This window comes from Colwellia sp. 12G3, from assembly GCF_002836775.1.
In the GTDB taxonomy this organism is placed as follows: domain Bacteria; phylum Pseudomonadota; class Gammaproteobacteria; order Enterobacterales; family Alteromonadaceae; genus Colwellia.
Genome location: NZ_PJAQ01000028.1, coordinates 173,015 through 230,685 on the forward strand (window position 1 = coordinate 173,015; position 57,671 = coordinate 230,685).

At 38.6% G+C, this 57,671-nt stretch carries 38 protein-coding genes (2 of these 38 running past the window's edge); 8 read left to right on the forward strand and 30 right to left on the reverse strand.

Annotated elements, in window-relative coordinates:
- The 3 genes from CXF71_RS08605 to CXF71_RS08615 form a co-directional block, all read left to right on the forward strand.
- Positions 1 to 616 carry the final stretch of a glycoside hydrolase family 2 TIM barrel-domain containing protein gene (locus CXF71_RS08605; protein WP_101232549.1) on the forward strand. 2,684 nt of this gene lie to the left of the window's left edge, so only the last 616 of its 3,300 coding nucleotides appear in the window; the start codon falls outside the window, past its left edge; the stop codon is at positions 614 to 616.
- Between the two features lie 109 nt (positions 617 to 725).
- Positions 726 to 1,595, forward strand: a complete 870-nt coding sequence (locus CXF71_RS08610) for an alpha/beta hydrolase (protein ID WP_101232550.1) — start codon at positions 726 to 728, stop codon at positions 1,593 to 1,595.
- A complete protein-coding gene (locus tag CXF71_RS08615) occupies positions 1,592 to 2,302 on the forward strand; it encodes an SDR family NAD(P)-dependent oxidoreductase (protein WP_101232551.1) in 711 nt (236 codons plus the stop codon). The genes CXF71_RS08610 and CXF71_RS08615 overlap by 4 nt, the downstream gene beginning before the upstream one ends.
- 37 nt (positions 2,303 to 2,339) lie before the next feature.
- On the opposite strand, the gene CXF71_RS08620 is transcribed toward CXF71_RS08615, so the two are convergent.
- The 13 genes from CXF71_RS08620 to CXF71_RS21430 all read right to left on the reverse strand — a co-directional run bounded on the left by CXF71_RS08620 (position 2,340) and on the right by CXF71_RS21430 (position 17,441).
- Positions 2,340 to 3,215, reverse strand: coding sequence for a LacI family DNA-binding transcriptional regulator (locus CXF71_RS08620; RefSeq protein WP_232771422.1), 876 nt, complete (start codon positions 3,213 to 3,215; stop codon positions 2,340 to 2,342).
- A complete protein-coding gene (locus CXF71_RS21820) occupies positions 3,216 to 3,341 on the reverse strand; it encodes a LacI family DNA-binding transcriptional regulator (RefSeq protein ID WP_269800806.1) in 126 nt (41 codons plus the stop codon).
- A gap of 114 nt (positions 3,342 to 3,455) precedes the next feature.
- Positions 3,456 to 5,909 carry a glycoside hydrolase family 2 TIM barrel-domain containing protein gene (locus CXF71_RS08625; RefSeq protein ID WP_101232552.1) on the reverse strand — a complete coding sequence of 818 codons (2,454 nt, stop codon included), beginning with the start codon at positions 5,907 to 5,909 and terminating at the stop codon, positions 3,456 to 3,458.
- Positions 5,910 to 5,974: 65 nt separating this feature from the next.
- Entirely contained in the window at positions 5,975 to 6,310 is a 336-nt protein-coding gene (locus tag CXF71_RS08630; protein ID WP_101232553.1) for a tryptophan 7-halogenase, read from the reverse strand.
- Between the two features lie 12 nt (positions 6,311 to 6,322).
- Complete coding sequence (locus CXF71_RS08635; RefSeq protein WP_101232554.1) at positions 6,323 to 6,556, reverse strand: hypothetical protein; 234 nt, start codon at positions 6,554 to 6,556, stop codon at positions 6,323 to 6,325.
- Positions 6,557 to 6,917: 361 nt separating this feature from the next.
- Complete coding sequence (locus CXF71_RS08640) at positions 6,918 to 8,693, reverse strand: right-handed parallel beta-helix repeat-containing protein (RefSeq protein WP_101232555.1); 1,776 nt, start codon at positions 8,691 to 8,693, stop codon at positions 6,918 to 6,920.
- Positions 8,694 to 8,719: 26 nt separating this feature from the next.
- Entirely contained in the window at positions 8,720 to 9,931 is a 1,212-nt protein-coding gene (locus CXF71_RS08645) for a glycoside hydrolase family 43 protein (RefSeq protein ID WP_198559855.1), read from the reverse strand.
- A 12-nt stretch (positions 9,932 to 9,943) separates the two neighbouring features.
- Positions 9,944 to 10,945, reverse strand: coding sequence for a family 43 glycosylhydrolase (locus CXF71_RS08650; protein WP_101232604.1), 1,002 nt, complete (start codon positions 10,943 to 10,945; stop codon positions 9,944 to 9,946).
- Between the two features lie 11 nt (positions 10,946 to 10,956).
- Entirely contained in the window at positions 10,957 to 12,486 is a 1,530-nt protein-coding gene (locus tag CXF71_RS08655; protein ID WP_101232556.1) for a sulfatase, read from the reverse strand.
- Between the two features lie 29 nt (positions 12,487 to 12,515).
- Positions 12,516 to 13,952: a sulfatase gene (locus CXF71_RS08660; RefSeq protein ID WP_232771423.1), complete on the reverse strand. Its 1,437-nt coding sequence runs from the start codon at positions 13,950 to 13,952 to the stop codon at positions 12,516 to 12,518.
- Positions 13,939 to 15,522, reverse strand: a complete 1,584-nt coding sequence (locus CXF71_RS08665; protein ID WP_101232557.1) for a sulfatase family protein — start codon at positions 15,520 to 15,522, stop codon at positions 13,939 to 13,941. Before CXF71_RS08665 ends, CXF71_RS08660 begins: the two co-directional genes overlap by 14 nt.
- Positions 15,522 to 16,997 carry a sulfatase-like hydrolase/transferase gene (locus CXF71_RS08670; RefSeq protein WP_101232558.1) on the reverse strand — a complete coding sequence of 492 codons (1,476 nt, stop codon included), beginning with the start codon at positions 16,995 to 16,997 and terminating at the stop codon, positions 15,522 to 15,524. The genes CXF71_RS08665 and CXF71_RS08670 overlap by 1 nt, the downstream gene beginning before the upstream one ends.
- 270 nt (positions 16,998 to 17,267) lie before the next feature.
- Positions 17,268 to 17,441 carry a GlyGly-CTERM sorting domain-containing protein gene (locus CXF71_RS21430; RefSeq protein WP_157826721.1) on the reverse strand — a complete coding sequence of 58 codons (174 nt, stop codon included), beginning with the start codon at positions 17,439 to 17,441 and terminating at the stop codon, positions 17,268 to 17,270.
- Positions 17,442 to 17,813: 372 nt separating this feature from the next.
- On the opposite strand from CXF71_RS21430, the gene CXF71_RS08675 reads away from it, so the two are divergent.
- Both CXF71_RS08675 and CXF71_RS08680 read left to right on the forward strand, forming a co-directional pair.
- Positions 17,814 to 19,349: a hypothetical protein gene (locus CXF71_RS08675; protein ID WP_101232559.1), complete on the forward strand. Its 1,536-nt coding sequence runs from the start codon at positions 17,814 to 17,816 to the stop codon at positions 19,347 to 19,349.
- A 59-nt stretch (positions 19,350 to 19,408) separates the two neighbouring features.
- The gene (locus CXF71_RS08680) at positions 19,409 to 20,341 is read left to right on the forward strand and encodes an alpha/beta hydrolase (protein WP_101232560.1); all 933 of its coding nucleotides are present in this window, start codon (positions 19,409 to 19,411) and stop codon (positions 20,339 to 20,341) included.
- A 14-nt stretch (positions 20,342 to 20,355) separates the two neighbouring features.
- Here the strand turns inward: CXF71_RS08680 and CXF71_RS08685 are convergent, their stop codons facing one another.
- From CXF71_RS08685 to CXF71_RS08700, 4 genes are all read right to left on the reverse strand, one after another.
- Positions 20,356 to 21,849: a sulfatase gene (locus tag CXF71_RS08685; protein ID WP_101232561.1), complete on the reverse strand. Its 1,494-nt coding sequence runs from the start codon at positions 21,847 to 21,849 to the stop codon at positions 20,356 to 20,358.
- A 57-nt stretch (positions 21,850 to 21,906) separates the two neighbouring features.
- A complete protein-coding gene (locus CXF71_RS08690) occupies positions 21,907 to 23,412 on the reverse strand; it encodes an SEL1-like repeat protein (RefSeq protein WP_101232562.1) in 1,506 nt (501 codons plus the stop codon).
- 121 nt (positions 23,413 to 23,533) lie between these two features.
- Positions 23,534 to 25,294, reverse strand: coding sequence for a hypothetical protein (locus tag CXF71_RS08695; protein WP_101232563.1), 1,761 nt, complete (start codon positions 25,292 to 25,294; stop codon positions 23,534 to 23,536).
- A gap of 384 nt (positions 25,295 to 25,678) precedes the next feature.
- Positions 25,679 to 28,909, reverse strand: coding sequence for a glycoside hydrolase family 2 TIM barrel-domain containing protein (locus tag CXF71_RS08700; RefSeq protein ID WP_101232564.1), 3,231 nt, complete (start codon positions 28,907 to 28,909; stop codon positions 25,679 to 25,681).
- A gap of 366 nt (positions 28,910 to 29,275) precedes the next feature.
- Here CXF71_RS08700 and CXF71_RS08705 point away from each other — a divergent pair, with 366 nt between their 5' ends.
- Together CXF71_RS08705 and CXF71_RS08710 are read left to right on the forward strand one after the other, a co-directional pair.
- Positions 29,276 to 31,531, forward strand: a complete 2,256-nt coding sequence (locus CXF71_RS08705) for a carbohydrate binding domain-containing protein (protein ID WP_198559856.1) — start codon at positions 29,276 to 29,278, stop codon at positions 31,529 to 31,531.
- Between the two features lie 166 nt (positions 31,532 to 31,697).
- Complete coding sequence (locus tag CXF71_RS08710) at positions 31,698 to 33,152, forward strand: sulfatase-like hydrolase/transferase (protein ID WP_101232566.1); 1,455 nt, start codon at positions 31,698 to 31,700, stop codon at positions 33,150 to 33,152.
- A 255-nt stretch (positions 33,153 to 33,407) separates the two neighbouring features.
- On the opposite strand, the gene CXF71_RS08715 is transcribed toward CXF71_RS08710, so the two are convergent.
- The 13 genes from CXF71_RS08715 to CXF71_RS08775 all read right to left on the reverse strand — a co-directional run bounded on the left by CXF71_RS08715 (position 33,408) and on the right by CXF71_RS08775 (position 55,782).
- Positions 33,408 to 34,940, reverse strand: a complete 1,533-nt coding sequence (locus tag CXF71_RS08715) for a sulfatase (RefSeq protein WP_101232567.1) — start codon at positions 34,938 to 34,940, stop codon at positions 33,408 to 33,410.
- A gap of 48 nt (positions 34,941 to 34,988) precedes the next feature.
- A complete protein-coding gene (locus CXF71_RS08720; protein ID WP_101232568.1) occupies positions 34,989 to 35,792 on the reverse strand; it encodes a beta-galactosidase in 804 nt (267 codons plus the stop codon).
- The gene (locus CXF71_RS08725) at positions 35,789 to 37,102 is read right to left on the reverse strand and encodes a hypothetical protein (protein WP_101232569.1); all 1,314 of its coding nucleotides are present in this window, start codon (positions 37,100 to 37,102) and stop codon (positions 35,789 to 35,791) included. Before CXF71_RS08725 ends, CXF71_RS08720 begins: the two co-directional genes overlap by 4 nt.
- A gap of 75 nt (positions 37,103 to 37,177) precedes the next feature.
- Positions 37,178 to 39,694, reverse strand: a complete 2,517-nt coding sequence (locus CXF71_RS08730) for a glycoside hydrolase family 2 TIM barrel-domain containing protein (protein ID WP_101232570.1) — start codon at positions 39,692 to 39,694, stop codon at positions 37,178 to 37,180.
- Positions 39,695 to 39,701: 7 nt separating this feature from the next.
- Positions 39,702 to 41,249, reverse strand: a complete 1,548-nt coding sequence (locus tag CXF71_RS08735; protein WP_101232571.1) for an arylsulfatase — start codon at positions 41,247 to 41,249, stop codon at positions 39,702 to 39,704.
- A 148-nt stretch (positions 41,250 to 41,397) separates the two neighbouring features.
- Positions 41,398 to 42,738, reverse strand: a complete 1,341-nt coding sequence (locus tag CXF71_RS08740) for an MFS transporter (RefSeq protein ID WP_101232572.1) — start codon at positions 42,736 to 42,738, stop codon at positions 41,398 to 41,400.
- Positions 42,739 to 42,751: 13 nt separating this feature from the next.
- Entirely contained in the window at positions 42,752 to 43,762 is a 1,011-nt protein-coding gene (locus CXF71_RS08745; protein ID WP_101232573.1) for a LacI family DNA-binding transcriptional regulator, read from the reverse strand.
- Positions 43,763 to 43,914: 152 nt separating this feature from the next.
- Positions 43,915 to 45,492: a GH39 family glycosyl hydrolase gene (locus CXF71_RS08750; RefSeq protein WP_157826722.1), complete on the reverse strand. Its 1,578-nt coding sequence runs from the start codon at positions 45,490 to 45,492 to the stop codon at positions 43,915 to 43,917.
- Between the two features lie 108 nt (positions 45,493 to 45,600).
- A complete protein-coding gene (locus CXF71_RS08755) occupies positions 45,601 to 46,437 on the reverse strand; it encodes a redoxin domain-containing protein (protein ID WP_101232575.1) in 837 nt (278 codons plus the stop codon).
- A 71-nt stretch (positions 46,438 to 46,508) separates the two neighbouring features.
- Positions 46,509 to 48,089, reverse strand: a complete 1,581-nt coding sequence (locus tag CXF71_RS08760) for an arylsulfatase (protein WP_101232576.1) — start codon at positions 48,087 to 48,089, stop codon at positions 46,509 to 46,511.
- 16 nt (positions 48,090 to 48,105) lie between these two features.
- On the reverse strand, positions 48,106 to 50,583 hold the full coding sequence (locus tag CXF71_RS08765) for a sugar-binding domain-containing protein (protein WP_101232577.1): 2,478 nt from the start codon (positions 50,581 to 50,583) through the stop codon (positions 48,106 to 48,108).
- 268 nt (positions 50,584 to 50,851) lie between these two features.
- Positions 50,852 to 53,845, reverse strand: coding sequence for a TonB-dependent receptor (locus CXF71_RS08770; RefSeq protein ID WP_101232578.1), 2,994 nt, complete (start codon positions 53,843 to 53,845; stop codon positions 50,852 to 50,854).
- A gap of 380 nt (positions 53,846 to 54,225) precedes the next feature.
- On the reverse strand, positions 54,226 to 55,782 hold the full coding sequence (locus CXF71_RS08775; protein ID WP_232771424.1) for a sulfatase family protein: 1,557 nt from the start codon (positions 55,780 to 55,782) through the stop codon (positions 54,226 to 54,228).
- 548 nt (positions 55,783 to 56,330) lie between these two features.
- On the opposite strand from CXF71_RS08775, the gene CXF71_RS08780 reads away from it, so the two are divergent.
- A protein-coding gene (locus CXF71_RS08780) for a sulfatase family protein (protein WP_101232579.1) crosses the window boundary here: on the forward strand, positions 56,331 to 57,671 show its 5' portion. It continues 588 nt past the right edge of the window; only the first 1,341 of its 1,929 coding nucleotides appear in the window; it begins with the start codon at positions 56,331 to 56,333; its stop codon lies beyond the right edge, outside the window.

A 57,671-nucleotide genomic window follows, 5' to 3' on the forward strand; every position in this document is an offset into this window, starting at 1 on the left:
TGTAGCATTCAACTTTGCCGGTAATGCCAATGAAAAAGTAAAAGTTGAAGGCGTTAAAGGTAAACAAAGTAAATTTAGCGCGATCCCTCGCATTGGAACTAACTTCCAAATACCAGTAGATTTTGATCAAGTCACTTATTATGGTCGTGGTCCTCATGAAAATTACTGGGATCGTAAAACCTCAGCCTTTATCGGACTTTATCAAGGTGAAGTAAAAGATATCGCCTTTGACTATATTCGCCCGCAAGAAAATGGTAACCGCTCTGATTTACGTTGGGCAACGCTAACCAATAAAGCAGGGGTAGGCTTTAAAATATCGGGGGCTTCAAGCTTCGACTTTAGTGCTCATCATCAGCCAATGAGTGACTTTGACCCTGGCATGGAAAAAGCACAACGTCACTATACTGACATTGTTAAACAAGACTTAGTGAGTGTAAACGTCGACTTTAAACAAACCGGTATTGGTGGTGATAACAGCTGGGGCGCACATGCATGGGATAAGTATCAGCTGAAAGCGCAAGATTATAATTACTCTTTCACCTTAACACCTATTGACTCTGCACCGTCGTACGACACTAAGCAGACAATTAAAATAGGAACACATAACGAGTTGTAAGCAGTAATAAACGATAAAGCCCAAACAATGTTATATTGTTTGGGCTTTTTATTACTTGAATTAATAAAAACCATAAGAACGATAGATATATTTTAAAGGGATTTTTTTGATGAGAAAACTAACACTATGCTTGATATTAGCTCTCAGTTTCGCTGTTGATGCAAATGAAAGTTCATCTGAAAAGAAGAGTCAAATAACAGAAAACATTCCTTACTATAGTCAGGCAATTATTGATAAGAACGCCTACATTAAAAAACGCTCAGTGTTAGATGTTTATTGCCCTAAGAGTAAAAGCCTTTCACCTGCCCCTTTACCTACACTTTTACCTACGCTGTTACCTACGATAATTTGGTTTCATGGTGGTGGCTTAAGTGGTGGACAAAAACACATCCCTAGCGCACTTAAAAACAAAGGCGTATGTGTTGTAGCACCTAACTACCGCTTACACCCGAAAGTTAAATCACCTGTCTATATAGAAGATGCAGCAGCAGCCGTTGCTTGGGTATTCAAGAATATAGGCAACTATGGTGGTGACTCATCAAAAATATTTGTTTCTGGGCACTCAGCTGGTGGTTACCTTGCGAGCATGATTGGCCTCGATAAAAAATGGTTATCTGCCCACAATGTAGATGCGGATAATATTGCAGGATTAATTCCTTTTAGCGGACACACCATTACCCACTTTACCGTTCGAAAAGAAAGAGGCATAAGTGGCAAGCGTCCAATTATCGATGAACTGGCTCCGCTTTATCATGTCAGAGCTGATGCCCCGCCACTGCTACTGATAACGGGTGACCGAGAGCTGGAAATGCTAGGTCGATACGAAGAAAATGCCTATATGATGCGGATGATGAAAGTTGTAGGTCATAAGCAAACTAGGATTTTGGAATTAGACGGTTATGGTCACAATATCGTCGGCCCCGCTTTACCTTTATTACTTAAAGAAGTTAACAGACTGACGAAGGAAAACAAACAGTGAGTGCAAAGCATATATTGATCAATGGCGCTTCCTCGGGCATAGGGGCTGTCTTAGCCAAGCTATTGGCAGCACAAGGTCACAAGTTAAGTTTATGTGGGCGCAGTGCAACTAAATTATCCTCAGTGATTAACTCATTACCAACGAGTTCACTACCCTCTGGCTCGTTAGTTCATAGCGAAAGCTTTTGCGTGAGCGACCATAGTCGTATTGCACAATTTTGTCAGCAAGCCAGCGAAAAGCTCAATGTTGATGTGATAATTAACTGTGTGGGCATCAATCAAAGTAGAGAGTCAGCCGTTGGCGTGGCTAAAGATACGCTAGATTGGCATATGCAAATTAACTGTTATGCACCGATTGAATTTATAAACCAACTAGCCCCCTCTATGCAATCACATAAAGCGGGAGTAATACTCAACGTATTATCAACGGTATGTTTGTTTTCAAACCCAGGAATAGCTGTTTATAGCGCAACTAAAGCGGCATTAGATAGTTTTACCAAGGTAATGCGTAAAGAGTTACGCAGCGACAATATTAAAGTATTGTCAATATACCCAGGTGGCGTTGATACTGACTTTAGAGAAGCACAACGGCCTAACTATTTATCCGCAGAAGATGTTGCTGACGCTATTGCTACTATGTTATCGACTAGTGACAAAGCCCATATACACGAACTAGTGATCAGGCCTGCTATTGAAGATAATTACTGACTTTTCAAAGACAATAACTATTACAACACAAACTAAATTACAGTTTTTTTACTGAATCTCGTTCAACAAGATCAGCAATAAACAAATGAGTCTGTTTACTGGGTGTAACATCAGGTTCGCTCAGTTTAATGGCCAAATTAGTAGCATAAAGTGCCATCTCTTCTATTGGATAATGCATAGTGGTTAAACGCGGTCGGCAAGCAATACCGATGGATAAGTCATCAAAGCCAACCACAGAAACATCATCTGGTACGCGTAAACCCGCATCAAAAAGCGCATGTATTGCACCTATTGCCATTAAGTCGTTGTATGCTAACAAGGCATCAAATTTACAACCTTTAGCGATTAATGCTTTAACCGCTTGTTCACCACCTTCTATATTAGCAGTGCCTTCTTCAATGTTTTTTACTGGTAATTTAATGTGATTTTTTGCTAAAGTATTTTTAATACTTTCAACTCGGCAACCGGGATCTCTATTTTGATAAACACTAGTCACAACTGCAAAATCTTTGTGACCTTTACTTAGCAAATGATTGGTCGCGACTTGTGACCCTGAAGTATTGTCTAGCCATACACAACGGTTCGCTATTTCTGGAATAAATCGATTTATTAACACTAATCCAGGTATTTCGCCGGCTAGTTTAATTAAGGTTTTTTCATCAGAATATTCACTATGTAAAATAATTGCTTTGCAATTATTTGCCCGTAAGGATTCAATGGCGTTAAGTTCTGATGCTGTTTCATATAATGAATTTGCCATCAATAATTTAAAGCCATTTTCTCTGGCGCCTTTTTCAACACCACTGGCTAAAGAACCGAAAAATAACATAGATACTGTTGGCGTAACCACACCAATAGTATTGGAAGTTCGACTCGCTAAAGCACTGGCATTATTGTTTGGCCGATAATCCAACTATTCAATAATTTTTTTTACGCGAGCTCGACAGACGTCCCCCACTTTACCTTTGTTATGGATAACTCTTGAAACAGTTGCAATAGAAACCCCTGCAACTTTTGCGACATCATTGATTGTAGCCATATTAAAATATCTGTTCTTATTTCTTATATTTAAGATCTTAAATTAACTTTAACATGGTTACATAACCAATGCGCTTTAGTCAGTTACTTTTATCTTCTTCTATTCGCTATAAATTCAAGGTATTACTTTCAAGATATTACTTTCAAGGCTAAGCTCAGGTGCTTTTGCTTTAATGGCTGCACCCGTTAACGATTGACCTACACGAATAAGTACAGCGGCTTTGCCTTGTTCAGTTAATGAAGAACTAGACTGTAAAATCTCAATGTCGCCCTGCACTTCGAAGTTAATATTTTTTCCATTCACTGGCACGCTGTTACCTTGTGCATCAAATAACTGTGCATAAACAAACACAACATCGTTAACGCCTGCCGTTGGGGCTTTGCCACTTTCATCAATAGTCAGTTTAATTGCGGTAGGCTTTTGCGGTGTCGTGACGTGATGCTCTGCAACTTGCTTGCCATCGATAAATGCTTTGGCAACTAACTGACCCGGCTTAAATGTTTTAACATCAAACTCAAAGGGTGGATGAGCTAAATGCGTTGAGTATTTGTTTTGGCTTGGCGTATTTTTGGATATAAGCTTGCCATTCAACCAAAGCTCAACTTGATCAGCATTACTAAAAACACGTACTTTAGTTGATGACTTTTCTTTTAATTGAGAGCCGCTAAATTGAGCGTCATTCCATTCACTGGCAATAAACACCATAGGCCCTGAATCAAATAATGCTGATTGTTCACTGGCATCACGCTGACTTTGGAAAAAATAATAGCTGTACTTAGGTAAACGATAAATATTCATAATGCCTGACGCTTCAAGATCAGACGAATAGCCGCGGTTGTAGTCAAACATTACCCAGTAACTATCAGCAAATGCCGGTGTGGTTAAATTATCATTATGTGCTTCTTGTAAATTCCGCGCTTGTTGCAATAAACGTGCTTCACCTGAGTTTAATAACTGTCGACTAGTACGTTCTTCTTCTTTCAAATCAGCCCAGGCATCTTGATTTAATCCCGCATTTTGCGCGTAGTATTCCCAGTCACCATATTCTGAAACATTGTAAGGCTTAGTAGGTGTTTCATAGTGCTTTTGTCTGTGTTGACGAGCTTGTAGGTATATATCAAACGCTGGTAACCAACCCGCTGATAACCGCGTTGGATCTTCTTGATCAACAACACTTTTTAATTGCTCGACAAAACTATCTGGCATTGGAGATTCGTTTAATGAACATTCCCAAGCAAGTACACTGGCGTGATTACGGTCACGACGAATAAGGTCGCGGCAAGTTTGCAGTATTTGTGCTTTAAATTCAGGCGTATCTGAATAATATTGCCAGCCTAATATCGCATCTAAAAGCACTAAACCGAGTTCATCTGATGCATTCATAAAGGCTTTTGAGTGAGGATAATGAGATAATCTAACATAATCAAAACCCGCTGATTTTATCTTTACCGCATCACGATAATCGGCTTGATGCGATGTGGCATAACCAACATGTGGATATTCTTGATGGCGATTAACACCACGTAAAAAAGTCACTTCGCCATTGATCAATAATTGATGTTTTGCATTAAATTCAAAGTGTCGTAAACCAATACGAGTTTGCTGTTGTTCAATCAATTGCTGGTCTAGATAAATTTCACTAACAAGTTGATACAAGTTAGGGGTTTTCGGGCTCCATAACTGCGCATCTTTAACGGTTAATTGTTGGCTAAATTGTTTAGCCGTATTGGCTAATAATGTACTGACTTCATATTCAGTTTGTGAAATTAATTGGCCATTAAATAATAACTTCTGCTTGAGAACAAAACCCTTGGTTTCATCATATTGATTGGCAATATGGGTTTTAATATCAACAATAGAGCTTTCTTTACTTATTCTTGGAAAAGTAACAAACACACCACCACTGGCAACTTTATCCGCGAGTATTTCATCGGTGATGTGTAATGGATTTTTTATGATTAAATTAACACCACGGTAAAGTCCGCCATAGGTATTGAAATCTAAGGTTTCTAACGGTTTTGGACCTATAGTAGGGTTATCAATATTTTTCAATTTAACCTTTAAAATGTTATCACTGTTAAAGCTTACTAATTCAGTTAGATCAATAGTAAAAGGCAAATAACCACCTAAATGTTCTGCGATCTTTTTATCATTTAACCACACCTCGGCATGACTCATTGCCCCTTCAAAACGGATGAAAATTTTATTGTTTTTCCATTTTGAATCAATCTTTAACTGCTTTTGATACCAAGAAGTTCCTTGCCATTGATCATTAACGATTAGCGGTTCTATTTTTGGCGTGTGCGGTAAATTAACTAATTGCCACTTTTCTTGACTTAGTTCATTGCTAGCGTTTGAATTTGAGTTTGAAGTTGAAGTTGAAGTTGAAGTTAAACTTTGGGCTAACTCTAAACGTTTAAACAGCCAGCCTTGGTTAATATTAACGATGGACGAAACGGCTAAAGTATCTACTGACGATTCTTCCGTCTGACTACAACTAACCAGAGTAAAGCTAAAGAATAGTGATAAAAAGACAACAGTGACTTGAGATGAAAAGAGTTTAAACACATTAATTCCTAAATTTATTTTTATTTTTTTTGAACTGCTGAAAACTTGGTTAAACAACACAGCGGTTATTTAGTCTTTAGACGCTCAAGATACTCATCATGAGTTAATAATTGCTTAACTGAGTGAGCTAACGACTCACTTACATTTTTAAAATATTGTTTGTTCTCGTCTGCATTAGTGGCATCTACTACTGGGCCGTAACCAAGTGGGAACATTCCCACTCCAGATAATGCAGCATGCCAACTATTAGATCCAAATAATTCGTTATCATTACGAACCAAGCGGCCTTGGCTTCTGTATAATGCCAATTTAGTTTGTAATGATGGCCGTATATTTCTGCTTTGCCAGTCTTGCCAAAAGGGTGAATCAGTGCGTTGGCTAGTGCAATAGTGGGTAACGATAAAATCGCGTAATCATTGGTATTCCCAATCCATTAAACGGTTATATTCCTGCTCTGTTTCTTGCGCCAAACTTTGATTAGGTAACATGTTGGCAAAATTAAGTGCCGCACGCATGATCAATTTGTTACTAACATCACTTGCCACAACAGTGGAAGTATCTACCGTAATATTCACTTGTGCCTGAGCACTGAGCGCTATATTTCCAGACCACAGTAAGATTAATAATTTAACTATTTTTTGCTTCATTATATTGCCTTTTAATTTTTATTATATTTTTTGACAGCACAAATCCTTATGTCTCCACCACACTTTAAAACGCTTAATACCATACCAATGAATAATCATTACAATCATTGGCACAAAGACCATTACAATAATCACACAATCAAAGAGTAAGCGCTTACCTTTCAAGGTCAAATCACATTGTTTAAAATGTAAACAAATCGAACAATATTTTTATAATCAATTTATTGGTGAGTTAATTGATAGAAATCTGAAAAACTTAACGATAATGAACATATGAGAACAGATTTTGATGGTGAATAACCTGAAAGATAAATACATCAGTTTTCAAATGAAACGTATTTATACAAAGACTCAACGCCTATTATTTATCACCAACTTTAGAAATAATAGGCGCTATAGCACCGATATGAACTTGGCCGTTGAGGTTATTACCTAATATATCGTGAGTTACCGTTAATCCACCACTACGACTATTACCCTGTAAACCGTTGCTATTGGGTAATGGCAGTATAGCGATACCTTTGTTGGCAATTAAAGAATGATTAGTTGGTTGATAATCAACAATAGTATCACCACCATTATTAACAAATAGCGGTTCGCCTATAACAGCACTCATGTTTTCCATCACCCCAACCACGGGCCAATCTTGGGCTGAAAGAAAGAGGTTATTAGTCATATTCACGTTTTTTGTGGAATTTTTACCCTTCACTAACTGATATCTTTTTTCGGGTAAGTAATAACTGCCCTGCTTGAAATAGAAGATATTATTGGCAATAACCGCCCCATCGGTATTTTGATGTGTAGCCACTTGCGCAACGTGCTCAACATAAATGGTATTGTTATAAATGTAGTTATTTACCGGCGCAATATTCGCGTTAACTTTCCTGCCCTTCATACCAACAAAACCACTAAACCATAGCGTTTTTCCATCATGAGTTGCTTTACCATAAGGCCGGTTTTTATCACCTTTTACTCGGTAACCGTCATTAACACTCACATTGTAGCGATAACTGTTATTTCGGTTGTTACCCAAAATTTCAATAAAAGCGCCTTCGTTATTCATGCTTAAATTGTATTGAATAACGATGTTTGAGCAATGAAAGTCGATATGAAAGCCTGCTGAATCGGCTGGGCCAACGGCGTTTTTAAATTCATTATATTCAACCAATACATCGTTGGTATTCCATGTCCACATACCACTGCCGCGTCCCCATTTACGGCCGTCAACTTTACCGCTATCAAAATCACGACTGCTGCCAGTGCGATCTGTTCTATTATGTGCAACTAGGCTGCCATCAACGGCACCAAACATAATGCCTGGTCCGCCAATATCGTGAAGGTAATTATTTTCTAGCGTAATATTTTTGAACAGTTTTTTTAATATGGGATAAGGTGTTTTTTGAATTTTAGGATTGTTCGCCATGGTTTTGATGCCTGTATGAGCAACATCATATATCTCACTATTCTTAATCGTTATGTCTGTTAATAAGGTATTGGCGCCACTGCTACGATTAAACAGATAAATACCATACCCATAAGCTTGTGTGCCATTTTGGGTATTAACATCACCCGCTCGGTCGATATCTCCAAAGCTATAATGGAAAACATCATGAATTTTTAAGTTATCTAAGGTGATGTGGCCAAATGTTTTGTTATATTTTTTATCGATATAGATTAAAACGCCCAGTCTCATGGCTTGAGGGGTTTTTCTATCAGCAATTTTACGCGCTTTACCACCATTGGCTTCAATATCAATATTGCTGACATTAATATGGCTACTATTTTTTATTTCAATGCCAGAGAGCTCTCCTGCGGCGTTGATATAAGCACGCTGCTTACTCTCACCAAATGTCGATATATTAATGGGCTTTGTCGCACTGCCAGACTCATCAATAATGCGTAAACTGCCGTTAAACTTATCTCCGGCTTTAAAAAAAACATTATCGCCGGGGTTTAATTTAAGTGAATTAATTTTATTCAGTGAGGCAAAGGGTTTAGTCTCACTACCTTTATTTTTATCATTACCATATTGACTTGAGACATAATAATTTTGTCCCTGAGCACTCGTCGCGATACATCCAATAAAGACTATACTACTAAATTTATTTACTATATTTTTATATGTTAAGTTCATCATTTAATTAAACTATCCAAAGCGATAAATTACTCAAAAATACTAAGATCCCAATTATCTTGCCAAGTAATTCGCATTACTCCATCAACAAACTCAACAGGTAACCATATATAACGACCATCTATTGCATTATCTGGACGCCACAGATCAAACATGGCAATAAAATGACCGGGCTTATTCTGCAGCGCTAATAAATGGGTACTTTGTCCGCCAAAGGTTTTATTGGCACCAAAGCCATTTTCAGGGTTGATGCCAAGGGTTGGATTGTTTAGCTTATTCCAAGGGCCCAAAATATGTTTTGCAATATATTGTTTGGCCGCGTTAGGTTTCCAACCACTAAGCCCTGAAGTCAGTAAATGATATTGTCCCGCTCGATAAGCAATGGCAGGAGCTTCATCTTGCCCGCCTGAATACATTCTTATAAAACGACCTGAATGAGATAAGTAATCGTCGTTAAGTAAAGAGATATGTAATGTTTGATTTTCTTCAGAAGAATACAGTTGATAAGCTTTTCCGTCCTTATCTTTAAACAAAGTCATATCACGAGCCATTTGCCCGCCTGTAAAGTCACGCGATAAAAACGTTAAAGATTTGTAGCCTTTAATGTTATTTTTTAACTTTTCCGGTACCTCTTTTTCCTGTTGCATTAATTCAAATGCTTGCTTTTCTTGTGCTGTAATATTAATCGGTAAGTGCTTAGCATTAGGGCGTACACTTTTAATAAAACGATATGGGCCCGTTGGTTTATCAGCAACAGCAACACCTGTACGAGCGGCTTTATACCCTTGTCCTTTCAGTTCAAGATGAAACCACATGACAAACTTCCCTGTAGTCTCATTGAAAAGTACTTTAGGTCGTTCAATTATCGCCCCCTTAGTTATCTCACTTTTAGCATCATCAGATACCTTAAGCGCAATACCTGCATCCTTCCAGTTTGTCAAATTTTCTGAGATATAAACATGAACACCTACGTGCGCTTTATTACCCGTTTTTCCTGCAACCTTGTGTTCACCAAACCAATAGTACTTTCCCTCATGGTTTAATACACCGCCACCATGGGCGTTAATGTGTACGCCATTATCATCTTTCCAAAGCTTTGCTGGTTGAAAGTCATCTACCTCTTCTAACGCCTGAGCCTTATTAACAGACAAGGTTATCAGCATGACAAAACTGACGATTGAAAATAATCGGTACAGGGATATTTTTTTAAACATTTTATTTATATTAGTGAAAAAACTCATATTCTTTCATCCTTAAAGCTTAGGCTGCTGATAAATTAGTGGAATTATCTTCCCTCTCTTATCAAACTGAATTTCGTCAAAGTGTACTGAACGTTGTTTGCTATTTTTAGATAATAATTTACTGTGATAAAAGACATACCACTTGTTGTTAAATTCAGTAATAGAGCCATGACTAGTGCCTGCGCCAACAGGTGTCATTACTTCACCAACATAGTCGAAAGGTCCAAGTGGATTAGTTGCCATGGCATAAACTAAGGTGGTATTTTTTTCCCAACCGTTGGAATACATATAGTAGTAATAGTCCCCACGTTTAAATATCCAGGGACCTTCACCATACCAACCACCACCCGTTTTTTCGGTGAAATGCTCAATGCCATTTATTTGAAGCGGTTGAATATCTCCGCCAAGTTCTATCATGTTGTCTTTAAGCTTGACCACTCTAGCGTCGCGACAACCAAAATATAGATAAGATTGCCCGTCATCATCAATCAATATCGCCGGATCAATAGGCTCGTTACCAATAAGCTGTTCATTACCTGTTTTATCTATAAGTGGTTTGCCTAAAGGGTCAACAAAGCCTGAGGTGGGTGAATCACTAACGGCTACGCCAATTTTGGCTTGTTCGACTGGATAATAAAAATAGTATTTGCCATTGCGCTCTACTGCATCAGGCGCCCAAGCTTGTTTTGATGCCCATGAAACGTCATCAAGACTAAAAAAAGCACCATGGTCAACCCAGCTATTTAAGTCACTGGTGGAGAATACATGCCAGTCGGTCATATCAAAATGGGCATTATTATCGGTACCATCTCGATCATGAGAGGTGTACAAATAAAGTTTATCGCCGAAAACACGAGCAGAGGGATCTGCGGTATAAATATGACGAATAAGTGGATTGCCCTCATTCTTAAATTCAACAAGCGGTGATAACGTACAGCCACCAAACAACAATGCTAAGCACAATAAAGCGAAACAGAATACTGAGTTTACGTTGAGTGAAATACGTTTATTCATGAAATTCTCCATTAAAGTTTCTTAGGATTTTTATTTGCTTTCTTTTTTTGTTTCTTTGTTTTATTTTTGTTTGTGTCTTCAGCACTGGCTTTCTTTAGACGCTGTTTATCTGCACCAAAAAGACTCCAATCAGCAATGTATTCTTCAATTGTTGGCGCTTCATTTTCAGGTAACAATGCCGCTAATTCTTTAACTTTAGATTTATATTCAGGCAGGTTTGCCAGGTTATGCCATTCGTTGTTATCTTTTTGATGATTATATAGCTCTTGTTCACCATTAAAGTATTGAATAAAGCGCCAGTTTTCTGTGCGAACGGCATAATTCCCACGACCCCAACTTGCAATAGCAGGCGATAAAACGGGAGCTGATTGATCTAATAACTGTGGAACTAAACTGTTACCGTCAACATACTCTGGTACGGTTAATCCTGCCATGTCAGCCAAGGTTCTATAAACATTAATGAGGGTAACCGCTTGCGTTACTTTACGGCCTTTTGCGACGCCCTTTTCTCTTCTATCATGAATGATGAACGGTACTCGATTAGCTTCTTCCCATAAGGTGAATTTTTTAAACGATCTCTTCTCACCTAAGTGAAAACCATGATCTGACCATAAAATAACAATAGTATTATCTGCTTGCGGGCTATTTTCAACAGCTTCCATGATGCGGCCAACATTGTAGTCTGCCCACGAGATGCAAGATAAATAGGCTTTCCTTACGTCTCCCCATTGGTTGTTATTGGTGAACTTATTATCATCACCCGCCCTGCGCATGCTATTGCCTTCTTTACCAATATCATTCAAGTCACTGGCTAATATGGCTGGTGGGGTAATTTTTTCTGGCAATGCATCGTAAAACTCTTCCGGACAATCAAAAGGTAAATGAGGCTTTACTATGCCTATTGCAGCAAAATAAGGTTTATCATTTTTTTTACTATTTTTAATCACATCAATACCATATGACGCCACTTGATAATCAGTTAATTCTGCATATGGGTTAGTCGTTGGTCTAAATGAGTTTTTGCTATTTGTGTGAAAGCCTTTATCTTTAGCAAATGTTCTTGGGGAGTTATCTTTGGTTAAATAGTCAGTCCACTCAAGGTCACTATATTCTGGACCATGGTGAATTTTCCCTGAGCCAAAGGTTTGATAACCATTGTCTTTTAAAAATCGCGGTAAGCTAGTGTATTTTTCATGTAGTTGCTGGTGTATGTCAAAATCATAAAATGGGTATAGGCCTGAGTTGTAAGGCTCAACGCCATATAACAAAGCATTACGACTTGGCGAGCAGCCAGGCGCGACACTGTGGGCATTCATGAAAGCCACACCATCGTTTGCTAATTTATCCATATTAGGTGTTATTGCTTGTGGATGTCCGTCCATAAAGCCTACCCAATCGTTCATATCATCAATAGCAATAAACACAATATTAGGTTTAGCCGATGTTGATGATTTGCTTTCTTGTTTATCAGTCATCGCATGCGCAGAGAAAGCGCATAATAAAATGGCGATAATAAAAATTTTCAAAGGCGAATTTGACATAAAGGTGCTCTGTTTCATTATTAATTATATTAATTCGGTTGTGTTAGTTGATAGGTTTTATCATAAGCATTTAATTGCTCTCGTTTATAACGAGAACCTTCTTGATAAAGTAGCTCAGGCGTAGATAGGGTCCAACCACCTAACGTTTTTAACATGCGTTCAACACGTTCAAGGTGCTGCATAGCATCATTATTTAGTTCTGACGGATCAGTTTTTAGGTTATAAAGCAAAGGTAAGCGATCGGGTAAACGAACTAACTTCCAATCACCATCAAGAATGCTGGCACTAATAGTAAAACGCCACATCAGCTCTTTATTACGCACTACTTGGGTATCAGTGGTAATGAAGGGCAATAAATTAACCCCATCTAACTTATCTTTTTTAACAATTTTACCGCCGGCGGCTTTGACAAAAGTAGGGGTTAAATCTAATGCAGTAACCGCATGAGTATAACGGCTGCCTGATTTAATTTTATTTGGCCAACTCATTATAAATGGCACACGAATGCCACCTTCAAGTAAATTGCCTTTACTACCACGAAATGGCGCGTTAATTGTCCAAGGATTGTTTTTCGCTTTAGGACCACCGTTATCACTTAAGAAAACAATAATGGTGTTGTCTAATAGGTTTTGGGCTTTTAATTCATCAACAATTTTACCAACATTAACGTCAAGACGATGCACCATGGCACTGTAAATTCTGCGTTTTTCATCTTTGATGTGACTGTAAAGCTCAATGTCTGCTGCCGGTGCTTGTAATGGCGCATGTGGCGCATTAAATGAGGCATACAAAAAGAAAGGCTTATCACTATTTCGGCGGATAAAATCGATACTTTCATTACCGGTATCGTCGGTAATGTAGGTAATAGGCTCTGGTGTTTTGTAATTACTAATTAAAGGCTGTAAATACTTCTCTTTGCTCTTTGGATCGGCTCTGAAGTAATCGTGACCACCGTGAGGATAAGTCCAAACATCATCAAAACCGCGTTTTTGCGCTTGAAAATGTGCTTCATCACCTAAATGCCACTTGCCCATTAGGCCTGTTACATAACCTAATTTTTGTAGCCTATCTGCGATAGTGGTTTCTGATAAAGGTAACCCAAAATGATCTTTATTATACTGTGGAGCACGTTTAACCAGGTTGTTATCAAAACCAAAATCCACTTGATTACGCCCAGTAATTAACCCTGCACGAGAAGGTCCACAAACCGGTGCTGAAACATAGCCTTGCTCGAAGGTAACCCCACTTGCAGCAAGTTTATCAAGATGAGGTGTCTTGATTTGTTTGCTGCCGGTAAAACCAACATCACCGTAGCCTAGATCATCCGCTAAAATAATAACAAGGTTGGGTTTTTGACCACTGCTATTATTCGCTGCGACAACACTGACAGAAAAAACTGCCAATGCCATTGTTGCAATAGCTGAAATGAGGGGAGTCAGCGTTTTAAGCATCTTAATATTTACCATTCACGATTGCTTTAGTGCGTGCTTTAAATTGCTTAACCAAATCAGGATTTTGCTTGGCGATATTATTCGTTTCAGCGGGATCTTTTGTTAGGTCATAGAGTTGATCAACAAACTCGTAACCACCGCGAATTTTCTTAGATTTTATAAAGTTCGGCTTTTTCTTACTTTTAGCAATAAACTTATAATTTCTATGACGTAATGCCACATTACCTAAAGATTCTTCAAGTAAATCAACACGGCCTTGGTCTGTTTCACCTAACCACACTGACAATTGTTCAATGCTATCAACCGCTTCGTCTTCAACCATATCAACACCCACTAACTTAGCTAATGAGGCATAAATATCCATTTGTGATACTAAGGCATCGTTAACTTGTGGTTTGATTTTACCCGGCCAATAAGCAATAGTTGGTACACGTGTTCCGGCTTCTAAGCGACTATATTTACCACCGCTAAAAGGGCCACCAGGTTTATGATCACCAAGTAATTCAATGGCACTATCAAAATAGCCATCAAATAAAACTGGACCATTATCACTGGTGAAAATAATCAAGGTGTTTTCAGCCAGGCCTAAGTTTTCAATTTCTTTAATAACACGACCGGTCATCCAATCCATTTGCGCGATAGCTTGGCCGCGAACGCCCATAGTGCTCTTATCTTTAAATCTATCGTTCGGTAATCTTGGTACATGGATGTCGTGATATGACTTAAATAAGAAGAATGGTTTCTTTTGATTTTCACGAATAAAATCAATCGCTTTATCAGTAAAAACAGTGGCAAAGTCTTCATCAACCCAATGCGCTGATTTACCACCTGACATGTGGCCAATACGGCTAACACCATTAACAATGGTTTCGTTGTGCTGTGGATCAGCAACAAAGCGTAATAATTCTGGGTTTTCATAACCTGTTGGCATATCCCCTACTTTACCTTTGTAACTAACAGAGATAGGGTCGTTTTTATCTAAATTAACAATGTTATGATTTTCAACATAAACCGTTGGTACACGATCACCTGTTGCCGGTAGTAAAAAGCTATAATCAAAACCTATTTCAAGCGGTCCAGGTTTAATATCACCATTCCAGTCAACATCGCCATTACCTAAACCAAGGTGCCATTTACCAACAACCCCCGTGGTGTAGCCAGCTTGTTTAAACATAGAGGCTAACGTTGCTTTGCCCGGCTGAATTAATGCAGGTGCATCACCTTTTAAAATTTTGGCATTATTTCTAAAGCCGTGCTCACCGGTTAATAACGAATAACGAGAAGGTGTACAGGTTGCCGCCGATGAATGTCCGTCAGTAAAACGAATACCGTTATTAGCGATGCGGTCAATTTCTGGTGTTTCAACACCCGTTGCACCGTAGCTGCCTAAATCGCCATAACCTAAATCATCAATATAAAAGATAACGACATTAGGTGTAGTTGAACGGTCGACTTCAACCTTTTTACTTTCATTAGCTACTTCAGAAGGCTTTACTTCAGAAGGCTTAAGTTCAGATGATTGGCCACACGCTGTTAGTGCAGAGACTATAGCCAGTGACGATAATAATTTTTTAGTGTTGATCATTAGTTTGTACCTTTATTCTTTGATTCAATTTTAGTTTTAGTATTATTCTTTTTATTGCTTTTGTTTTTACCTTGAGTTTTTGCTCTATTCTTTTTCCAACTACCAAGGTAAGGAAAAGCAGCATCTTGTAACTGCGACTCCCATTGCTGGTAAGCCTTCTGCATTAAGTCTTCTTTCTCAATCTTTTGATCTGCTACATTTTTGCTTTCACCAAAGTCTTTATCAAGGTCAAACACCATGGTGTCTTTTTTTACTTGTACCAGTTTGTCAGTACCACTGCGCACCGCATGAGAATTTGATTTTACGTGGCGCCAAAATAAAATATCGTGTGGGCTGCCACTTTTTTCATTGGTGATATATGGCATTAAGTCAGTACCATCAAGTGCTTTATTTTTACTGATATCTACCTTTGCTTGCACTACCATTGTTGCCAGAATATCCAATGAACTGACTGGTTGGTGATAATCGACACCAGCTGGAATTTTATTAGGCCAACGCGCCGCAAAAGGCACACGTACACCACCTTCAAAAAGATCGTTCTTGTGCCCTCTTAACTCGCCATTGTCTGATGCATTGTTTCTGGCGCCACCGTTATCAGATAAGAAAACCACTAAGGTGTTATCGTCAATGCCTTGCTCTTTTAAGGTAGCGAGAATATGTCCAACGCCATCATCTACCGCAGAAACCATCGCAGCATAAGTGCGGCGTTTTTTATCTTTAATATCTTGATATCTATCTAAATATTTTTGGCTAGCTTGTAGTGGTGTATGTGGGGCGTTATAAGCGACATATAAAAAGAAAGGCTTGTCGCTTTCACGTTTGATAAAATTAACGGCTTCATGTGAAAGCTCATCAGTTAAGTATTCACTCGTATCGACACGTTGTTCATTTTCCAATAAACGGGTGCGATACCAGTCGTATTTATATTTAACGTCATCTAAATCGTTTAAGGTCAAATCTTCTGGGAAGTACTGATGACCGCCAGATAAAAAACCATAAAAATAATCAAAACCACGTTTGTTAGGACGTAAATCAGGATGTGTGCCCATATGCCATTTACCAATAATACCACTGGTATATCCGGCAGGTTTTAATACTTCAGCAATATTTTTTTCTGTGGTAGGAATACCATTTTGCGCAATGCTTGGATCCATGGTTGGATTAGAGGTAAAGCCAAATCTATCTTGATAGCGACCGGTTAATAACCCTGCCCGACTTGGCCCACAAACAGGATATGAAACATAACCATTAGTAAAGCGTGTACCTTCTTTGGCAATGCGATCGATATTAGGCGTTTTAATATCGGTACTGCCATTAAAGCCAACATCTTTATAACCTTGGTCATCGGTTAGAATAATAATCAGATTTGGTTTTTTCACCGTGTTGCTTTTTGCATGGCTAGCCGCTGTTGCCTCTACATTTGTTGTAAAGATGATCAGCACAATGAGAGAAAACTTTAATCGTATTGAATGCATTCTTGTAACTCAACGGGTAATTATAATTACATACTAATACCTTTTGTCACTCAAAACAACAATGAAAACGCAAACGTTCTCCCTTTGATACCCACCAACCACCAACACCCTTGAATAAAACAATAAAAACTGGCAAAACCAGACACTTACATCGTCATTAGTGTAATGTAAACTTATGTAAAGAAAGAATCAACACAAGAATAAATAACAATTCAATGGCAACGATCCACCCGGTTGATTGTATTTTAACCTTCATGTTAATATAAAATCCTATTGTTTACGCCTTACTATAATCAGGGCAAGTAGAGCCAAATAACTCGCACTGCCTCCTGACTTTTCAGATTTGTCGACATCATTTTCGTTATCAGTATCGTTATTATTTACATAGTAGTCTTGTGCCTGACTGGAGAATGATGCTAATAACAGACTAGTTACTAATATCATTCGGCCTTTAGCTGGCAATGTTTTATTTTTTTTGTATGATTTTTAACTCGATTTAACTCAATTTACCTCAATAATGGGTTAATTAATTCATCAAGCCATATTTAGGCAAGTGAAAACAATGGTCCATTATACTAGTAGCTTACCCGTTGAAAGACAATATATTAAGATAATGTTCCCCCTATAAAAAAACAAATAACAACAAATCAAAAAATAGAAATAACCTAAAAAAACAATAGTATAAATTCAAATCAAAATAACAACAAAACGAACAAGCCAGTAACAACCGCACAAAATGAAAACGATACCCCTTTAAATAAATGTACGCTAATATGTTTTAAACTGCTCACAAAACATTTATTTTCTGGGATATTTATGAATAAACAAACAACTATTTTATCTATCATAATAATCATCGCTGTAAACTTTATTGCTAGCTGTGGCAGTGGTAGTAGCACCAATACTGAAAAGAATAATGAACAAGTTAATGGGAGTACTCCTGCGCCGACTCCGGTACCTATTCCAGCTCCAAATCCAGAGCCAGCGCCACTTCCAACAGTGCTACCTACTGGTGCTAAAGTGAGTATTTCCCCTGCAATCATCAAACATACCGTGAGCCCAATGATCCAAGGTCAAGGCTTGATCTACTCACATGAGGCTGACCATATCTATGCAGATGGTTCGATAGCGCAATTGTATAAAGACGTTGGTGCTGGTTTTTTACGTTACCCCGGCGGTACAGTGACTACCATGTATCATTGGAATGATTTAAATGGTCAAGGTTGGACTGACAGTTGGAATCCTAACTACAACCGAGCCAATGATGCCCTCGCTGAAAATTACATGGACCTAGATGAATACATAACCTTGTGTCGAGCATCTAACTGTGAACCTATGCTTGGCATAAATATGAGTTCTGGCAGAAATTTTGACCGAGATGAAGATGGCTTAAATGAAGCGATAGCGCTGCTAAAATATTGCAAAGAGAAAAACTTTGAGGTTAACTATTTGTATCTTGATAACGAGAACCATCATAAGAAATGGCCAGTAAAAGAGTATGCCGATTTAATTAATTATTATGCGCCAGCACTTAAAGAGCATGCGCCCAATGCTAAACTAATTGCTAATTGGACTGATAAATTTAGAACAAACAGAAGTGGCTTTAAAACTCTGTTAGATACGGCCGGTGATAACTTTGACTATATAGATGTACATTATTATTGGAAGTGGGGACTTGCTACTTGGGATATGTGGAAAGCAACAACACCGATGAACAATGTATCTGACGAGTGGTATAAAGACGGTGGTACTTACACCGAAGAAATTACTTACTATAACGAGATGATGGCTGAACTTGGCAAGCCCAATATAAAATTAGCCGTCATGGAATGGAATATTGGCCCAGGTCCGCATAGTGCAGACCCTGAACATACACCGTTTAAAACCGCATTAATGCAAGCAGAAATGCAAATGCAAATGATGTTAGGAGGACTTGAAATAGGCTCCTTATGGTCAACCCAATGGCCAGATACGGGTGACAGTTCATTTAGGTTTTTAGTGGATTCAAGTGATAATTACCAACCTACCCCAACGGCTAAAGTATTCGAGCTATATAAACACGCCTTAAAGGGTGAATTAGTGCAAAGCGCTGCGACGCAAAGCCAACTATTAACAACGGCGGTTATTCAGGGCAATAAAGCCTTTGTTTATCTACTGAATAAAAGTGATGAGCCCGAAGAAATATATTTCGATATCAGCGGCTATGATATTGTTGATGTCTATCAAGCTGTTAGTTTTCAAGACCCAGGGGTTATTGAAAATATAGCGATAAACAAAATAAATGATTATTACCAAACATCACCATTAGCAAATACGCTGACGATGTTTGAATTACTCATTGATAAGCAATAAAGTTCACTTATTAATTATTAGTATCAATGCTAATCCTGAATTCATTATGCAGAAATAAAATGACTCAAATAACAAAAACATGCCATCCCCTCGCCTATTTAATATTACTTACTCTGCTGATAAGTAATAAATTATCTGCCCAGCAAATCGTTCCGCTTTGGAATAATGCAATCATCCCAAATTACCAAACATCACAGGCAAAAGAAACAATCGATGCTCGCGATATAATTTTCATCCAAAATGTTCAAACCCCTACCCTTGAGAGTTTTTTACCGTCGAAAAAAAATGCTAATGGCATGGCGGTTTTAATACTTCCAGGTGGTGGTTATAGTGGTGTGGCTTACGACTGGGAAGGAACTGATTATGCTAAATGGTTTAATAGCCAAGGTGTTGCCGCATTTGTATTGAAATATCGTATGCCACAAGCACAATCAGTAAAAACCTCATATATAGCACCCATTCAGGATGCGCAAAGAGCGATGCGTTATATTCGATTTAATGCAGACACATTCAATATAGATAAAAATAAAGTTGGCGTTATCGGCTCATCTGCTGGTGGTCATTTAGCCTCAACATTGGGCACCCATCAAGAAAGTTACTACCCTAATCAAGATGCCATTGATAGTGAAAATGCGCAGCCAAATTTTATGATGTTAATTTACCCTGTCATCAGTATGAAAAAGCAAATAACCCATAACGGCTCCCGTAACAAGTTATTAGGCAAAGGGCCTGCCAATGAATTGATTGATAAATTTTCTAATGAAACAAGAGTCAGCGCAATGACGCCTCCAACCTTTATCATTCATTCAGGCAATGATAAAACAGTGCCAGTAGAAAACTCCATTAGAATGTATCAAGCGCTAGTTCAACATAACGTTGCTACGACAATGCATATTTATCCCAAAGGTGGGCATGGTTATAGTTTGGGCTTGAGCAACAAAGCCGCGCCGAATTGGACATTGCTTGCTAAACAATGGTTGAATACACTTTAAATAAACAACAATACTTATATACCCGTTGACTTAGTTAGTGATTGGTCTAGTGATTTATCCAATAATCCCCTCATTTTTTGCAGTAATTGCAGACTTGATGATTTGATTAAGTTTTTCCGTTCCAGTAAATCACTTGTCGTATGATATAACTCTTCGCTAACCGTTATATTTCCTTTGATTGCTACCCAACGGGTGTATCGATACGAATCCGTCCTAATGGTATAACCCATATGCTTTATGGGCTTATTTGAGGACCAAGGACGGCTGGATTGCGATAAAGCATGGGTTTTGTGCTTTGCTGCTGAGTCTGAAAATACATGGCTAAAACTACGACCATCCAAATTCGCCGGCGCGGGTAAATTGGCAAGTGTTGCCAGTGTTGGGTAAATATCAATATATTCTGTTATAGCATCACTAACGACAGGTTTTTGCCCTGGAATTCTAAAAATTAAAGGTACACGTGTATCTAACTCTCTAACCGTAGCTTTGGTCCAATGTCCATTTTCCCCCAAGTGATAACCATGATCAGACCAAAAGACAATAATGGTATTGTCGTAAAGATTGTTATCTTTGAGTGCTTGTATTAACTGGCCGACATTATCATCAACATAACTGGTCGCAGCATAATAACCATGACGAAGTCTTTGTGCAGTGTCTTTAGTGAATACCCCTTTTTTAGGTAAATCGGTAAGGCTTCTTATTTCTTTAAAGTTAAACCAATTCAAATTTGAAATATTGTTTGGTTTACTTTCTGAGCCGAGAGATTGCAACTCTACACGTTCATAAAGATCCCAATATTTTTTAGGCGCATTGTACGGAGCATGGGGCTTCATAAAACCTACCGCCAAAAAAAAAGGTTTGTTACTATTCTTTAATCTTTTGATGGTTTGCACAGCATCTGAAGTAATGTGGTCATCAACATACTTGTTTCCACTATATTCGGCTGACTCAGTCGCTCTACCCTTTTTATTGCCTTTAACCATACTAGCGGCCAGTACATAATCATCAAAATGTGACTCTTGGTCTAAACGTGCCGGCACCGACCAAGATTTCGGGTCTCGAATATTGGCATAATTATGATAAACCTTACCGATAGATTCACTATGGTAACCATTATTTTTAAAGTGCTGAGGTAGCGTGATAACATCTGGAGCCGTTTTTCTAAAGTGGGTATTGAGCTTATAAACGTTTATTGAATCAGGATACATTCCCGTTAACATAGACGCCCGAGAAGCATTGCAGCTGGCAAACTGTACATAAGCTTTGGTGAATATAACTCCTTGTGAAGCTAATGCGTCAATATTAGGGGTAATAGCGGTTTTATCGCCATAAGCCCCAATATTCATTCTCAAATCATCAGCGCCAATAAAAAGCACATTCATCTTTTTATTGGGCTTTACTGCAAATACCATAGCTTCATTTAGCAGAGCTTCATTTGATTGAGCATCGTTGGCTAGTGTTTTGCTTGTTACAGCCGCCAATAAAATTAAACTTACCATTTTTATCATTAAATTGCCTTTAACATGATGCCCATCCGTTCACTATGGGGGATTTTATCCGCAGTGTTATTGATCGTGAATGGTAACATTTCCACCAGAAGTCCATCTTTTCAATTGCGCTTGCCAAGGCGAAATATCCCAATTAACACCATTACCCAACTTTATTGCTGAGCGTATATGTTCAACTGCTTTGGTAAGTTCTCTATTTTCCTTTTTAGCAAAAGCCATTGCTTGTAAATATTGATATTGAGGGTCTTCTTCTTGTTGCTTTTCAATGTCAGCTAAAATAACAATAGCGCCAGCAATATCTTGTAAATTTTCATCTTTAGCGAGCAGCTTAAGTTCGGCTGACGTTTGTTTTGCAAAAATATGCCCCTGATTGGCGGCTTCGCCTAACCAATACAAGGCTTTTGTCTCATCTTTGATAACCCAAGGACTATCAAGCAATATACGCGCTAATCGATACTGTGCTTGACTTAATTCACCTTTAGCTGCCTCATAAAGCCAATGGATTGCTTGATCAACTTCTTTCTGCTCGCGATATAACTTTAAACCATACTCGTATTTAGCCTGCATATAGCCATTTTCCGCCGCGCCTTTAAGTAATCTGTTAACATCTCCATCTTCTTGAGTTAACCAAGGGAAGTTCATTAGTGCCATGCCATAACTATATTGATCTTTGACTAAATCACTTTCACTCAAGGTAGCGGTTAAGCGCTTAATGTTTTTATAGAATGTATAATAATCTCGTTTCATTCTAAACCGATTATATTGAGCAATGCCCATATAGGTGCGGTTGATGAAATGAAGGTTTTTATCGTTAAATGTCGGTTTAGGGAAACTATTCAAGGTTAAATCAAATACAGCAGAGTCAACAATGCCACTGGTTTTTACTTGGCTAATATTTCTAACCGACCCATCTGCGCCAATATCGTAATCAGCAATAAGAAAATAGGGTTCAGGAATAAAAAACTCTCCTTGATCTTCGTTTGATTCAACCATAATCATACCCGTTTCATCAAAAGGGTCACCTCCTGTTGACGGTGGTCCACCGAACAATTGTGAATCATCGAGACCATCGTTGGTATGAACATCAACTTCACTAATATCATCATAATCACCAAAGGTGAATCGTTGCGCTAAGTTTTTTTCATTTAATTGTGGTTGATACTTACGGTAAACAACTTGTTTGGTAAATGCTGTTTTAGAGGTTTTGATTAACGCGACTATTTTAGATTTTTCTGCTGGTTGAACATTGGCAATTAAGTTATCTACAATGTCAATTGAGTTATCAAAGTTATGCTCTGCGGCCATAGAAAACCACACCAGCGCTTTAAAACTATCCGCTTCAATGCCTAAGCCTTTATAATGCATAACACCGAGTTGATAATACACCTTAGGGTTTTTAGTCTCGGCAATACTGAGGTATTCATTAAGCGCTAAGTCATACTGGTGTTTTTCAAAATAACTATCTGCTTGCTCAATACTATCAGCGAAACTTGAAAAACTGGCCGACACTATCAAGGTTAATAAAAGCTTACTCACTAACATCTTTAACCTTTGCATTTTCATAAAACTCAATCCATGTGTTTGAAGGACATTAATACCAACTATCTGCCCTTCTAGGTAAAAAAAAAGCTATTCAAAATTGAATAGCTTTAATTGATTTAATTAGTTTTCTCGTTACTAATTTTTATTTCTTTGATTTTACTAAACGTCTAACCAATGATAAACCACCGAGTAACATCATACCGATAAAGCCCAACGAACCACCATCTGGTACCGGTGATTGCGTTTTAACAAGGTTCACCTTGATAGTGGCAGTATCAACTGATGCATCAAAGCGTTTCTCAGTGTCTGGCCAATTTACGCCATTATCAACAGTGAGTTGAAATACTATCGGTGTATCCTCGTTCCACTCCGGTACAGTAAAGGTAAATTCTGACTCTGAGATTCCGCCTCCGGCGACAAATCGTTGATCCCATCTAGGGTCACCCATAGAGCTATTAAATTGCTTCCATAAATAGGTAAACTCATTATCCTCGATGTTTTCACTGTCCGTTGTTGCGCTGCCACTGATTACAATAACGTCTCCAACAGCTACATTGATATACTCGACTTCGATCTCTATGCCATCTTCATTGGTTTCGATAACTATGGTAGAACCGTTAGCTTCATCCATTCCCATTATTGTTGCACTTGCTGTTACTGTGGCAGGCGTTGGTACAATAGTTAATGGGTATGTTGCTACTTCCGTGTTAATAGCATCTTCAATAGTTAGCTCAAATTCGGCTTCTTCTATTGCCTCTACATCAGGCGCGGTAAAAGAGACTGTTTGCCCATCTGGGGCAAGTGTAACCTCAGTACCTGATAACTGTAACCAAGAATAAGTACCGACATCACTGTTGGGTACTGACTCACTAGCATCAAGGGTAATCGTAGTATTTTCGATAAACATTGAGAAGTCTGGACCAATCTCTATTTCGATAGTTTTAGTTGCGTCTAAAGGATAAGCATCATTGATATCTAGAACGGTATCATTATCATCATCATTATCTAGGGTTAAACCAGAGCCATCAATACAGGCTTGGTCGCAACTGTCAAGAAAGTCATCTGGCATAGCGTCATCATCAGTATCAGTGGCTGCTGCAGCATTATTAGGGAACTTATCATATAAGTCACTAATACCATCTTCATCAGCATCAGGAATTTCTGGTCCCTTTAATGAAAAATTATCAACCCACATTCTGGCATATTCAGTTTTAACAATAACAGCCGGCGCTAAATCAGCGGTACGCAAGTAAACTTTAAATGGTTGAGTTATATCCGTATCAGCAGGCGCAGTGAAACTGTCTTCAAGGGTTACCCATGCATTGTCCGAAAGTACAGTATTCGTTAAGGCAACTAATGTCACTTCCGAGTTACCATTATCATCAACAGGAGCACCTTGTTTAGAATAAGCATAGGCCCATTGTAATGTGCCTTTGGTTGCGCCATCTCCTTTTACATAATAAGTAACGCCAACTTGTATTCCTTCTACTTCACGTGCAAGACCATCAGAATGTGCTGAACGCATATGATTTTGAAATTGAACGTTGGTGTCATTGCCTGCAGGTGCGTGTTCAGATCGTTCTGGAAGAGATTGAGGTCCTGCGGCCTGAGTTCTGGTGTTATCAATATATCTTGACCAACCTGTACCTATTTGACCATAAGCTGAAACGGGTATTTTATTACCGTCAGCATCGACTGCAGTTCTGAATAAGAAAATACCAGTAGGTGCTTCATAAACTAAATTACCCATACCCCAACCTGAAGCTTCAAACCCAGTAAGCCCTTCTAAATCACCATCAGGAAAATATTCAACCAGTTCGTCAGCAGCAAATGAAGATGTACTTGCCAGTAATAATGTCGCCGCAACCGCTGCTGCAACTTTGTTTATTGAAATAATGCTCATTATAGTTCCCCGTATACATTTCTATGTTAGTAACTCAACAAATTGTCTGATAATTAATTTGTTATGTTTTATGTTTTATGTTGACTATTGTTATTTTTATACTGTTCATGGTATTGAATCGCCCTTAGGGACAACGTTATACCTAATCTACACTTTTATAATTATTTGTAAATGTTTTTTGTCATATTTATTTTTTTAATTGAAAGTAAATCACAAATAAACACCTACAATAAATGAGTAATTAACTGTTATTTATAGATAAAATCAAAGAACCTTCTAATCTAAATAACAGACAAAAATAAAGGTAACGTTCCCTTTAAGTATCACTCGTCGTTTCTTGTTTTTATAGAAGAAACGACCAAGTTACTGCCGTTATATACGGAATCAATCGACCTTAATCGCTTTGAGAACAAAGCTAAAGCTATGCGGTTTATCTGCACGCACATGGTATTTATTCATGGTCTTAGCGCCCCAACTGTGATCGCCGCCAACGCCATGAATGGCAAGGTCTAAATTGACATTGATATAACCTCGTTCAGGTAAGTCATAAGTATGCTTACGTCGTATTCTATCGGTGACTGAATACTTTTCTTTCGATTGGCTTGGTGAATACAAGTCAGACTCATTATAAGGCCAAGCCCTAAAGTTAAAGGGCTGCAAACCAATAACTTGTAGTTGAACTTGGTTATTTTCAAAACTTAAGTTTCTAACATCACTGCGATTAGTGCTGTCGGTTGCTGAGATATATGGTACTTGAAATTCGGCTAACGTCTTTTGATAGTTACCCACTTTTGCCGCTGTTTTTCTATCGGGGTAATTCTCAAATGGCCCGCGCCCATACCAGTTAATATCAGATAATGAAGGATCAAGGGCTAACCTCATGCCAAACTTTGGCATAAATTTATGCTGAATTCGCTCTGGATCAGGGGTGTACTCAGCACTAACTTGAACCTCTCCTTCACCGTTAATACGATAGGTCAGCTGATAAAGTGCATGATTGGCCACCAAACGAGCCACAACATTCACTTCCACTAAACTTTTACTGATTTGATTTACCTTCACCGAGCTTACTTGACGAAAGGCAGCGGCATGCAGCCAAGGCGCCATTCTTTCAATGAACTTATTGCGGGCTTGATTATTGTTAACAGGTTTCCAAAAATAAGGTGCAAGCGGCTCTATTAATAGCTCTTGTCCTGCAACTTGATAACTGCTTAGCTCACCCGTAACGCTATCAATGTTTAACGTGGCATTATTAGCGGTTATTGTAATGGCATCATCTTTTTGATTTACCTGTACCTTATTCCCGGCGGCAACCACCGACTTAGCGTATTTATAAGGAGTTAGCACAAATTGCTCAAAAGCGACTTCAAAGCCTTTTTCAGCCCAAACTGAATTGTCTTTAGTTTGCGCAGTGACAGTTAACAGTAACTCTGCTGAATTACCTTTTGCTTTGTTATAGCTAAAGGGTACTTTAATAACCGTTGACTCTCCTGGAGCCAGAGTGACTGTCAGGTTGCCATTATCTAACACGCTACCTTGGTCTTTAACTTGCCAAACAAAGTCATAAGCATCGAGATTAGTAAAATCAAAACGATTGGTTACTTTAAGGGTTAACGGATCCTCTGTTTTTTCAAACAGAACATTTTGTTGGACTTTTTTCGCTTCATAATAGCTAGGGTAAGGTTTTCTATCGGGTGAAATGATACCGTTTAACAAGAACTCTGCATCGGTAGGGCTATCACCAAAATCACCACCATACGACCACACTTCACGTTTCGGGTTTAAGCTCAGCTTTTTAGGATCGTTACCATAACTGACCATGGCTGTATTTTTAACGCGGGCTAAGCCTTGATCAACCCAATCCCATATAGCACCACCGACATAGTTTTCATTGGCATAAATTTTATCCCAATGTTCTTGGTAATTCCCTAAGGAATTGCCCATCGCATGGGCAAACTCGCGTTGGATAAAAGGTTTATCCATTTTGTTGGCTTTATCCAAATATTCATCAACATTGGTGGTAGAGCGATAGCTTCTTTCCAGAAAATCAGAAACCGATACATCAGTATCTGAAAGAATAGGTCTTGAGCTATCAATATTGAGTACACCTTCACGCATTGCTAGAAAGTTTCGCCCTGCTCCGCCTTCGTTACCTAATGACCAGATAACAATTGCGGTGTAGTTTTTATTGGTATGTACCATTGATGTAGCACGATCAACATGCGCAATAGTCCAATCTGGGTTGTCCCCTAATATTTTGTTTCTTGTTGCATAACCATGGCTTTCTTGGTTAGCATCATCTAATACATAAAGACCGTATTGATTGGCTAACTGATACCAGCGGTGATCATTGGGATAATGGCTGGTACGTACAAGGTTAAAGTTACCTTGTTTCATTAACTTAATATCAAGCTCCATGGTTGTTAAATCAACAGTGCGCCCCATTCTTGGATGATGCTCGTGGCGGTTAACGCCTTTAATTTTTATTGATTTACCATTAACCCAAAATTGGTTGTCTTCAACTTTGCTTTCTTTAAAACCAAACGACCAAGGAATATACTCTAATGCATGACCTTTGTTATCTTTAACTGTCATCATCAGAGAATATAGCGTTGCTGATTCAGCACTCCACAGACTAACATCTTCAAGTGCTATAGATATTTTACCCAGTTGCTTGCCATTTGAATCACTGACCTTGCTATGTTGAGTTGAGATTAGTTTACCTTGAGGAGAATACAGGCTCATTTCCAATTGAGCGCCTTGCAAGCTTTTATCCTTTAAAGCCCCTGAAAGTTCAAAATCAAGATTAAATTGTGCATCTTGGTAGTTATTTTTTAAATCAGTGGTAACTAAGAAGTCTTGTAAAAACACTTTTGGGCGAGCAATTAAGTTAACATCTCTGAATATGCCACTAAAGCGCCACATATCCTGCCCTTCAAGATAACTACCATCAGACCAACGATATACTTCAACCGCTAAATCATTTTCTCCAGCAACCAAATATTGAGTAATATCAAATTCTGCCGGGGTCATACTGCCCTGACTGTAGCCAACTTTTTTGCCATTAACCCAAAGATAAAAGGCTGATTTAACTCCTTGAAATTCGATAAACGTTTGTTTTGCTTTTAAACCAGCACTGACAATAAATTTTCGCTTGTAACTACCTATAGGGTTACGGTCATAGAAATTAGTGTAATCTTTAGGCGGCTCGGTCATCACTCTTGGCTGGTCTTTCGCAAATGGATATGGATGATTGGTATAAATGGGACGACCATAACCTTGAGTTTGCCAATTACCCGGTACATCAATTTCAGCCCATTGGCTAACATCAAAATCAGTTTTATAAAATGCTTTAGGGCGCTTATCTGGATGTCCAACCCAATTGAAATGCCACTTACCATTTAATGATTGAATTCTGCTGGAATCTAATTGACCTAAAGCTTCTACTTCAGAGGCATAAGGACGCACAAAGGCATGTCCTTGCTCTTTGTTTATGCTGATAACCTGAGGATTTTCCCAGTCAGGTACTTGTTGATTTTCAGTAGCCATAACTGCATTAACGACGATAAACAAGGTCAATAATAAAATAACCTCCCAACCCCTAATTTTTTTCATCTTCTAATCTCCTCAGTGATACGTAATACTTTATTATTTAGGAAGTAATTTTGCTCTATTAAAATATAATTAAGCTTGGTTTTATACAGGTAAAACTTAGTGGTAACGATACCACAAATAATGAAAATAATTACCTATCCTCTATACAAATAAAACAACAAAATTAAAACTCGTTACCAAACAGTCACTTAATAACCACCAAAGAGGAATGATAGTGATAACGTTCCCTTTTTTATTGTTAGCCCTGTAAACTTGTGTTATTTATTATCATGTTCAATTCTAAAACTAATAGCAAATTCGTTCAGTCCGCCTAAGCACTAAATAAGCTAACTAACGAAAAAATAATTATAATAATAAGGAATGACAATGAAAAAGAGCTTACAAATACTAGCATTGAGCTTATGCTCAATTAGCGCCTGTTTAAGCGCAGCGGTTCAAATTGACATTGATGGAACAAAAGTCAGCCACACCGTTAATCCGATGATACAGGGTCATGGTCTAGTCTACTCTGAAGAAGCCGACGCTATTTATGCTGACGGCACTATGGCTCAATTATACAAAGACGTTGGCGCTGGATTTCTTCGTTGGCCTGGCGGCACAGTAGCGACCATGTATCATTGGAATGATTTAACCGGTGTTGGTTGGATTGATAAATGGGATCCTAGCTATAACTCTGCAGGAGACAAAGACGCTTCTGAGTACATGGACTTAGACGAGTATATTACCCTCACCAATGCGGCAGGCACTGAGCCTATGTTAGGCATTAATATGAGTTCAGGTATTGAATGGGACAGAGAAGCCGAAGCATTACAAGAAGCTAAAGATATGATCAGCTATTGCCTAACAAAAGGCTTCAGCGTCAAATACTTTTACCTTGATAACGAAACCTACCATGAAGGTAATGGTTACAACAAAGACAAAGATGGTGACGGCGAACATTGGACTCCACAAGTTTATGGCGAGCAGCTTAATATTTATGCAGCAGCCATTAAAACTCTAGTACCCGACGCTAAAATCATCGCCAACTGGACCGACAAAATTAGAACAAATACCAATGACTATACAACGATAATCAATGTTGCTGGCAATAATATTGACTACATTGATGTGCATTGGTATTGGAAATGGGGAGTGTCAACTTGGGATGCTTGGAAAGCTAAAACCCCGATGGAAAATGAAACCGCTTATTACGATGGTGGTACTTTTGTCGAAGAAATCGCCTATTTCAACAATTTTACCGCAGCTCTAGGTAAGCCTCATATTAAGCTAGCGGCTTTAGAGTGGAACATTGCACCGGGTGATCACAATACTAACCCAGAGCACACTCCATATAAAACTGCGCTAATGGCTTCTGAAATGCAAATGCAATTTATCCAAGGCGGTTTAGAGCTAGCTTCAATGTGGTCTACACAATGGTCAGGTAGCTCAACAGCAGAGTTTCAGTTCTTGGTTAATTCTGATGATAATTACGCCCCAAGCCCGATGGCTAAAGTTTTTGAATTGTACAAATATGCCGTTAATGGTGCGGTAGTAGAGAGTAGTTCAGCTGATAATCAAATAATGTCTACTACGGTAATTAAAGGTGACAAAGCTTACGTTTATCTACTGAGTAAAAGGCATAGTAATGAAAGCGCTGAATTTTCAATAAACGGTTACGACATCATCTCAGTTGGTCAAGCCAAACGTTTTAGTGCTCCAGGTGAATTAACCAGTATTGGCCTATGGAACAACGGCACAACCGGTAATTATATGGCGACCATTCAGCCATATACCTTGACCATGGTCGAATTTAACATTGAAGCCGTAGCTGTAGAAGATCCGATCATTAATGGTGATTTCGAAGGTAATTTAAATGATTGGGATACATGGAATCAGCCCAGTTTAATAACCAATGATGTTTATAGTGGCAACAGTGCTGTGAAACTTTTAGACAAAGGCTCTTTAAGTCAAATTGTTACTGTTAAACCTGATACCACCTATGTTTTATCTGCTTATATGAAAGTTAGCAATAGTAATAAGCTAGTTGTCTTAGGTGTTAACAACTTAAATAATGAAGGAATGGGTACTTCAGACATAGTTGACACCCAATACACCAAACATACGGTTGTCTTTACCACAGCATCTGATCAATACGCAGTTCAAGTTTATGCTTGGTTACCGCCAAGTGATAATGAATCAGCCTTTGTTGACTTAATGGAGCTCAATGAGTTTAAAGCTGAAGTGCCTAATGGTGATTTTGAACAAGGGTTGACTAATTGGCATACATGGAACGCTGTCAGTATAACAAATACCGAGGTAAATTCAGCAAGCCAAGCATTGCAGTTAAACGGTAACGCTTCAGCTAACCAAGTTATTAACGTTCTCCCTAATACTAGCTATACCATCAGCGGTTTTGCTAAAGTGGATGATACAGCCAATGGTAAAGTTGTCTTTGGCGCTAAAAATTCTGAAGACAACAGCACCTTAGTTAAAGTTGACATTATAGATTCAGCCTATACCCAGCATCAGTTAACTTTTGTTACAGGACCAGATACAACGTCAGTAAATGTATACTTTTGGCGTCCAAAGGCTGGTCAACAAGGTGCTTATTTAGACGATGTAACGATAATAAAAAACCCATAAGCCTCTATTAACCTATCTGAACTAAAAACGTCAACTTTATCGGTTGACGTTTTTTTTTGCGTAATATTAATTTAACAACACAAATAAATGGTAACGTTGCCATTTCAATGTATAGTTTGTAAAATATAACATTTAATTTTATCAAAAGACACATAAGAGAATAACAATGAATACTATTAAACAGTTACTAACCATAGGTCTGCTTATTACCAGTAGCCAAATTTTTGCGGCACAACAACCCAACTTCATTGTTATATTAACTGACGACCAAGGTTACGCAGACGTTGGCTTTAATGGCAGTAAAGACATAAGAACACCAAACATTGACCGTATCGCCAATGAAGGAACCAAATTTAATAATGGCTATGTTAGTTACGCGGTTTGTGGTCCTAGTCGCGCAGGTTTATTAACCGGCCGTTATCAAGGTCGCTTCGGCTTTGACCGTAACCCTCATATGGATCCAACCGATATAAAATCAGGTATGCCACTTGAAGAAAAAATGATTTCTGAAGTGTTAAAACCAGTCGGTTACACTTCAAGCATCATTGGTAAGTGGCATATGGGCTCACATCCTGAACTTACCCCAAATAAACGTGGCTTTGATCACTTTTATGGCTTTCTTGCGGGTGGTCATCAATACTTTCCACAAGACTTAATCTATAAAGATATTGCAGAAGGGCTCACACAATCGCCTGATAAAGCATGGACCTCTTGGTATCGCACCAAACTACTAGAGAATGATAAACGTGTAGAAACGACACAATACCTTACTGATGAGTTATCAACGTCGGCAGTTGAGTTTATTAAACGCGAACACGACAATCCTTTCTTTTTATATTTATCATATAACGCTCCACATACACCGTTACAAGCAAGCAAAGAATATTTAGATCGCAATAAGCACATTCCAAAAGGTAAACGCCGTACTTATGCAGCCATGATAACAGCTGTTGATGATGGTGTTGGTCGAGTACTAGCAACCCTAGATGAACTAGGACTTGATGATAATACCTTGGTATTTTTTCTTTCTGATAATGGTGGCCCTGAGTCTAAAAACGCATCAGACAATGGTGAATTGAGAGGTCATAAAGGAGATTATTTTGAAGGCGGTATTCACGTACCTTTTGCCATGCGATGGCCGGGAAAAGTTCCTGCGGGGCAAACGTATAATAATTCAGTAAGTTCACTTGATATTTTAGCAACATTTGCTGGCTTAACTAACGCGCCAATAGCAAAAGAACGCCCTTTAGATGGCGTTAATTTAATGCCTTATGTTACCGGTGAAAACACCAGCCAACCACACGAAATTTTATTTTGGCGTAATTTTGACAAAGGTATCGTTGCGGCTCGACGTGATAATAATAAAACCATTTTATTTAAGAAAAATGATCAAAAGCATTTATATGATTTAGACAAAGATTTGTCCGAAACCACCAATTTAGTCAAAACCAAAACCGAAACATATAGTAAACAACAAGGTGAAATGGCTGCTTGGGAAAATGAGCTTGCTGATGAACCTGCTTTTACAGGCTTAATTATGGCTAAGAAAGAACACAAAAAAGCACTGGCCGAATATAAAAAGCAGAAGAAAAACAAAAAACAAGAGAAAAGTAATGACTGAGTAGCTTATTAGATAATGCAGGAGGTTCTCCTAAATCAATTATCTTACCCCATCACTTCAGCTCTTTATTAGAAATGGCCCGGTGGTGAAAATCACTAATAACTTAACCCCCTTAACAACAAAGAAAATATTGCTACCACCGAGGCGCTACGCGCTACACCGAGGAATTGATTGAACCACTAGGTATGACATCCCTACGGCTATGTACATAGCCGCAGGTATTGGCACTTAATTTAATGAAATTGGTATAAATGACTACTGAGGTTTATTCCAAACGACTTTACTCATTTTTTGCTCAAAATCATTGATCATTGTTTTGTATTTAGCATTGCTTGCTAGGTTATTCCATTCATCTGGGTCTGCTTGCAGGTCATATAAATGACGCGTGCCATCTTCCATTATGGTAAATCGATACTTATCAGTAACAACACCATGGCTTCCTACCGCCGCTGTATGTGCAATATTTTCCCATTCAACAACCTTGTCTTGCGCTGCTTCATTATTAAGCTCTTTATTTAGCCCTTTATTAGACTTTTTATTAGAGAGTAGCGGTACAAGGCTCTTACCATGCAGTTTGATTTTATCGTTTAATTTAGCGCCTGTTAGTTCCATCAGTGTTGGGTAAATATCAACATTTTGAACGATATTTTCGACCACGGTACCGCCTATAGTATTCGGCGTTTTTATCATCAAAGGACTACGCAAGGAAACATGATACGGTGTGTTTTTTCGCCACAAACCATGGTCAGTTAAATGGTAACCATGATCACCCCAAACAATAATGATGGTGCTCTCATAAAGACCTTCGTCTTTTAAGGCTTGTATCACTTTACCCATTTGCGCATCAGCATAACTAGTACTAGCCATATAGCCGCGAATAAGTTTTTGAGCGGTTTTGTCATCTACCCCTTCATTCCACAAACCATTGCGAGTTTTACTTTTGTATTTACTGATATCGAAGGCAGCTTTTGCCCCTTTTGGAAAATAAGCCAATTTCCCTGCATCTTCGGGATACATGTCAAAATATTTTTTAGGTGCAACCCAAGGCATATGAGGCTTTGAAAAACCGCTAACAATCATAAACGGCTTGTTTTTATCGCGTTTATTCTTGATATAGTCAATAACACTTTCAGCCACTTGTCCATCTTTTAAGAAGTTGTCCGGAGCATCAACCGAGGCATACATTAATGAACCGGGGCCTGCGCCATTTTCTTTATAAATTTGAATTTGATCTGCACGGCCACCTATCTCAACGATTCTTTTAAGGACTTTAGCTTCGCCATCTTTGGTTTTACCGCCTCCTCCAGCAATATCCCAAGAGGATTTATCGTCTTTAGGCACTTTGCCGTGATATAACTTGCCTTTAGTGGCAGTCCAATAGCCATTATCTTTAAGCACACTAGGCCAGGTCGCTTGTTTTTCGATAAGTTTTTGGTGTTTGTTGTCTTTCCAGTTTTCTGCGACCAGATCAAAACGAACCCCTGTCAGCATTGAAGCTCTTGACGGGTTACACAAAGGATAACTGACATACGAACGATTGAATCGAACAGCATCATTGGCAAACGCATCTAAATTGGGCGTTATTGGCTCTGGCTCACCATAAGCGCCAATTAATGGCCTTAAGTCATCAAAAGCGATAAACAAAATATTTGGCTTCTCTTGGGCTTCGGATTTGCCTTGAGCTTTGGAGCTGTCTTCACCTTTTTTTGCTGCTATATTTTCAGCATAAGTGCTTAAACAAGTGGCTAAAATGGCAAAGGCGAAAATACCTTTAAATGTAAGCGTCATAACTTTCTCTCTTATTATAAATAAATTCAAACGACCTAAATAAGGGGCTTATTTCCAACGAGTTTCATACAATTGATAACCAATTTCTCTTACCGCTTCAATGGTTTCTGGGTATGGTGTGTCGGTAATATCAACGAGACCAATTTGATAATTTTCACCATCGCCTCGCCCGGTTATAGCTTGCGCGCGATATTGAAACCAATGGGTACCAATAAACAACGGGTTGTTTAAGGCACTTTTAACATACTCATAGTAATGTTGGGCGCGCTCTTCTTGGCTAGAGACGCCTTGCAAGCCCGTATGAAAAACACCACGGTCTAGTGCACCAAAGTGAAACTCTGTAGCCATTAATGGCTTGGTTAAAGCGCTTGCTCTTGTAGTAAAACCTTTTAAATTACGGTGATAAAGATTATAAGAAATAACATCGGCGTATTTTTCAGCCGCTCTTAACACCGTTTCATTGGTATCGCCATGTACACGACTACCTAGGTATAAATGATTGGGGTAAATGCTTTTTACGCTGTCACGACAAACTTGATAGTATTTCTCGACTAATTGCTGATAAAACCAATCGGCATCGGCTTTGAACATCTTATAGCCAACTTTTTTTCGGCTTGTTAACAATGCATTAAATGATGAAAAGCTTGTTTGCCAAGATTGATTTAACTTGTCTATTGATTGGTATTTATTCTTTAAATAGTCAACGAAATAGATTTTGGCTGGCTGATTTTTATGCGCACTAGTAATAATATCGCTATAGACTGGAGCATTATTAAAGTGCAATTCGTTATCGACAAAAAAACCGATATTCCATGGCGAGTCTGCATCTTCATCAGCTTTCTTGGCTATCAAACTATCTTTAATGCTGTTAGCAAAGTACTGGTCCCATGGGTCATGAATTTTGCCTCTAACATTTTGCTTTTATAGTGAACGGCTACGGTAAAGGGGGTTTTATTATCGCCAAAGTTTTCAGGCTGTGACCAATTACCATAAGTATTCATGCCCCAGCTTTTAAGGCGTTGGTGATTGCGCTTAATTGAACTGTCTTTCCAGTCTTCTCCGTACTTTCTAAATAAATTTGCTTGAGTGAAGTCGAAACGATCATGTGAATAAAAGTCACTATATGCCCCCCATTTACTAGGTAAGCCTTTAAAATATGAAGCTCGACCTTTAATCAAAGTATTTGCACCTTTATGACCCACGCCTGTGACGCCATGCGACCAAAACAAATAACCTTCTGGGTCGACAAACCACCACTTACCCGCTATTTGTTTAGTATAAAAATGACCTGTCGCTTTTTGTTTAGGGCCTTTTAACCAACCGCCCCACTTTGAGCGGTTGTCAGGGCCTGTGTGCGTTTTAAGATCGGCTAGTTCTTGCTGTTCTCTTGCTTGCCATTGTTCTTCTATTGATAACGCAGCGCTTTGTAATTTCCCTGGGTATTGTGCTGACAAGTATTGACCTAATTCATCAACAAATGGAAAGGATGTTTTTTCAGGGTAATCGAAAAGTTGATCAAGGGTAAAAGCAGTAATATTTTTAACTAAATAGGAGACTTTACTTGCTGAGCTATCCGTTGACTGGCCTTTTACATTGCCCTTGTCACTTTCTTTTTTATTTCCTTTTACACTTCTTTTTCCGCTTAATGCTGAAAAGCTAATTTGATTAATGGCCTTCAGATCAATGCCTTTCCAACTAGACATAATAGCACTTGGTCCAGCCTTCATTTTGATGAATTGCGGATATCGCTTTTGAAATTCTGGGCCTGTTATTAAAAAGTTAATCGATAATGTTTTTGTTTCAGCCGGTTCAAGGTAAATCGAACTATCAATATATTGCCATTTATTACTGTTCGAAGAGGTCAGTTTGACTGAAGGAGTTATTCGTTGCTTACTTGTATTGACTAACTCGATATTTAAACCATGATATTGAGATAAATCCCACGGTTTATCTTTCGGTTTCAGGTTAACTGCACTGCCTTTGAGGCCTTTTAAACCGACCTTCAGTTGTGAATTAGTAGTAAATTCTGCATTCGCATTAACGTTTTTAAGCTGAATATTTTTAGTCGCTAAAAGCGACTCTGCTTGGGATAAAAATGATGTTAATAAACAAAAAAGAAATAAAGATATGCTTGAGCGAAATGTAGTAGTAAGAACTTTCACAACAGAACTCCAAAGTAATAAGGATACAAAATAATAACGCTCCTATTTAAGAGCGTTATAATTTGTTCAGTAAGTTTATTTGCTTGTTAACTTAATAGCTTTGATATTAAGCTCTTTGCTATAAGCACTCACTTCAATCGCACCCGTTTGTCCTTTAATGGTGCGAACAATCAACAAGGCTTTGCCATTAAAGGCGCGACGATAATCGGCAACAAACGGCTCGATAGTCGCTGAATCACCATTACCCACAGCAGCAATTTTTCCAGCCCCTTTTACAGTGAAATGAATTAAGTTGTCAGCATAAGGTACAAAATTGCCTTTGCTATCTAGCACATCAACAGTGATATATGCTAAGTCGTAACCATCAGCACTTAGTACTGTTCTGTCTGCCGTCAGTTTTACTTGTGCTGGCAGACCTGCGGTGAATATTTGTTTTTCCGCAACGGCTTTACCTTGGTTGTAGGCTATAACTTTGATGTTGCCCGCTTGATACTCTACATCCCAACTTAATCGGTATGGAGAATCAAAATGCTTTATGTCTTTTTTGTAGCGTAACTCAACAGGAATACGCATTTTATCAACGCCCTTCACTTTTCGACCTTGCGATACACCATTAACAAACAGTTCAACTTCTTCAGCATTGGTATAAGCGACAACAGGGATAGTTTCGCCTACGCGATTAGGCCAGTTCCAATGCGGTAATACATGCACCATTGGCTTTGTTGTCCAGCGGCTTTGGTACAGGTAAAAACGGTCTTTAGGGAAACCCGCTAAATCAACCGCACCAAAAGACGAACTCCGTGCTGGCCAATCAGCATTCCAATAAAATTGGTCACCATGATCACGACCACCGTACGGCGTTGGCTCACCAAGATAATCAAACCCGGTCCAAATAAACTCGCCCATTACCGCCGGATTTTTATCTAACTCATCCCATTCAATGTCAGGTATATAAGCCCAGTACGGTGCGTACATGTCATAACTACTTATATACTTAGAGGGATGTTTCTCTAATGGCTTTACCGGAAAGTGATATTCACCACGTGTACTAACGACTGACGAGGTTTCACTGCCCAAAATAGGTTTGTTTGGAAATATTTTGATAATATCAGCGTATTCTGTCGCCTTGTAGTTTAAGCCAACAATATCAACTTCTTCAGCAATTTTACTATGTACAAAGTTTGGATAATCACTTAAGCCTACGGTAACAAGGCGGGTAGGATCAGCTTGCTTAACTATTTTCGTTAACCGTTTAGAATATTTCCAGCCGTCTTTCTTTTTTTGTTCATAAATTTCATTACCAATACTCCACATGATAATAGAAGGGTTATTGCGGTGAATTTTAACCATATCGGTTAGATCACGTTCCGACCATTTATCGTAATGTTTGTGATAACCATTAACCACCGTTGCTTTGGCTTTTTTCCAGGTATCAAAGGCTTCAACTTGCAACAAGATGCCCATTTTATCGGCAAGTTCTACTAGCTCTGGTGATGGTGGGTTATGTGAAGTCCGAACCGCATTCACGCCCATGGATTGCATGATTTCAAGTTTACGTTCAATTGCACGGGTATTGGCAACAGCACCTAATGGGCCATTATCATGATGTAAACAAACCCCTTGAATTTCAACGCGACGACCATTTAACCAAAAACCATCTTTCGCTTTAAATTCAATGGTTCTAATACCTAAGGGCTGCTTATCACTATCAATGACCTTACCTTTGTGCAGTAATGTAGTGATCACTTGATAGCGATAGGGGTCATTTATGTCCCAGCGTCGAGGTTTTGATACGGTTAATAACTCACTAATAGTTAAATCATCAATACTTGAAGCAGTAATTTTTTTCTGTTTACTAGCGACAACCTTACCGCTGGCATCAATAATTGAAAACTCTACAGATAAGTCATTTTTCACATCGTTATTGGCAATCACTGTGCTAACAGCTACTTGAGCTGACGTTGAAGCAATAACTGGAGTTGATACTTGAGTAGACCATTGTTTGATATGTGCGGGGTCGTTAAATTCTATCCAAGTATTACGATAAATACCTGAGCCAGAATACCAGCGAGCTGCATAATTTTCCGGCGCTACTTTAACCGCAATGATATTTTTTTCACCTGCGGGTTTTAAATATTGGCTGATCTCGTAGTGAAAGCCAATATAGCCAAACGGACGTTCGCCGACTAATTTACCATTAACATAAACTTGGCTGTTGGCCATTACACCATCAAAGGTAACCGACACTAACTTACCTTGACTGTGCTTTGCTAAGGTAAAGCTTTTACGATACCAAGCTGTACCAAATACAGGTAAACCGCCATTACGTGCGCTGTATTTTTTTGAAAAGGGTCCTTCTATTGCCCAATCATGCGGTAATCTAAGTGAACGCCATTTGTCATCGTTAAAGTTTGCTTGTTCGGCGCCACTTAATTCACCTTTGGCAAAACGCCAGTCGTCATTAAAACTCTGTTTATCATTCGCTACACTTTGGCTTTGAGTCAGTGCTGATGCATTAACGTTAATAAACAGACTGATAACGATGGCTAAAAAAAAGATACTTGTCAAACTGACTAACGAGTTTACCTTCATGATTTATTCACCTTATTTTTGCCTTTTTTTCTTCAGCCATTTTTTTATAGGGGCTAACTAATTTCTTCAAGGTAAATTCAGGATGATATGTTCTGGCTGAATCTACCTTGGCCAATAATACTTTAACTACCTCAGGATAATCAGCGGCAAGATTATTCAATTCGCCGATATCTTTCGATAAGTCATAGAGCTCAATGGGTTTGTTATAACGCTTAACCAGTTTCCAATTATCATTTCTCAACGCTTGTAAGGGCCCTCTTGATTCATTGAATTCCCAATACAAATACTCATGTTGTTGTTGTTCATTCTGACCAAGTAAGGTATTCGAGATTGAAATACCGTCAGTCACTGGGCAGTTTTTAGCACCCGCTAAATCACAAAATGTTGGCATCATGTCCCAAAAGGCTGAAATATGATCCGAGCTTGTGTTTGCTTTAATTTTACCTGGCCACTTAGCAATAAAGGGAATACGAATGCCGCCTTCATAAAGGTCGCGTTTACTGCCTTTAAGTGGGCCATTGCTGTTGAAAAATCCTTTGTCGTATTCATGGCCATTATCACTGGTAAAAATAACTAAAGTGTTTTCATCAAGACCTTGCTGTTTTAGCGCCTCCATTAATTTCCCTATATCGTTATCCATACGCGAGACCATACCAGCGTAGGTGGTATTTCCCTCTGGATCATTACGATAATGTCCTTGTGTGTTCATCATGCGTTTTGGCCATCCCAAATCTAAATATTGCTCTTTAGAATCATTGGGAACCGTAAGCGCAAGGTGTGGAATGGTATAAGCTAGATATAAGAAAAAAGGCTGTTCAGACGATTGTTCTTTGACGTAATCAATGGCTTTTTCAGTGAATAAGTCATGGGTATAAATACCTTTGTTATTCATATGATCATTGTCTTTAAGTTCAAATGGCGTGTTGTTTTCAAACAAACGATGCCAATAATAATAATGTGCAGCAAGGTGCCCTTTCAAACCAAAAAAGTAATCAAAGCCTTGTTGTAATGGCATTGCCGACAACCAATCGCCTTCACCCGCTTCTTTGGTTTCAGTCTCTTTACTTTCAGCGAGCCCCCATTTACCAATTACAGCGGTTTTATAACCGTTAGTCTTAAGCATTTGGGCAATTGTGATATCAGTGGGTTTTAAATCCACCACGCCGCCACTGTTAGTCCAGCCCGGATTACCGCGAATCGGACTATGGCCGCCATGTAACCCTGTTAACAGGCTAGCCCTTGAAGGGCCGCAAACTGTGGCGCCAGCATAGTGCTGGGTAAAACGCATACCGTCACCAGCCAGTTTATCAATATTAGGGGTTTTAATTTTATCTTGGCCATAAACGCCTAAGTCGCCATAGCCCATATCATCCGCCATGATATAAATAATATTGGGTTTATTGTGATTGTTATTGTTATTGTTAATACCAACATTGACATTGACATCGTCATTGATAGAACTTTGCTCGCCTTCACCACTGGCATTACAGCCGCTCAACAGAATCATTAAACTTAAATTAAAGAAAAGGATAACTTTCAGATAAACATTACGCATTATTTAATTCACTTAAATATAGATTTAGATATTTAAATAATACGCTATAAAAACAACAAAGGAAAACGTTCCCACAAGTTATAAGTGTAAAATTACGTAAATATTATTATTTAAAATAATGGATGCTCTGAGTACTTAACTACTTGAACTAGTTTATTAACTGGGAGGACTTTTGATATCGGCTTAAAATAACTACTGCCGCCAGACTTGGAATAACAGTGCCTAATGATAATATCATTTTCATTATTTGAAGTGAATCTGAGGGTTGATCACTACCTAGACTGGCATCAAAACCAATGGCTCTTAAAGTCATACCACTCAGTAAAAGTGAGAATATGACACTGACAGCAATAAACCAATGAAACATGGCAGCAAAACCACCGCCTCTGTTAATTTTCTTGTCTTCCCTAAACTGATCACTTGCATCAGCAACTAAAGCAGGAACGATAATCGACATTGATGTCCAAATACCGGCACAGAAAATGGGATCAAGTAATAACAACCACTGAACCCCTGGTGTATAAATAAACCATTTTCCCATACCACCAATCATGGTCAGGGTAAAAATAAACTTAAGCGCCGTGAATTTGCCAAATTTTCTCGACAACCAGGATACAATCGGAATATAAATCGCGGCAGTTGCGGCATAACCCACAGACAATACACCTTTCCAAATGGCGCCTTCGGCAACATCACCATCAAACATATAATAAACTAATACATAAAAGTCCATTTTAGCCGCAAAAGCCGCTAAGCCAACTTGCACAAAAACCAGAGCAAAAACTAACTTCATCAAAGGGACTTTACTGATAACTTTTATATTCTCGACAATGGAAGCCTTTTTATCGGGGGCTTTGTCATGTTCAGAAATTTCTTCTTTTACAAAAATAGCCGGTAACATGCCTATCAAACCTATCACAATAATAGCGATAAACCATCCCACGACCTTAACACCAATAAAAACACTGCTAAATATTGCCAGCGAAGCAAGAGGAAAAAGCCACTGCACACTCAGTGACGCTAATTTTATAAAGTAGGTGTTGATTTCCATAACTTTAATGCGTTTATTAGCATCAAGGGTGATCTCATAAGACAACGAAGTTAGCGGCACAGTATAGAAGGTAACCGTTGTATGAAAGAGTAATGATATGATGAAAAAATAGAGCAGCTGTGCGTTAGTAGTCCAGTGATCTGGAACCATCCACATCAAACCAAAAAATATGGCGCTTAACCACGCCGCTACAAAAATAAAAGGCCGACGTCGACCAAAGCGACTGGTAGAGTTGTCTGAGAGTTGCCCTACCCATGGCGCTAGAAATGCAGAAAGAACAATGGGTATAGTTAAGGCAATACTAAATAAGAAAGGGTCAACCCCTAACGTCATTTGATAAAACGGAATAGCTAAAGCATCGCACGCTTTATCTAAAAATAATAAACAAAAAAAACCGCTACCTAAAGCGAGTTTTTGACGAAAGGTTGAATTATCCAATTAGTTATTACACTTATTTAGCATCGACAACGTTCACTGAATCTCGTTCAATCAAGTGTGGCATAAACAAATGAGTTCGACCTGATGAATTGACATTATCAGATAACTCTATCGCCAAATTAGCCGCATAACTTGCCATTTCACGAATAGGATAATGCATAGTTGTCAACTCAGGTATACAAGCAATAGAAATAAGTAAATCATCAAAACCTATGACAGAGATATCTTCTGGAACTCGAATCCCTCTTGCATGTAATTCATGTATTACACCAACGGCCATATTATCGTTATAACATAAAACGGCAGTAAATTTTTTCCCTTGGTCTAATAAGTGTCTGACAGACTGCCTGCCACCATCCATATCAGCGGTATCACCATAAGCGATTAATGAGGTATCTAATTGAATATTGGCATTGTTTATCGCTGTTCGAATACCATCTAAACGTACTTGAGAATCAGGGTTGGTATCTTGGCGAGTAATGATAGCAAAATCAGCATGTCCCTTATTCACCAGGTAACGGGTCGCCTCTTGTGCGCCTGTGTTGTTGTCTAACCATACACATCGATGGGCTACTTTTGAGACTAAGCGATTAATCAACACTAAACCGGGTATTTTTTCAGCCAAGTCAGCTAAGGTTTCATCACTACAATGCACACTATGAAAAACAATGGCACCGCAACGATGTTGCAATAAAGAATCAATTGCGTCTAACTCTGCTTGTTCATTTTCAAGCGCATTAATAATAAGCACACGGTAATTATTTTCTTTTGTTGCTTCTTCCGCGCCACACGCTAACGAGCCAAAAAAGGGCATCGATACTTGTGGAATAACAACACCAAGCGAATTTGATTTTTTACTCACTAATGCCTGTGCGTTAATATTAGGCCTGTAGCCTAATTCATCAATAACTTTTTGTACTTTTGCTCGGCATACTTTACCAACTTTTCCCTGCTTACGAACAACACGTGATACCGTTGAGGTAGAGACACCCGCGATCCGTGCAACGTCTTTAATTGTAACCATGATTTAATTCCATCTGTTTACATTCAAAAGCTGACAACGGCTTTTAGATGTACAATTTTTTATGAAGGGGGAGACTAGGTGAACGTTACCATTTCCGTCTCCTAATTACTAGACTTATCCTAATTTATTAACATAATCAATTACTCTTTCAATCACTTAGTTGACAATTGTATTACGGTTAAAGACAGTGGGGCCAAAGACGTTTGCAGTTGACCGCTTTTAATAACAACTAATTTTTTGCTACCATCATCAAGACTTAACTGGGGGTATTCATCTTCTGGGGTTTTTCCTGTGTAAGTCCAGCGTTCATACTCAACTGAAGGTAAATAGTTTTCAAAATCAAATTGCACCAACTCTGGCTTATCATTTTTATTTATCAAAATCATTGCTAAATCATCGGTATCAGAGGCTACTGTTGCATAAGCTCTAACAAAACCGTGTTTTTCTTGAACAGAGATAATATTGTCAAAGGTGTGATTGTTAATTAACTTAATGACTTGGCCGACAGGTGTTAAGCTATTATCGAGTGTATTGTTGAGCGAGTTTTCAATATTGCCGTGGTAACCGCCAAACTCACCTTGCCACGATGTATGGGTATTCCAGTGCACCATATGGCTGACATTTTTATGTTTAAAAGTAGATAAGCTCAATTCAGCAAAGACTAAAGACTTCCATAAATCATTACCGTAGTTTTTGTCTTCATCAATTTCAGTAACAAACTCGGTTACAACCTTTCGTTTAATATGTTTTGATTCATTTTCAGGATAGTTACCCCCGGTGATGCCATATTCGGTAATAATTAATGGAACATTTTTGTGGTTTTTACTAGTGTCGGCATAATGCTGTAGCTTGTCTATTTTACTGGTTAATTTACCTGAAAAATCACGCCAAGCTTCATAAGATTCTGTCCATTTTCTGCCATACATATATTGATGAGGTGATAGAAAATCAATATATTGACCAATATTATCATCTGCCAATGCCTCTTTTATCCAATCTCGACGACCGTCTTCACCAAAACCAATATGAATGGACGGATCAACCGCTTTCATCGCTTTAGCGACTTCTAGATAATGTTTAAAATAAGTTTCTTTATCAGTATGGCTTGCAACTTCATTACCCAGTTGCCAATACTTGATTTTATGCCCTCGAGTAATGTTAGCGTACCTCACCCACTCTACCGCATGTGTTTTAAGGTCTTCAAAAGTCACTACCGTATCTCGATAATGCTTTTGATCATAACCGAGCATATTAACCATAATAAGCGGCTCGACGTTAAGCTCATTGATATACTCCATAAACTCATCAAAATCGAGCGCCTTGGTAAAATAGCCTTTATCATTTACTGTCCATCCTTGAGTGCCAGGTGCGGTGTTCATTGAGGCAACACGAGGGGTTAAACCTTTTATACCGTCATTAAACGGCGCATCAGTAAATAAGTAATTATCGCCAAGGTGACCATAGGGAAAGCGCAACATGCCTAAGTTCATTTCCTTGATGCGCTGCTTCATTGATACTTTTCGTGGCCACTTTTTGTCCGATGACATTAAGAAGTTTAAGTTTTCACCAATAAGCGGTTGTTTTTGTGACTTTACAATTTTGGAGGGGTCAATACTGATAACGTTTTTGGAAGTTGCTTTGGCTGTTACTTTAGCTATTACGTTAGTTATCGAAGTCGAAATAATAACCAAAGTAGCCATAGTGACAAATATTGATCTTTTATTGAACACTGTATTTACCCCGTTATTGCATCATCTGTGAATTACGATAGTAAACGATTACATATAACATTTACAATTTACTATTAGTGTCCAACAATAATTATAATTTTTAAGACGTTATGTTGAAAGTTCCTTTTTTAAGACGTCAACAATAGCATTTACCGGTGTTTTTTGATATTCGCTGTCCATAAATATAACGTTACCGTCTTTACCAATAATAAACAAATTCGGCGCCTTTTCCACACCATAGTTCTTGCCGATTTTTCCTCGTTTATCATGGGTTAACGTCAATTTTAATGCAGACAACTGTTTTTTTAACTTAGTGTATGACTGGTGGCTTTCTTTATAGTTTATCGCAACAACCTTTAATAAATCACTGCCGACTTGATCCTGCAGGTTTTGTAAAATCGACAACTCATTTTTACAGTGTTTGCACCAGGAAACCCAAAAGGACGCGATGACTATTTTACCTTTGAGTTCATCAACATTAACTTCATTGCCTTCTCTATCAGTGCCCAAATAGTTAGGTGCAATATCACCAAGAGTTAACTTAGCATTAGATTTAGAGCCAGAGTTAGACTTTTTATTTTCTTGCGGCTTAGCTACCTGTTCAGTATTTTTAGGTGCTTTACTGTCAGCACTTTTAGCTGCTTTGCTCTGCCTAGTAGCGTTAACGAACTCTTCTAAGGAGACTTTGCCATCATTATTACTATCATACTGTCTAAACTTTTTGTTAGTCTGTTTAACCTGCTTATCTTCACTGTAACCAGCTTTTGTCATCCAATCTTTGGTGGTACCGCGAAATTCATCTTGATCCAGACTTCCGTCATTATGGGTATCGAGTTCATTGAATCGACTTTGTTCCCATTCAGTTATATTCAAGTCTGCTGCATCAACAGCAGTAATGCTCACACATAACAATAATGCTAGCGTACTCATTGAAAATTTATTCATCTAAATTATCCTTTCGTTAATCCAAACTTAACTCTTTGTGCTAAATACTGACTCATTCTGCACAATAGTGATTAATTGGCTTTTGGCCAGTAATCAAAATTCCAGGCATCCATATCAGCCTGTGTACGAGATTCAATCATAAGTTGCTTCATTTTTTCAATGATTTCAGGATGTGCACTGGCAATATTAAATTGCTCGGTTTGATCTAACGCTAAGTTATAAAGTTCTATCGGCGGATCAATGCGGTTCTGCTTATTGTATAAACGTACGGCTTTCCATTGATCTGATTCAATATCTAAACGTATTGCTTGGGCATGTTCGCCATTATTATTGTGAAACTCCCAATAGAGATGTTTATGCTTTTGTTGGTTTGAGCGAGACAATAAAGTCGGCAATAACGAAATTCCATCCGTTTCTGCGGGGGCTTTAACTTCGGCCAAATCGGCTAATGTTGGCATAATATCCCAAAAGGCAGAGACATGATTTGAGTTAGTGTTTTCTTTGATCTTTCCTGGCCACCAAGCAATCGTTGGCATTCTTATGCCGCCTTCATACAAATCACGTTTGTATCCTCGGTTATCACCATTGCTATCAAAAAAGGTTAAATCAGCGCCGCCTTCCCAAGAAGGACCATTATCACTACTAAAAATTACGAGGGTATTTTCATCTAAATTTAGCGCTTTTAATTTGGCTAAGACATTACCAATACTGCGGTCAAGATGCGAGATCATCCCTGCTCTTGTGGCATTAGGTTTTTGCACAGGAATGTAGCCCTGACCACCACCGCCATTAGTGTTTTCTGCAAAGTGACTGTATTGCTCTAACTCTTCCTCTGGCGCTTGTAATGCGGCATGGGGGGCAGCAAAGGATAAATAGAGAAAGAACGGCTTATGCTGGTTTTCTTCGATATACCTTAAAGCATCATCGGCAATACGCTGCTGCGCATAATCTTCACGTTTATACGGCAAGTAACTGGCTGGATCATCCGCATCAGCGCCTTCGGGTAAAAATTGGTGAGGATCTAAATATTCATTGTTAAGGGGAAATTTATCTTCATTCAACCACAAATGGGTTGGGTAGTGATTATGTGCTTGCTTTTGATCTAAATAACCAAAAAAGTGGGTAAAGCCTTGTTTATTGGGTGTGCCATAAGAGTCTGGCCCACCTAATCCCCATTTACCTATTAATGCGGTTTCATAGCCTGCCTTTTGCATTAACGTACCAATGGTTTCTGTACCTGGGCGCAAGGGCATTTGCCCCCATTCTTCTTCATCTAAAAACGTGCCCAACTCGAAATTACCTCGAATTTGAACGGTGCCGGGTTGCTTACCTGTGACTAATGAAGCTCTTGAGGGAGCACAAACCGTACTACCAGCATAATGCTGCGTTAAACGCATACCTTGCTTTGCCATTTGGTCTAGACTTGGCGTTTTAATCTTTGTTTGGCCAAAAGCGCCTACATCCCCATAACCTAGATCATCAGCCAATATATAAATGATATTTGGTCGTTTATCCGTGCGTGTTTGGTTGATATCTGCTTTGTTGTCCAGTAATACCACTTGATTACCATTGTCACTACAGCCTTGTATGCCCACAGTAAAAGCCAGTATTGAAATGATACTAACAAAATTTTTCTTATTAAAATTTTTCATTTGTAAGTCCAAATAATTATTGTGAAACTGACTGCGATTCAATGGTTATTAACTGAGGATTCACCCCTTCACCACTAACAGTTACGGTTATTGTTCCTGGCTGTTCTGTTGTTTGTATTAAGGCTAACACCTTGCCCATAAAGGCTTTTCGGGTTGGTACTTTATGTGGTTCAAGATCTAGAATGTCACCATTTTCAACACCAATCAATTTAGCGGGTCCATCAACAGAAATAGTTAAACGGTTATCGGCAAAAGGAACAAAGTTACCTTTTTTGTCTACCACATCTATTTCTAGGTGCACAACATCACGTTGATTTGCAAAAACAGCCGTTTTGTCGACAGAAGTATTAGTAGTGAATGCAGCACCAGCCGTTTTAACCGTTTCAGTTACAACCTCTTTGCCATTAGTTTTAGCAACCACGGTTAACGTGCCTGCTTGATAAGGAACTAACCAGACTAATTGCATATCATCATTGATGGTTTTTTCACCCAAGGATTTACCATTAAGAAACAACTCAGCAGACTCCTGGTTGGTATAAACAACCACTGGAATTTCTACGCCTTCTTTACCCGGATGAGTCCAAGATGGGTCGAGGTGAACCATGGCTTTTTCTGACCACTGACTTTGATATAAATAATAAGGTCCTTTAGGGAATCCGGCTAAATCAATCACCCCGAAATTTGCGGTGCGAGCCGGCCAACCAAAAGATTCACCCAGATAGTCAAAGGCTGTCCATCTAAAGGTACCTAATAAATAAGGTAAATCACGCGCTAATTTTATTTCATCTCGTATCGGCATACGTACCACTGAATTATCAAATGACGAACCATAAGCACCGTTAATGCCAGGGAAAACTTCAGTCTCAGTTAAATCAGGAATATCATAAACGTTATCTTTGATTTTTTGCCATTTTTCTTGCGGGTTTATTTTTTCCCATGGGGCTGGAAAATCACGCACACGGTAACTGGTTTTACTACGATAGATACCACGGGTATGAATCGTGTGGGTCATTTCAGTACCAATAACGGGGGTATTTGGGTTTTCTTGATGGAAGGCCTCAATTGCTCCTTTAAATTCACCATGACCATTAAAACCGGCGATGGTTAAATAACCACCAGCATAACCTCGGCCTTGAGTGATAGGTCTGGTATCATCAATTTTAGTGGCAAAATCCACTAATATTTTTTGTTGCTCAGATGTATAGCCTGGAACTTCGTTACCAACACTCCACATAATGACACTCGGATGATTACGGTCACGACGCATGAAATCTCTTAGATCTTTCTGCCACCATTTATCAAAGTATAAACCGTAGTCAAACTCAGCCTTTGCTTGCCACCAACCGTCAAATGCTTCATTCATTAATAAGAAGCCCATTTCATCGGCCATTTGATAAAATTCTGGGGCAAAAGGGTTATGGGTAGTACGAATGGCATTAACCCCCATATCTTTCAGACTTTCTAAGCGTTTGCGTAAAACATCATCAGGTACTGCTGCGCCTACAGGGCCAGCATCGTGATGCATACTAGTCCCTTGCAGGATGACTGACTTACCATTTAAAACAAAGCCTTTGTCTGCGCTAAATTCAATTGACCGGATACCTGTTGGCGTATCCAACACATCAATAACTTTACCGTCATCTAAGATTGACGTTCTTAAGGTATATAGGTAAGGATTTTTTACCCCCCACAAATTGGGGTTATTGAGGATAAGCGCTTGTTCTAAAATTTGAGTTTGATTAGCTTCTACCTCAAATATTGAATGCTGATTAGCGACAGTTTTTCCTTGTGCATCAAGTAGCTCTGAAACTAATTCTAAAGATTGACTGTTTGAGTCTTTATTAATTACTTCAGTGGTTATTGCTAACTCTGCTTTGTCCTTTGTGATGTTATTACTACGAACAAAAACACCATGATAGGGAACGTGTTGCTTGCTAACCTTTGTTAACCAAACATGTCGATATATGCCTGAGCCTGTATACCAACGACCACTAGGTGATTGACTATTATCAACTTTTACTGAGATTACATTATCACCTTTTTGCAAATACTCAGTAATATCATAATTAAAACTAATATAACCATAAGGACGGTTACCAAGAAAATGGCCGTTAACCCAAACCTCACTGTTCATATATACGCCATCAAACTCTAGGTTAATGATGTTATTTGACCAGCTTGGATCCCAAGCAATATGTTTTCTATACCAACCGGTTCCTGTCGGTAAAAAGCCGCCAGCGATGCCCGAAGCATTGCTTTTATCATACTCACCTTCAATACTCCAATCATGAGGAAGGTTAAGTTCACGCCAGTCGGTATCGGCGTAGTTTTTGTGTTGTGCCTTGGGATGATCACCCAATTTAAACTTCCAATCAAAATCAATATTTACCCGTTCTCTTGATCTATCGTTGGCAAACACTTTGCTTTGTAAGGGAGATATAATAAAAAACATAACTACAAGAGTTAAGATATAAAAGGTTGCTTTATTCATCATGGTTGCTTATTTCTAATTTTCTAAACAATGTGGCTAATACATCAGAATTAACGTGCTGACTTAACGCGCTGAATTATGGAAGTTGACCAACAGCAGTACTATAAAATGGAAAATTAAGGCCGTAAGTTCTGAACACACACATTTGTTTTTATGGAAGTAAAGTTAAAAGCTCTTTAGGTAAATATCTTAGCTAAAGAGCCCTGTGTACTTTTTTGAAGAATGAAGGATTACCTCAAAATGAGACAACCCTTATTCGTATTGCTTGAAGTTAGAAGTTAACGCGAACTCCAGTATACCAGCTGATGCCTCGATGAGATTGCTCGTAAGTCATATCTGGATGCATTTCACCAAGTTTTTCACTTGAAAGATTACCATATGTCGTTGGTTCATCTAACAAGTTAGCCGCTTGAGCAAATACCGTTATTTGCTCAGTTGCCTTATACGTCACTTGAAAACTCAAGTTTTTACTTGGCAATTGCAGTTTATATTTACCATCATTACCATCTCGATGAGCAGCACCTTCCTGCTGATTTAGGTTTAACCTAGCAGAGAATTTTTTACCGTAATCATACGTTAAGGTAACGTTATAGGTACTGTCTATCCAACCTTCGGGTTGATAATACAATTCCGTTTTTCTCGTCATTGGCGCTTGGCCTGGGTTAGCCCTGTTATAATCTTGCTTAGCATCATGGAAAAAGTCCATATAGTTACCCGACACGGCAAAACCTTGCAAATAGTCACTAATACCACCTAAGTGCTGTCTGAATGAGAATTCCCAACCACTGACCGTACCCCCTTCAGCTTTTTGCTCTGCGGTCATTGGCAAGGTAATTTCTTCACCATTTTCATCTTCAGAGCCTGCAATAGGAATATAGGTAGAGCCTTGCTCATAAATGCCGTCTAGGTCTTTATGAAAGGCAGCAAACGCATACATATCCCATTTCGTAGGATAATATTCAAAGGAAATATCCGCTTGTTTTGAGGTAATTGGCATTAAATAAGGGTTACCGGCGGTACCCAAGGTTTTACTTGAACCTCCACCATTTTCACCTTCAGGAATATCTTGTTCAGGATCGTTCGAATCTTTAAGCTGAATACCTGAATGTATTTCCCCTAAGCTTGGGCGAATCATCGCTTTACCTAGACCTAAACGAATAACTACATCGTCAATAACTCTAAAGTTTACGTTTAACGTCGGTAATACATCCGAATATTTGTTAATGCTGGTAACAAAACCAGGGTTGTCGCCTGGTACCATTACCCAATTTTTACCATCAGGAACCATCTCGCCGGTCTCAGGGTCTTGGATCATTTTTTGTTCAATGCTGAAATCACTCTGATAACTGGTCGCTTCTAAATCAGTTTCATAATAACGAACACCGAATACACCGTCATACCAATCACCAGCAAAACTTGCTTGTACATAAAGTGCCGTGGTATTTTCTTCTAAGTCATAACTTGCAAACTTGTCATTATCGTCGATGATTCTTTCAGGAAAAAATTCTGCTTTATCACTTAAGACTTGGCCGACATCAAAGTAGAAAGCCTCATCATAACCTTGAACTCCGGTTAATTTTTGATAAGAGTTATTGGTAAGTGAGGTATTTCTGGCATGCCAGTCTAAATCACTAATTTGCTCCCAATTCTCAGTATTTTCGTCGTACACTTCATCATCTGCTTTATAATCTTTGGTATTCTCAGAGTATCTAGCACCAAATTTCAACTGATGAACCATCGCTAAATCAACATCATAAGTAAAATCAACTTTAACCGCGGATACCGCACTTTCCATAGTGCTTCGACTATTACTAAGTTGGTTGAATTGCCATAAATCAGGATTATTCATTCGATTTGTTAATTGACTTTGATCTAAGGTATAGGTATCAGGGTCATAGGCACTATTCTCTGGAACAAACGCAATATTATCATCAGGATTTAAAGTTCCGGCATCATCACTGTCACTACCTAAGTATGCAAAACCGTAATCGTCATTATGGTGAGTAAATCCATAGTAATGATTGATATTCTCACCATATCCACCACTGGCTGAGCGCCAGCCATAAAGTCTGTCTGCTGATGAATGAGAAACATCAAAATCGACGGCTAGATCATCGCTAATTATATAGTCAACGTTAAAGCCGAATGCTTTAGTTTCGTCTTTATTTACAACATTGGCATCCCACTTCCCGACACTGTCTCCCCACGCCATACCACTCATCAAATAATTTGTTTCTGGATCAACATCGGCTAGCGCAGGATCACCCAGTTGTCTATCTGGGCTGCCTATGCCCCAATTACTGTTGGTAAAATTTTGACTCACATATTCAAAATTTGAGCTTAAAGCATCAAAGCTCATCACTAAATTATCTGTCGGTGCCCATTGTGCGGCAAAGAAAAGCGAGTCTTGTTCCGTTTCTTTTTTCTTTGAATTAAGCGTACTTGCAGGGTTAGCGAAATCGTCAATGCCATCATTGTTAAAATCAGGAGCCCACACTCCGCCAGTAATCTCAGCATTTTTTATGCCTTCAAAATATTCTGGATCCTTACGGTATGAGCCACCCACTGATAAAGCGAAATCATCAGTCACATGGTAACTAAATAGGCCATCAATTCTTTTACCGTATTTATCACCTTCGGTCATATCTTGTAAAAGTTCATTACTATTAACAGCAGCAGAGAATGATGCAACGTTTCTGTCCACCTCTAATGGTTTAAAGGTTTCCATATTAACTTGACCAGAAATACCGCCTTCTAAGCTATCAGCACGCGCTGTTTTATATACTTGCGCTCGACGAATAGCCGCGCCTGGGAACAAACTTAAGTTAATTGAACGAGAGCCAAACGAGCTAACAATTTCGCGATCATTTAACGTGGTTAATGTATAAGCACCACCCATACCACGTACCGAGATAGTATTACTTCGGCCTTGATCTTGATTACCAGTAACACCGGCTAATCGTTCAAGTGACTCGGCAATACTTTGACTAGGTAATGAGCCAACTTCTTCTGACGATAAATTATCAGAAATAGTAGTAGCGAATTTTTTCATATTGATTGCCGCAACTTCACTTGAGCGCATACCACCAACAGTAATAACTTCAATAGTTGCCTCTTGTTGCTTAGCTAACTTATTAGCGGCTTTTTCTCTCGCGGTAAGCTCTGTACTCGCTTTATCAATTTCCGCCTCTGCCGCCATAGCGAAAGATGGTGCCTGTACATACAGAGCTGCTATTAATGCTAAACTTAATTTGGACTTTTTCATATTTCCCCACCTTGAATCTATCAAGTTATCGTTAATTTGTTTTTATCTATTTATTATTTATCTTATTAACTCAATCTATGCTTTGTATTCTAATTTATGCAGTACATAAAATGTAGTAACTCACCATGTAGGGATAACGTTACCATAATATTTTTTCATCAACAACAACAAATAGCCATAAATGTATTAATAATGTGATTGTTTGTAATGTCGAACTATAACAAAACACTACATCAAACCATTAAAGCAATGTAATTAAAGAAGAAAAAACATTTAAACATAAAGTTCAAATGATTCAGATAGAATAACCATAAAGATACATTCAGGAGAACGGTATCATTTAAAAGCACAATTATGGTTTGATATTTACGCTTTTATATTTAGTTTTCTCTTGCTTTTAAACTATTAATCCGTTGTTGTAATCGTTTTACTATCTCTGGATTTGTTGCGGCTAGATTGATCTTCTCTTTTGGATCATTTTCAATATCAAATAGCTGAGCTGTTTTTTGTAAGCCCTTTTCAATAGCCGTTTTATTGGCCAGCCAATCAGGTGTAGTCCCAATAAATGGCATGATGTATTTCCAATTATTTGAACGTAGCGATAATGTAAAAGACTCTTCTAACATTTCTATTCGAGCCGGCTGGTCTTTATCCAATAATGCCGGTAAGACATTAACACTATCAATAGCTTCACCTTTAGCTAAGGTTACGCCCGTTAAAGTTGCCAGCGTACGATAAAAATCAATATGACTAATAAGAGCATTGCTTTCCCCTTTAGCGATGAGACCATTTGGATAGGTGACTATCATGGGTACACGAGTTCCGGCTTCATAAGCGCTGTACTTACCACCACTATATCCCCCTGCTGGTTCATGTTCTCCACGAAGTTCTTCAGCCATATCGGCATAGCCATCGTCCATTACGGGACCATTATCACTGGAAAAAATGATGAGAGTATTGTCATATAAACCGAGTTTTTTAAGTTCATCAACAATACGACCTGTCATCCAATCCATCTGTAATATGGCATCTCCGCGAGCACCCATGCCTGATTTACCGGCAAACATTTCGTTTGGTACTCTAGGTACATGGATGTCATGAAAGGGAAAGTACAACATAAATGGTTCATCTTTGGCTGACTGAATGAACTCAATCGCTTTGTCAGTGAAAATATAAGGAAAATCTTCATCAACCCACTCAGCTGATTTACCCCCTTTCATCCACCCTATTCGACTAATACCGTTTACTATGGTGCGACTGTGTTGTAAATCTGCTTTCTGTTTTAATAATTCCGGTGATTCAGTGCCGACAGGTCGTTGACCAATTCGATTTTCATAACTGATAGTTATTGGATCATTAGGGTCGAGATTAACTACCTTATGATTTTCTAAATAGACCGTTGGCACCCTATCACCCGTTGCAGGCATTAAAAATGAATAGTCAAAACCTAACTCTATTGGTCCGGGTTTAATATCTTGATTCCAATTGACATAACCATCACCTAAGCCTAAATGCCATTTACCTATTACAGCAGTTTTATAACCTGCTTTTTTCATCATCTTGGGTAATGTTGGTTTGGTATGGTCGATAATGAGCGGCGCATCACCCGGTAAGATTGCCGCATTATTTCTAAAAGCAAATTGACCCGTTAACAAAGAATAGCGTGAAGGAGTACAAGTAGCAGCAGAGCTGTGAGCATCGGTAAAGCGAATACCATCTGCAGCAAGGGCATCTACGTTTGGCGTTTTTATTGCGGTCATACCGTAACTACTAATATCACCATAGCCAAGATCGTCGACATAAAAAATCACCACATTGGGCTTTTTATTTTCTTTATCCGGCGCTTTACTTGGGCTTTGTTCGCAGCCGATTAATGTTATTGCCAACACAGCAAAGCCTGCTGACAACATAAATCTGATTTTTTTATTATTTAACATTATGATACCTATGCTTATTTCTTATTGATTACTTTTTAAATGTTTCGATTCACCACAGGGATAACGCTACCATACAAAGACCTTTACAACAATTCACCCTCTTTATTTATAAGATTCACACTCAAATTAAAAATAAAGACCTTGCCTCTTTAAAACGCTTAATTAACTAGCTGAATTAACAAGGCCTCAACGCCCTACCCACCGAGAATTCAATCGTTATTAGTTAATTTTAAAATCTTTAAACCCCTCTAAATACCAGCAAAAAAAAGGGGGAGAACGATACCACTAAAACTTGCATTTATTAGTCGCTACGTGTTAAAAAGAATACTTTGGCATGTAGAACATATTTCTGCTGTAAGCTTAAGCTGATACCAGTTTCATTAAGTTTGTGATCTTGTTGTGCACCGGAAAAATATATCAAAGCAAGGCGCTCGATTGACTAATAGCTGGCTATTAGGATTGAGAGCAACGCTGCTTTGCCGTATTTTAACCTGCACAAGTGGGCAATAATTTGATGAAATTGGTATTAATCTAACGAGAGAGTATCAATGGTAAAATTTATATCCGAGACAAGACTAAAGACCTTACTTTTAGTCACCCTGAGCCTTAACATAATAAGTTGCAGTAATGCTGATACGTCGAGTACAAGCACAGCGCCAAAAATTGAAAAAAAACCCAATATTGTTTGGTTGATTACCGAAGACAATTCAAAACATTATTTAAAACTTTACGATGACAATGGCGCTGTGATGCCAACCGTCGAGAAGTTAGCAGAAAATGGCTTAGTTTTTGATAATGCCTTTGCTAACACGCCAGTATGCTCTACCGCTAGAACAACCTTAGCTACTGGTTTGTATGGCTCCAACATTGGCACAATGAACCATCGTAGTTATCGAAAAGTCTCCTTGCCTGAAAGTGTTAAACCATTCAGTCAATTGTTAAAACAAGCCGGCTACTACACAACGAATAACGTAAAAACTGATTATAACTTCAGTGACCTACCTGGCATTTGGAGTGAGTCATCTAATAAAGCGAATTGGAAGAACAGAAAAAATGACCAGCCCTTTTTCCATATGCAAACCTTTACCATTACCCACGAAAGCAAGTTGCACTTTAAAAAAGGCGCTATTGAAAATGTTAAAACCAAGCATGATCCTAGCAAGGTTGAAGTAGCCCCGATTTATCCAGATACGCCTACCTTTCGTTATACCTATGCAACAACGTTAGATAACCACCAAAAAGCCGATAATCAAATGGCTAGCTTGGTACGACAACTAGAAGAAGATGGCGAGTTAGAAAATACCTTTATTTTCTATTTTGGCGATCACGGTGGTGTATTGCCGGGTAGTAAAGGTTATTTATTTGAAACAGGCTTGAGCGTACCTTTAGTTGTTCGTGTACCAGAAAACTTCAAACATCTATTGCCTAAGAGTCTACAACAACCGAGTACCCGTGTTTCAGGCTTAGTCAGTTTTATTGATTTTGCCCCAACGGTATTAGAATTAGCCGGTGTGCAAGCACCGCAAGCCTACCCTGGCCAATCATTTTTATCTAAAGAGCTTAGTTTATCAGCGCTAAATCAACGTGATGAAATATTTGCTCAGGCAGATCGTTTTGATGAAAAATCAGACTTAGTGCGTAGTGTTAGGAAAGGTAACTTCAAATATATTCGTAATTATCAACCTTTCTACCCTGACGGCTTAGAAAATTTTTATCGATATAAACAAGTAGCATTTCAAGAGTGGCGTCAGTTGTTTCTTCAAGGAAAGTTAACAGCACAACAAGCATCGTTCTTTCTTCCTAAAAAGGTAGAGGCTTTGTACGACTTAGCTAATGACCCTCATGAGATGAATAATTTGGCAGATAATGTCGATTACCAAACCAAGTTA

What these genes read in the sequence shown, in the direction of transcription:
- CXF71_RS08610 (WP_101232550.1), top strand. Translation starts at nt 726, where the DNA reads ATGAGAAAACTAACACTATGCTTGATATTAGCTCTCAGTTTCGCTGTT.
- CXF71_RS21820 (WP_269800806.1), bottom strand. Translation starts at nt 3,341, where the DNA reads ATGGCTACAATCAATGATGTCGCAAAAGTTGCAGGGGTTTCTATTGCA.
- CXF71_RS08635 (WP_101232554.1), bottom strand. Translation starts at nt 6,556, where the DNA reads ATGAAGCAAAAAATAGTTAAATTATTAATCTTACTGTGGTCTGGAAAT.
- CXF71_RS08640 (WP_101232555.1), bottom strand. Translation starts at nt 8,693, where the DNA reads ATGATGAACTTAACATATAAAAATATAGTAAATAAATTTAGTAGTATA.
- CXF71_RS08645 (WP_198559855.1), bottom strand. Translation starts at nt 9,931, where the DNA reads ATGAGTTTTTTCACTAATATAAATAAAATGTTTAAAAAAATATCCCTG.
- CXF71_RS08650 (WP_101232604.1), bottom strand. Translation starts at nt 10,945, where the DNA reads ATGAATAAACGTATTTCACTCAACGTAAACTCAGTATTCTGTTTCGCT.
- CXF71_RS08655 (WP_101232556.1), bottom strand. Translation starts at nt 12,486, where the DNA reads ATGTCAAATTCGCCTTTGAAAATTTTTATTATCGCCATTTTATTATGC.
- CXF71_RS08660 (WP_232771423.1), bottom strand. Translation starts at nt 13,952, where the DNA reads ATGGTAAATATTAAGATGCTTAAAACGCTGACTCCCCTCATTTCAGCT.
- CXF71_RS08665 (WP_101232557.1), bottom strand. Translation starts at nt 15,522, where the DNA reads ATGATCAACACTAAAAAATTATTATCGTCACTGGCTATAGTCTCTGCA.
- CXF71_RS08670 (WP_101232558.1), bottom strand. Translation starts at nt 16,997, where the DNA reads ATGCATTCAATACGATTAAAGTTTTCTCTCATTGTGCTGATCATCTTT.
- CXF71_RS21430 (WP_157826721.1), bottom strand. Translation starts at nt 17,441, where the DNA reads ATGATATTAGTAACTAGTCTGTTATTAGCATCATTCTCCAGTCAGGCA.
- CXF71_RS08675 (WP_101232559.1), top strand. Translation starts at nt 17,814, where the DNA reads ATGAATAAACAAACAACTATTTTATCTATCATAATAATCATCGCTGTA.
- CXF71_RS08680 (WP_101232560.1), top strand. Translation starts at nt 19,409, where the DNA reads ATGACTCAAATAACAAAAACATGCCATCCCCTCGCCTATTTAATATTA.
- CXF71_RS08685 (WP_101232561.1), bottom strand. Translation starts at nt 21,849, where the DNA reads ATGATAAAAATGGTAAGTTTAATTTTATTGGCGGCTGTAACAAGCAAA.
- CXF71_RS08690 (WP_101232562.1), bottom strand. Translation starts at nt 23,412, where the DNA reads ATGAAAATGCAAAGGTTAAAGATGTTAGTGAGTAAGCTTTTATTAACC.
- CXF71_RS08695 (WP_101232563.1), bottom strand. Translation starts at nt 25,294, where the DNA reads ATGAGCATTATTTCAATAAACAAAGTTGCAGCAGCGGTTGCGGCGACA.
- CXF71_RS08700 (WP_101232564.1), bottom strand. Translation starts at nt 28,909, where the DNA reads ATGAAAAAAATTAGGGGTTGGGAGGTTATTTTATTATTGACCTTGTTT.
- CXF71_RS08705 (WP_198559856.1), top strand. Translation starts at nt 29,276, where the DNA reads ATGAAAAAGAGCTTACAAATACTAGCATTGAGCTTATGCTCAATTAGC.
- CXF71_RS08710 (WP_101232566.1), top strand. Translation starts at nt 31,698, where the DNA reads ATGAATACTATTAAACAGTTACTAACCATAGGTCTGCTTATTACCAGT.
- CXF71_RS08715 (WP_101232567.1), bottom strand. Translation starts at nt 34,940, where the DNA reads ATGACGCTTACATTTAAAGGTATTTTCGCCTTTGCCATTTTAGCCACT.
- CXF71_RS08730 (WP_101232570.1), bottom strand. Translation starts at nt 39,694, where the DNA reads ATGAAGGTAAACTCGTTAGTCAGTTTGACAAGTATCTTTTTTTTAGCC.
- CXF71_RS08735 (WP_101232571.1), bottom strand. Translation starts at nt 41,249, where the DNA reads ATGCGTAATGTTTATCTGAAAGTTATCCTTTTCTTTAATTTAAGTTTA.
- CXF71_RS08745 (WP_101232573.1), bottom strand. Translation starts at nt 43,762, where the DNA reads ATGGTTACAATTAAAGACGTTGCACGGATCGCGGGTGTCTCTACCTCA.
- CXF71_RS08755 (WP_101232575.1), bottom strand. Translation starts at nt 46,437, where the DNA reads ATGAATAAATTTTCAATGAGTACGCTAGCATTATTGTTATGTGTGAGC.
- CXF71_RS08760 (WP_101232576.1), bottom strand. Translation starts at nt 48,089, where the DNA reads ATGAAAAATTTTAATAAGAAAAATTTTGTTAGTATCATTTCAATACTG.
- CXF71_RS08765 (WP_101232577.1), bottom strand. Translation starts at nt 50,583, where the DNA reads ATGATGAATAAAGCAACCTTTTATATCTTAACTCTTGTAGTTATGTTT.
- CXF71_RS08770 (WP_101232578.1), bottom strand. Translation starts at nt 53,845, where the DNA reads ATGAAAAAGTCCAAATTAAGTTTAGCATTAATAGCAGCTCTGTATGTA.
- CXF71_RS08775 (WP_232771424.1), bottom strand. Translation starts at nt 55,782, where the DNA reads ATGTTAAATAATAAAAAAATCAGATTTATGTTGTCAGCAGGCTTTGCT.